Genomic DNA, 42,720 nt, shown 5'->3' with positions numbered 1-42,720 from the left:
GTGTGGGAGCTGGCTTGCCTGCGATGGCATCGCCTCGGTGCAACTGTTACACCGAGGCGCCTGCATCGCGGGCAAGCCCGGCTCCCACACAAGCCCGCTCTTACACTGGCGAGAAGTAGCTGACCCAAGGCATCTGTGATGAAATGCGACCCCAATCAATATCGCGCCGCGCCGCCATCACTTGCCGTGAAGCCTCGTCTGATACGCCAACTGTTCCTGCCGCCGTTGATCATCGCCCTGATGGTCGGCCTGGGTTATATCGGCTTCTGGGTCAGTGACTACTACGGCATCCGCACCCTCAGCGACAACGGCGAACGCCAGTTGGAGCTGCACGCCCGCACCGTCGAAAGCGAACTGAGCAAGTACACCTACCTGCCCAGCCTGCTGGAACTGGAGTCCAGTGTTTCCCAACTGCTCGCCGACCCGAACCAGGAAACCCGCAAGACGGTCAACGACTACCTCGAAGGCCTGAACCGCCGCAGTCGCAGCCGCGCCATCTATGTGATGGACACTACCGGCCGCGTGCTGGCCACCAGTAACTGGCGCGATGCCGACAGTTACCAAGGTGAGGACCTGTCCTTTCGCGCCTATTTCCAGAACGCCGTACGCGGCCAGCCCGGTCGTTTCTACGGCATCGGCAGCACCAACGGCGAACCCGGCTATTACCTGGCCCACGGCCTGGAAGAGCACGGCAAGATCATCGGCGTCGCCGTGGTCAAGGTGCGCCTCGAAGCCCTTGAAGAGCGCTGGCAACGTGCGCGCCTCGAAGCTTTCGTGAGCGATGAGAACGGCATCATTATTCTTTCCAGCGACCCGGCGCGTCGCCTCAAGGCCGTACGCCCGCTGAGCGATGACACCAAGGACCGCCTGGCCCACAGCCTGCAATATTACTGGGCGACGCTCAATGAACTGCAACCCCTGGCCCGTGAGCGCCTGAACGAAGGCACCGAGAAACTGACCTTCCCGGCCAACACCGAAGTGGTCAACGACCAGCACGCGGTCAGCTACCTGGCGCAGACCCGCCCGCTGAACGACACGCCGTGGAACTTCACCCTGCTCACCCCACTCAACGACCTGCGCCGCGCCGCGATCAACCAGGGCATCCTGGTGGCCGTCGCCTTCGGCCTGGTCGCCTTCCTGCTGATTGCCTGGAACGAGCGACGCAAGGTCATCGCCACCCGCCTCGCCGCACGCGAAGCCTTGCAGGAAGCCAACAGCCAGCTTGAGCGTCGGATTGCCGAACGCACCGCCGACCTGCGCGCCAGCAACGAACGGCTCAAGGGCCAGATTCGCGAACGACGCCAGGCCGAAGAAACCTTGCGCCGCGCCCAGGACGAACTGGTACAGGCCGGCAAACTCGCGGCCATCGGCCAGATGTCCACCAGCATCGCCCACGAACTGAACCAGCCGCTGGCGGCCTTGCGCACGCTGTCGGGCAACACCGTACGCTTCCTTGAGCGCGGCGCCCTGGACACCGCCAGCACCAACCTCAAGACCATCAACGAACTGATCGACCGCATGGGCCGCATCACCGCCAGCCTGCGCTCCTTTGCTCGGCGCGGCGACGACCAGGGCGAAGCCAGCCTCGGCAAGGCCGTGGACGCCGCGTTCCAGGTGCTCGGCGCGCGCCTGGACAGCCTGCCGTTGACCGTGCACCGTGACTTTGCCAACGCCCAATTGCAGATCGACCAGACCCGCCTGGAGCAGATCCTGGTCAACCTGATCGGCAACGCCCTCGATGCGATGCAGGCCCAAGCAGCGCCGCAGCTATGGCTGGAAGGCCAGAGCGGCGACGGCAAATACCGCCTGCTGGTGCGTGATAATGGCCACGGCATCGACCCCGAAGCACGCAAGCATTTGTTCGAACCCTTCTTTACCACCAAGCCCGGCGAACAAGGCCTGGGCCTGGGCCTGACCCTTTCCGCCAGCCTCGCGGCCGCCACCGGCGGTAGCCTGGCCGTGGAACATCCGGCCAATGGTGGTACCGCCTTTGTCCTTAACCTGCCATTGGTGGGCGCTCAACGAGCTGAGTCGACATGAATACACAAGCCCAAGACCTTACCGTCCTGATCGTCGAAGACGACCCCCACGTACTGCTCGGTTGCCAGCAAGCACTGGCGCTCGAAGACATCACCAGCGTCGGCGTGGGCAGCGCCGAAGAAGCGCTCCAGCGCATCGGCGAGAACTTCGCTGGCATCGTCATCAGCGATATCCGCCTGCCGGGCATCGATGGCCTGGAACTGCTGACCCGCCTAAAGGCCATGGATAAAAGCCTGCCGGTGGTGTTGATCACTGGGCATGGCGATATCTCCATGGCGGTGGGCGCCATGCGTAACGGCGCCTACGACTTCATGGAGAAACCCTTCTCGCCCGAACGCCTGGTGGACGTGGCACGCCGCGCCTTGGAACAGCGCGGCCTGGCGCGGGAAGTCTGGTCGTTACGCCGGCAACTGGCCGAGCGCGACTCGCTGGAAGGCCGCATCATCGGCCGCTCGCCGCCCATGCAAAACCTGCGTGAACTGATCGCCAACGTCGCCGACACCTCGGCCAACGTGTTGATCGAAGGCGAAACCGGCACCGGCAAGGAACTGGTCGCGCGCTGCCTGCATGATTTCAGCCGACGCCATACCCACCAGTTCGTCGCGCTCAACTGCGGTGGCCTGCCGGAGAACCTCTTCGAAAGCGAGATTTTCGGCCACGAGGCCAACGCCTTCACCGGCGCCGGCAAACGTCGCATCGGCAAGATCGAGCATGCCCATCAAGGCACGCTGTTCCTCGATGAAGTAGAGAGCATGCCGATCAACCTGCAGATCAAATTGCTGCGGGTGCTGCAAGAACGTACGTTGGAACGCCTGGGTTCGAACCAGAGCGTGGCAGTGGATTGTCGGGTAATCGCTGCCACCAAGTCCGACCTCGACGAGTTGAGCCGCGCCAGCCAGTTCCGCAGCGACCTGTACTACCGCCTCAATGTCGTCACCCTGGAACTGCCGCCTTTGCGCGAGCGGCGCGAAGACATCCTGCAACTGTTCGAACACTTCCTGCAGCAATCGTCGCTACGCTTCGACCGGGCGGTGCCGGAGCTGGACAACCAGACCCTGTCCAGCCTGATGAGCCACGACTGGCCAGGCAACGTGCGTGAGCTGCGCAACGTCGCCGAACGTTTCGCCCTCGGCCTGCCCGCCTTCAAGAAAAGCGGCGCCGGCAGCGGCAACCAAGGGGTTGCCTTTACCGAGGCGGTGGAAGCCTTTGAGCGCAACCTGCTCAACGATGCCCTGCAACGCAGCGGCGGGAACCTGACCCAGGCCAGCCAGGAACTGGGGATGGCCAAGACCACCCTGTTCGACAAGGTCAAGAAATACGGGTTGAGTCACTGATGGATCTGTTCCTGAAGGCTGCACTTGGCGCCGCAGTGGTGCTGATCCTGGCGGCGCTGGCCAAGACCAGAAACTATTACATCGCAGGCTTGGTGCCGCTGTTTCCCACTTTTGCGCTGATCGCCCATTACATCGTCGGCAAAGGCCGAACAGTTGCGGATTTGAAGACCACCATCTTGTTCGGGATGTGGTCGATCATTCCGTACTTTGTGTATTTGGCGACGCTGTATGTAATGGTCGATCGGCTGCGGTTGGAGACATCGCTGGCAGTCGCCGCCGTGGCCTGGTTGATGGCCGCGACGGTGTTGGTCAGCGTGTGGGTACGCCTGCACACCTGACGCAACGCGGCAGATCGTTCCCACACTCAGATCAGCGCACGATCTTGTCGACCTGAATCCCCAGCTTCTTCAGGCGATACCAGAAGCTCCTCTCGGATATCCCGATCCGTTGCGCCGCCGCAGCCTGCACCCCATTGCTCTCCTGCAACGCCGCCAGAATGTAGGCTTTCTCCACTTCGGCCAGCGCCGCATCCAGGTCCCGCGGCACGCCTGGGCCGTCGCTGAGGAGCGCGGTTACATCGCCCTCGCTCGGTTTGGAAGCAAACAGATACCCCGGCAAATCAATATCCTCAATCACCGATGAAGCCGCGACGATGGTTGCGCGCTCCACGCAGTTTTGCAGCTCGCGGATATTGCCCGGCCAGTGATACGCCGCCATGGCCTGCAACGCCTCGGGGCTGAAACCGGTGATGCGTTTGCCGGTTGTCGCGCTCAGGGTGTGGGCGAAGTGGCGCGCCAGGGGCGCGATGTCTTCCACGCGCTCGCGCAACGACGGCAACGGAATCGGGAAGACATTGAGGCGGTAATACAGGTCTTCGCGAAACTCCTTGGCCGCCACCGCATCCAGCAGGTTCTTGTTGGTGGCGGCAATTACTCGTACATCCACCTTGCGCTCGCGGGGGTCGCCTACCGGCTCGATAACCCGCTCCTGCAAGGCGCGCAGAATCTTGGCCTGCAACGCCAAGGGCATATCACCGACTTCATCCAGAAACAGCGTGCCCTTGTCGGCCTGCATGAAGCGCCCTACCCGGTCAGCCACGGCGCCGGTGAACGCGCCTTTGCGATGACCAAACATCTCGCTTTCCAGCAAGCCTTCAGGGATAGCCGCGCAATTGACCGCCACGAAGGGTTGGTCGGCACGGCTGCCATGCTTATGGATGGCGCGGGCGACCATTTCCTTGCCAGTGCCGCTTTCGCCGGTCAGCAGGATGGTGGCGTTGCTGTCGCGCACTGAGTCCACCGCCTGGAGCACCTGGCGAAACGCCGGGCTGTCGCCCACCAGGCTGTCGAACTGAGCATGCTCGTCCAGCTCGGCGCGCATGCGCGCGTTGTCGCGCATGATGTCGCGAAATTGCAGGGCCTTGGCCACGGTGATGTCCAGCTCGTCGATGTCGAACGGCTTGGCAATGTAGTCATAGGCACCGTTACGCATCGACTGCACGGCGTTTTTCACCGTGCTGTAGGCCGTCATCACGATCACCGGCAAGGTCGGATAACGCACCTTGATCTCGGCCAGCAACGCCGGCCCGTCCATGCCCGGCATGCGCCAGTCGCTGATGACCAGGTCGATGTCCTCCTCTCCCAGTACCTTGAGCGCATGCAGGCCATTGCCTGCGCTGAACACCTGGATGCCGTTCTGGCTCAAGGCCTGGGTCAGCAGATCACAGAGCTTGGGCTCGTCGTCGACCACCAATACGTTATGCGTCATGCCCGTCCTCATCTTCACCGTCGTCTTCACCGTCAGCCGGAATGTACAGGCTGAAGGTCGCGCCGGCATCTTTCTCACTGGCGCATTCGATGCTGCCGTCGTGACTTTCCATGATCGAATAGACTTTGGCCAGGCCCAGGCCTGTGCCCGAGGCCTTGGTGGTGACGAATGGCGTGAAGATGCGTTCCACCATGTCCGCCGGGATGCCTTCGCCGGTATCGGCGATGCTGATCACGGTGTTGTCGCCCACGCTGCGAATGCCCAGGGTCAGGCGCCCGCCGCCGGGCATCGCGTCGATGGCGTTGAGAATCAGGTTGAGACAGGCCTGTTTGAGCTGCTTGGCATCGGCGTAGATCGTCGCGCCAGGCGCCTGGTCGTCGATCTGCGCGTCAATGCGATGGCTACTCAGCTCCGGGCCGCAGAAACCGAGGATTTCTTCCACCAGCGCGCGTGCCGGTTGCTGCACGCGTATCGGCGGGTTGGGCTTGGCGAAATCGAGGAACTCGGTAATCAGCTCGTTGATGCGGCTGACTTCGCTGATGACATATTCAAGGTGACGCTTGTCGGTTTCCGCCAGGTCAGCGCGCCGATGCAACAGTTGGGTGGCGGTCTTGATGATGCCCAGTGGGTTGCGAATTTCGTGAGCCAGGCCCATGGCGACTTCACCCAGGGCATGCAAGCGGTCACGCCGGCGCAGTTGGGCTTCCAGATGATGCAACTCGCCCAGGCGTTCGGTCATGTGGTTGAAGGTGCTGCTCAATTGCGCCAGTTCGTCACCGCCACTGACCACCACACGGTGCGCATAACTGCCCGAGATCACCGCATCCACGCCTTGGGACAAATCGCGCAGAGGCTTGGTCAGGCGCCGCGACACCAACAACCCGGCCGCCAGTGACAGCGCCGAGCTGACCAGGAAGATCAGCACGAACAGGTTGCTCTGGTTCACCAGCCCCACCAGGCTGGTATGGCGTAGCAGGCCGCTGAAGATCACCCCTTGCAACTCGCCGGCATCATTGAAAATCGGCCAATACAAACCGCTGTACTGGTTAGTGAACTGCTCGCTGGGCTGCTTGGTGCTGCGCAGGTAGGCCTCGACATTCTTGGGGATGCGCGAGGGGTGATTGGCGAAGCGCTGGGTGGAAAATATTTCGGAAAAACCGGCAGGGTTGGCCAGGTACAAACGCAGGTCGAGGGAATGCACGTCGGCCACGCTGGTGAGGAAACTGCTGTCCAGGTAAGTGGCGACCAGCAACAGGTAATCAACGCCGTCACGGCTGGTTTCGAAAGTGGATACCACCAGGCCCGTGCTCACGCCGGCGACTTGCACGGTTTGCAGCACCGCGTTGCTGGTGAGGTTGATCTGCCTGACGATGTCATCGGCGGCCGTGCTGAACATCACTTTACGGTCGCTGGTGCGAATCAGCGCGACCACGTCGATATCGGTGGCATCGGCAATGTCGGCGGTGAGCCGGTCATGCTTCTCGGCATTTTTGGACGACGGCGGGCTGGTATAGCGCAGGAACAGCTTGGCCATGCGCGCGTTGTCGTGAAGGATGTCGCCGATTTCGTCCTTGACGATCTTGGTCGACTCTTGCAGCCAGATACGCACGTTGCTGTCGAAAATCTGCGACAACGTGGTGGCGGCCAGCTCAGCCGCGATCATGGTGGGAATCACGCTGACCAGCCAGAACGCCAGCACCAGCTTGCGCTGGACGCTCCAACGCGAGATGGCAAAGGGGCGGGCTTTCTGGCGGGTCTTGGTAATCATCAGGTTTCGCTTATCGCAGCAGCCATGGCAGGGTCGGAACGATCCGGTCGAATAAACAGTTTTACAAGCTTGAGCAGGCCGTTGACCAGCCAGTTACGGTGGCGGAAGAACAGGCTGTTGCCCTCGAACTCGCACCCCAGGCGCAGTTTACTGGCATACCCGGCCTGGCCGCACTCGTACAGCGCAATACGGTGTTCAATACAGTAGTCGACATTGGTCAACCAGCTACGGAAGTACAGGTTGTACTCGCGGCTGAACGCAAGGTCATGGCCAAAGAACTTGTCCACCAGCCGATGCTCATCCAGCAGGATCAGGTTGAACGCCACCAGGCGCTCGTCCACCCAGTACAGAACACAGACCGCCCGCTCGTGCAGGTGTTCGAGCACCCCCGTGAAGTAACCGGCGGGCAGGCGCTCGAACTGCAAGTCCGCGCGCGCGAGCGTGGCCTCATACAGGCGCATGACCTCGGGCAGCACGTCATCGATATTGCGCCGCCACTCGACTCGCGGCCCTGGTGCGCGCAGTTTGCGGCGCAGGTCCTTGCGCGTGGATTTGCCCAGCGACCCCAGGTAGGCATCCACCGAGCCATAAGGCAGCGGCAACACCCCCGTGGGCAAACTGGGCATGCTTTGAAAGCCTGCGGCAAGGCAGCTCTGGGCCCAATGCGGGTCGTTGGTGGGCGCATCCTTGACCGCCAGCAAGCCGATACCGAGCGCGTTGGCATCGCTGCGCGCAGCCGCCAGTAATTGCTGCAACAGCAACGGGCGGCGGGATTCGGGCACATGGCTCGCGACACCGGCGTCACAGCGTTCAGCCACCGGCGAACCGATGGCGTACAACGCCAATTGCAAAACGCCAGGCCACAGCTGCTCCAGGCGCTCGGTCAAGCGCTTGCCGGCCCCCGACAACGTAGTGTCGAGGCGATAATGGGTGATGAACGCGGCAGCCACGGCCACCAGCGTTTGATCCTCGAAGACCGCGAGGTAACGCCACTGAAAGTCATCGATCGCGGCGTTTTCCACGGCCAGGTAATAGTCCCAATCCTCCAGGGCACCGGGAAAACAGTCGTTCCAGGCATCGCGCTGGATAGCCCGGATGGTCGGGAAGGCTTGGGTGGTAATCACAGTTTTTCCTTATCAACACCGCTCTACTGTAGGAGCGAGCTTGCTGTGACGAGGGAGCTTGCTCCCGCTCGACTGCGCAGCAGTCGCAGGCTTTTGGGGGTGCTTCGCACCCCAGCGCAAGCAAGCTTGCTCGCCACAGCAAGCTCGCTCCTACAAGTAAATTAATCACGCCACACGATTGAGTTGCACTGCGTGCTGCTCGACAAACCTGGCACTCAACTCGATCACCCGGCGGTACTGCAAATCGACCGTGATCATGTGGTAACAGTTGTCCAGCAGGATCTTGGTCACCGGCCCGCCGAGGTGGCGCTCCACGTAATCGGCGTTCCAGCGGCTGGTGATGTCGTCCTCGATGGAATGCAGCACCAGCGCTGGCACCTTGATCTGGGGCATGCGTTTCTTGACCACCGCGTTCATGCGGTGCAGCTCGCGCACGGTGATGCCTTCCATAGTCAGCAACCCCGCCTCGCTGCTCTCGCCTTCCTTCATCTGCCGCTCGACGATGGCCCGCAGGCGCTCGTTCTTGATGCCGTAGGGCGGCTTCTCCTCGAAGCTGCAAATGTGCACGCCGAACGGAATCTTCATCAGCAACGGCGTGAGGAACGCCAGCTTGTTGATGCTCCAGCCGTCGTACTTCAAGGTGGTGGAATACATCAGCAACCCAGCGACTTGCCCAGGATGTTCGGACGCCACATACATCGACATCACCGCGCCCATGGACAAGCCACCGACAAACACCTGCCCGTGGCGTTGCTTGACCTGTACGAAGGTCTTGCGCACGCCTTCGTACCAGTCCCTCCAGCCGGTGGCCTGCAGGTCGCTGTTGTCGCCGCAGTGCCCCGCCAGTGTGGGCACATACACCGTGCAGTTGCCTGCCTTGGCCAGGCCCTTGGCGACCTGGCGCAATTCAGTCGGTGTGCCGGTCAGGCCGTGGATCAACAGGATCCCGACCGGACCATCACCGAGAACGAAACCGGCAGTACCTTCACCGAGGTCGATCCCTTGAGCATTCACCGCGTGGTCGCTCGCACCAGCAGTTGCTCGAGCAACTTCAGGCCCAGATCGATTTCCGGGTAGCTGATTTCCAGGGACGGCGCCAGGGTGATCACGTTCTTGTAGTAACCGCCTACGTCGAGGATCAGCCCGAGTTTCTGGCCGTCTACCAGCATGTCGCCTTTCATGCCTTCTTCGACCATGTAGTCCAGGGTCGCCTTGTCCGGGGTGAAGCCATCCGGGCCGCAGATTTCGCAGCGCAGCGCCAGGCCCAGGCCGTCCACATCGCCGATGATGGGGAAGCGTTTTTGCAAGTCTTGCAGGCCTTCCAGGAAGTATTTGCCCTTGGCCATGACCATGGCGCCGTAGTCGACTTCGCTGGTCATCTTGAACATTTCCAGGCCCACCGCGGTACCCAACGGGTTGGAGGCGAAGGTGGAGTGAGTCGAACCTGGCGGGAACACCTTCGGGTTGATCAACTCTTCACGGGCCCAGATACCGCCCAATGGGTTGAGACCATTGGTCAACGCCTTGCCGAACACGATCACGTCCGGCTGTACATCGAAGTGCTCGATCGACCAGAGTTTGCCGGTGCGATAGAAGCCCATCTGGATTTCGTCGGACACCATCAGGATGCCGTGCTGGTCCAGGACGTGCTTGAGCTCGCGGTAGAAATTCATCGGCGGGATCACGTAGCCGCCGGTGCCCTGGATCGGCTCGACATAGAAAGCTGCGTATTCGCACTGGTTGGTCTTAGGGTCCCAGACGCCGTTGTATTCGGTCTCGAACAAGCGGGCGAACTGCTGCACGCAATGGCTGCCGTACTCTTCCTTGGTCATGCCCTTCGGGCCACGGAAGTGGTAAGGGAATGGGATGAAATTGGCGCGTTCGCCAAAGTGGCCGTAGCGACGACGATAGCGGAAGCTGGAGGTGATCGACGAGGCGCCGAGGGTGCGCCCGTGGTAGCCGCCTTCGAAGGCGAACATCAAGCTTTTGCCGTTGCTGGCGTTGCGCACCACCTTCAGGGAATCTTCGATGGACTGCGAACCGCCGACGTTGAAGTGCACACGGCCATCGAGGCCGAACTTGTTCTTGGCATCGACCGCGATCATTTCCGACAGCTCGATCTTGCCTTTGTGCAGGTACTGGCTGGCGATTTGCGGCAAGGTGTCGATCTGCTTTTTCAGCGCGTTGTTCAGGCGCGGGTTGGCATAGCCGAAGTTGACGGCCGAGTACCACATCTGCAGGTCGAGGTAGGCCTGGTCTTCGGTGTCCCACACATAGGAGCCTTCGCAGCGGCTGAAAATACGCGGCGGCTCGATGTAGTGAACGGTGTCGCCGTAGGAGCAATACTTGGCTTCTTTATCCAGAAGCACCTGGTCTTCAGCGGTAGCGATACGGATATCAGACATGATGGAAGAGTTCCTGATTGTCAGAAGAGGTGTTGAAGGTGGTGGCGTTGGCGGCGAGGCCTTGTGGCAGCTTGGCCAGCAACGCCGGCACTTGCGCAAAGCTGTCGAAGCGCGCATGAGGAATCTGGTGGGCGGCGCAGTAGTCGGCGAGGCTGCCCTTGGCGAACACGAAGTCGGCGGTGGAGGCCACGCACATGTCGGACTTGCCGTCGCCGATCACCAGCACGCGCTTGTTGCGCGGCGTGGATTTGCACTTGCAGTTGCCGGCAGCGGCGCGACAGGCATCGCTGGCATACGGGAAGTCGATGCGCCAGCTGTCCTGGTCGACCTGTCGCAGGCGGTTGGCGAGGATCGGCAACAAGGTCACGTAGTTGCGCGAAAGGATGCGGGCAATGCCCTGCTCGATGCCATCGCTGACCACTTCGATGGAAGCACCCAGGCCCATGACGTGATCGACAAAATCCGGGAAGTCCGGGTCGATCTCGACGCTGTCAAAGTACGCCAGCAGTTCAGCCGGGGTGGCCTTGATCAGCGCCAGTTGGCGGCTCAGGCATTCGCGTGAACCGATATGCCCATCCAGCCATTCCTGCTCAATGGTTTCCCACTCGGGGCCGGCGAAGCGTTGGAGGACGTTGTCGATGACATCGGTGGGGGTAATGGTCCCGTCGAAGTCACACACGATATGCCAGTTGATCATCTGCCTTTCCTTTAGGTAAAGGGCCTTGGAGGAGCGCGCTGTCTGCGCTTGCCAAGGGATAGAGCAGGGACTGTGCCAACTGGCGAAAACCCCGCAGGGCTGGGGGTGAGCGCGAAATGCGCAGCGATATATGTCGCAGGAGCTACAATTTTTGTAGCTTGCTACAAACAACATGAGTGCTTGCGCAGGCGAGTCGGTTTGCGCGTTCATGCGCGCCTGCCCACCTTCAGGAAACGTCCCCATGTCCAAGCTCGCTGCTGCTGTATTCACCGGTTTACTTGGAGGGTGGGGCCTTTGCAGTGCCGCGTGGGCAGAAGGCATCACGGGCGACGTGGGCGCGGGCCTCAGCTATCAGCCCCACGACCCCAGCGGCAGCCGCTACGAAACCCGGCCTGTGCCTTACCTGGACCTGGATTGGGGCGACGTCAGCCTGAGTACCGATGACGGCCTCACCTGGAGCGCCCTGGATACCCACGGCCTGACCGCTGGCCCCTATATCAACTACCTCCCGGGGCGTACTTCCAACGGCGAATTGCAGGGCCTGCGCAACGTGTCGGACATGGCCGAGGTGGGCGGCTTCGTCCAATACGCCCCGGCCAATTTCTGGCGGGTCTATGCGCAATTGGGCCAGGCCGTGGGCGGCGGGCATTCCCAGAGCGGCGCCCTGGGTAAAATCGGCGGCGAGCTGGGTTACCCCGTGGGTGGCGGGATTATCGGCAGCAATAGCCTGGTTGCGCATTTTGCCGATGCGCGCCAGACCAATACCTTCTTCGGCGTGGACAACAACGAAGCCGTCGCTTCAGGCTTGCGGCCCTATAACGCGAGCGGGGGCTTTCAGAATGTGACGCTGAGCCAAAGCTTCGCCTTCCCCCTGGCGCCCCATTGGTCCCTGCTGACCAGCGCCAGCTGGGTACACCTGGTGGGGTCGGCGGCCAAGAGCAGCATCGTCAAGGAGGCTGGCCATGTGAATCAGGGCCAGGTGCAGACGGCGATCAGCTACACCTTCGACTGAATTACACGGGAGCAAAATTGTGGGAGCGGGCTTGCTCGCGAAAGCAGTGTGTCCGTCACCCGCTACTTAACTGACCCACCGCATTCGCGAGCAAGCCCGCTCCCACATTGAGCCTGTGTTTCATAGCACTAACTTCAGTGTTCTTCGCCTTCAGCCAACAGCGCGATACCACCGATAATCACCACCACGCCCACCCAATGCAGCACGCTGATGTGCTCGCCCAGCCCCAGCCAAGACCCCAGCAATACGGCCACAAACACCAGCGAACTCAGCGGAAACGCCAGGGACAAACTGCTACGCCGCAGGATCAGCATCCACACAAAAAACGCCCCCAGATAGCTGGCAATCGCCGCCAGAATCCCCGGGTTGCGCGCTACGTCCGCCAGCCATTGCCAACTGAAGTCCATCGGCCCCAACTGATCGCCGGCCACCTTGGTGAACAACTGCCCGGCGCTTTCGGTGGCGATCAGCAGTGCCCATAGCACCAGGGTGCCAACACGCCCATGCAGCCAGCCGGTATTGATTGTTTGCGTTGTCATGCCTGGTTCCCCGCGATTGCTACCAACATCACACCCAAAGTGATCACCAATGTGCCCAGCCAACGCCGGCGGCTGACGGTTTCCTTGAGCACCACCCTGCCCGCCAACACCACCAGGCAATAGGCCAACGCCGCCAGCGGAAACAGCAGACTCAAGGGCGCACGGGACAGCGCTTCGAGCCACACAAAAAACTCAATCACATAGGCGCCGACGCCGGCCCACAGCAGCGGCGCATTGAATACCTGGCCCCAGAACGCACGCAGGCGAAAACCGCCATCGAGTTGCGGCAAACGGTCCACGCCCAATTTGAAACACAGCTGGCCAATCACATCGAGGACGATGGAAAACGCCAGTAACAACACCACGGTCAGGGTCACGGGAACAGCTCCTCAAACAGGTCGATCAAGGCTTCATTGGTTGCGGCATTGCGCTGCAAGTCTTGCGGGCTCCAACGCTCCGGTGGCGGCTGGTCGGACTTGGCTTCCCAGCGCTTGAACGCGTTGCTGAACGCCGGTGTGGCGAACTCACCGCAGATGTCGATGCCAATGATGCGTTTACCCGCCGCCAACGCCCGCAGGGCCTGGAGCAAATGGGTCAGGCGCATGCCGCCCTGGTCCCAGTTGGTGGCGGCGTCTTCACTGGCGAGCACATCTTTGTCGATGGTGATCCAGATCGCCTCGGTGGGCAGGCTGACAATCATCTGGTCGAGGAAGGCGCCCCAATCCAGGTCCGCCAGGTTGCGCCAGTGCAGGTGGTTTTCCTGTTGCTGGTGGCCGGCGCCGTCCCCCACCCGGCCCCAGACCTTGGACGGCGGATGCTGCCAGGGAAACAACTGCAAACGCCCGCGCTTGAGGGCGCCAAGGTTGCCGCCGCGCAGTTGCGGGTTATGCAGGTCATCGCTGCACGGGCCGAGGGTGACGATGCGTTGGATCGCCGGCATCTTCAGCGCCCGGTTGACCCACGAACCGCAGTGCCGCTTGGGCGCAAAGCGCACCCAGTCGGGGTGGTTGTCAAAGTGAATCAGGCTGACAGGTTCCTTGAGGTCGGCCAAAAACGCCGGCGTAAGGTGGTGATAATCGCCGGAGCCGACAAACAGGATTTCCGGGCGCGCGTCACGGGGCCGTGGCCGTTGGGCCAGGCGCTCGACGAAACGTTTCCAGGTTTTTTCGGTGGACCACAAACGCAATTTCGGGCCCAGGTCCAGCAGGTCCAGGCGCGTGGCCAGACCGCTGGCCAACCGCCGGGCAATCGGTGCCTGGCCGGTGAGGCTGTGGTCAAGGTCTAGAATGTTCAAGGTAAGTTTCACCCCTAATGGCAGCGCCCAACCGCAGGCCGGTTGGGCTTTAGGGGGGTAATGCAAGGGATGGGCCAGCGCTTCTCTTAATGCCGACACAGATCAAATGTGGGAGCTGGCTTGCCTGCGATGGCCATAGGTATCTACACAACTTTGTAGGCTGTAGCGCAGACGGTAACTACGATGCGAAGCGAGCCGCTCTTGATCTTGCTCTGCTTGTGATCTTGCTCTGGCTTTTGATTTTAGGCGCCCCGTTAAACCACGCTGGCCGAACGCAGGCTTGAATTCGTGGGTAACCCGGCAGGACGCCGGGTTAGCCGCCCCGCGCCATGGATGGCGCGTGGCGGCGGCCCACGGATTCAAGCCTGCGTTCGGGCACACCGAGCCTAAGCGAGGTGCCGAGTGGTGGGGCAAGAGCGTTTTGCTTACTTTTGCGCTTTTCAAAAGTGAGCCGCTGTCAGAGCGGAACCCTAAGTGGCCGTTACCTAAATAACGGATATGTAACCGGTCCAGCTGTGTTGACTGTCAGGCCGTCTTCGCAGGCAAGCCAGCTCCCACATTTGGATCGTGGTGTGTCAGTTAGATCAGCGCCGGCTGTCAGTCCGTCACGGGAGCAAGCTCCCTCGCCACAGGTCCAGCGTCACACCAAAGCTGTGTAGATACCTATGCTGCGATGGCGGTGTTTCAGCCAACTCATTTGCAACTGACAGCCAGCTCCCACATTTTGCTCCGTGCTCGGCCTCAGGATTTCGATTCGTTGATGATCTGGCGAATCGCGCCGACGAAGGCTTCCGCCGGTTGCCCACCGCTCACCGCATATTGGTCATTGAAGACAATGGTCGGCACCGAACTCACCCCACGAGAAACCCACAGCTGCTCCTGCCCGCGGACTTCGGCGGCGTATTCATCGCTGGCAAGAATCTCGGCGGCGCGCGCAATGTCCAGCCCTACGCTCTCGGCGATGATCGCCAGGGTCGCGTGGTCGGAAGGATCCTGGCCATCGCTGAAATACGCCTTGAACAGCGCTTCCTTGAGGTTGTATTGCAAACCTTCCAACCCGGCCCAATGCAACAGGCGGTGCGCGTCGAAGGTGTTGTAGATACGGCTCTGGCCGTCGGTGCGGAACGCAAAGCCCAATGCGGCGCCCATGTCGCGGATACGCGCACGATTAGCCTGGGACTCTTCAGCCGTGGAGCCGTACTTTTCGGTGATGTGCTCGACGATGTTCTGACCTTCGGCGGGCATGTTCGGGTTCAGTTCGAACGGCTGGAAATGAATCTCGGCCTGCACTTCGCTGCCGAGCTGGTCGAGGGCTGCGGTCAGGCCGCGCAGGCCGATGATGCACCAGGGGCAGGATACGTCGCTGACGAAATCGATTTTCAGGGGAATACTCATGGTGGGCAACCTCGCGTGCAGTCATGCGCATACATAAAGGTTGCACGATACACCACCTTCACAGCACCTTCGAAGGCTCGCTCAAATCGATCTGCGCCCAGTGCGCGGCATCCTGGCGATGGGCTTGCAGGTAGGGCAACACCGCCGCCAGCAAGGGCGCCTTGAACGCTTCCTGAAAACGGTGGGCCAGGCCGGGAATCAATTTCAACTGGCTGCCCTGGATATGCGCGGCCAGATGCACGCCGTGCATTACCGGCAACAACGGGTCGGCGGTGCCGTGTACGACGAGGGTCGGCACCCGCAGTTGGTTGAGCAAGGGCACACGGCTCGGCTCGGCCAGGATCGCCATGATCTGGCGCTTCACGCCTTCGGGGTTGAAGGCGCGGTCATAGGACAGCGCCGCCTGGTGCAGCAACGCCTGGCGATCGTCCTTGATATCCGGGCTGCCCAACGCCGCGAGCAAGTCTGCCTGTTGCTCCAGCGCCACCTCACGATTGGGCGCGCTGCGCCGCGACAGCAATTGCACCAGGGCTGCGTTCGGTGCGGGCAGGCCCTCGGCGCCGGAGCTGGTCATGATCAGGGTCAGGCTTTCCACACGCTGTGGCGCCATGGCCGCCAGGTGTTGAGCGATCATGCCGCCCATGCTTGCGCCAAGGACATGGAATTGCTGCACCTGCAATGCATCCATCAAGCCCAGCGCGTCGTCGGCCATGTCGGTCAACGTATAGGGTGCCGCCACCGGCAAACCGAGCTTGTAGCGCAGCACTTCGAAGGTCAGGTTGGCGCTCGCCGGCGCCTGCCGCCAGGTGGACAGGCCGACGTCGCGGTTGTCGTAGCGAATCACCCGAAAGCCTTGTTCGCACAGGGCCACCACCACTTCATCCGGCCAGTGAATCAACTGCCCGCCCAGCCCCATCACCAGCAGCAACGCAGGGTCGGACGCACGGCCGATACTTTGATAGGCGATGCTCACCTGAGCCAGGTCGACCGTTTGGGTCGGGACATTGACATCACACCGAGAAGCCGCAAAAGACGGCAGGCCGAACAGGAGAGCGGCCACTAAAAACAACGCACGCATGAAAAACACCAAAACGCAGAACCCCAGTAGAGCGCGAGTCTGATGAAGTTTGTTCATGCGCGCTGCCACAGTTCGATGACAGTTTGATGAAGAGTGCCCAGCGGTCATGTCGATAGCTATGTGCCGCAGCCCACTTGGCATGTCGATCTCTAATAGGGCTTTGGCCTTTTAGATAGAGCGAATCCGCCCCATGCCTTCTTCCATTGCCCTACCTCCTGCGACACACCCACTGATGCAACCGGCCATCGACGAACACCTGCTCGCCGATTCCACGCAACGCTTGCAGAACTGCCGCGCCGAGCTGCTCGTGCTAATGGAGGGTATCCCGACGGTGCGCGACACCATCAATCGGATGCTCCAAGCGCAGCTTCAATTGGACGGCGAGCGCGTGGCACTGGAGTTTCCCGCCACCGAGCGACGTGCGCGCAGCCGCATTGTCATGACAGATGCCTGCCTCTATATGCAACAGCATCCGGCCCTTGATACAGCGCAGGTGCCGGACGCACGTGTGCTCAACCTGCCGCAGTCCCACGCGTTGTCGCGCTACACCGCGGCGATGCTGCTCGACGAGCTCAAGGGCCTGGACCTGGAACAAAGCCTGGATGACCACTGGCTGCGCTACTGGCGTACAGAGCGAGCGCCCCGCTCGCCGGTAACTTGCTACAAGCGGGTGCTGGAGCTGTACCGGATTCACATTGAAGCCAGCGCTGAGCGGTCACTCGCCTCGGGGAAGGTGCCTGCCGAAGTCCTCGATCCCGTGTTTTCCCTGCTCCATCCGCAGTCGGCTACAGCGCAGACACCTCGCCGCTACACCGAACACCTATTTCTCAAGCCCCACGACGCCCCAGCCATCGCCCTGCCTGGTGCCTGGGTATTGAGCCTCGATACGGAAACGCCGGCCAGTCAATTGCTGTACCTGCCGACTCAGGTTCCGACATGGAAGGTATTGAGCAGACGCGAAGACCTGGAACGCTGGCTGCTCGACCGACAGCAAACGCTGTTCGGCATCACCGAGGTCGATCCTTTGGCAAGGATCGACTACAAGGCCAGCCACAACCCGCTGGAAACGGGCATCACCCTTTGGCTGAAACAATTGACCGAGGCGCAATATCAGGACGCTCTGAGCCCGCTTGCGAACGTACAGATCCACGACGCTTACTTGGCCCTCCAGCACGTCGACCGGCTTGATGACATGCGTAAAACCCGCTGTCTGTTTGCCTCGGAGCCTGAACACCCGGAATCGGCCGTCGGCACCACTAGCACCCCACCCGTTCCCCAATTCGGCCGGCTGCATAACGGTGTCGATAACCGCCAACGCAAAGCTTTGATCGAGCACCAACGGCGCGCCCTGGAAAACCTGTTGGGCAACGACACTCCAACGAGTGAGCGCTGGCAGTCATTCAAGCAACAACTGGACGCACTCAAGGCGCTACAACACGCTGCCGAAGCGGCGGCGCGGGCCATGCTCAACCGAGCGCCACTGGATTTCGACACGCTCAACACCCACTACACTGCGCTGTACCAGGCACGTTTGCAGGGGGTGAAGACCGAAGCGCGTATCCAGCGAACCCTCGATCAAATAAGTGAGGACGAACTGCAACTGATCGAAAACGCCCTGGCCGCACCCTCGCCGGATGTCGTCGCGTTGACCTTGTCGGTCACTCAAGCCGGGAATCCAACGCCTACCCGCACCGAACTCAACGGGCCACTGGTTTTCCTTCCACCCCAGGACGAATCCACGGCCGGGATACGTGAAGGCGTGCATATCATTTACTGGCCCGGCAGCGACGGTGGTTTGCAGCGTTTTTCGTCGCGCCAGGCACTGGAGGATGGGATATTTGGCATCCAGCCCGAGGATCAACAACTGGCGCTGCAATTCACGACACTGACCCAGGACCCATTCGACTACAGCTTGAGCAGTCAACAGGCCGCCTTTGAAGAACAGGCCGCCCGCGTGCGCCAGACGTGGTCAGCCGATGAACACGCGTCACAGCGCGTCGGTGAACTGGAGCAACGGGTTGAGCAAACGCTGCCTGGCTTGCTGGTGCCCGAAAACTCGGCGCGTGAGGCGGCGTTTCTGCTACTTGTCGAACAACATAATGCGCGGCTGCTGGCCGAACGACTGCCGTCATGGCTGATCACTCAACCCGTTGAAAAACGCGAGGCATTCAAGGCCCTGCTACGCGCCTATATACCGGCGCTGAACAATGCCCAGACGCTGCTGGAGCGCTCCCTGCCACCGCGTGACGCGTTCGTCAGGCACAAGCTCGATGCGCGTATACGCAAGGATTTTTCTATCCGCAAAGGCTTTACTCTTCAACTGGAACTGCCTGACTCGGTGGAGCAAAAACGCGACATCATTGCCGGCGCCGCACCGGGTACTCCGGTCAAAATCATTGATGTACCCAGTGCCAGGCGCAGCCAGATGACGTTGGACGACCTGGCGCTACGCAACATCGACGCCGAACTGAGCCAGCGCCTGGGGTTCGTGACTGTCCAGGTGACGGCCGACGATGTCGAGGAGCGTGACACCCTCAAGGCTGGCATCACAAAAAGCTACCTGAAGAATCTAGTCACCGGCCTTGACCTGGCTAAACAGTACGAAGTCCGCATCCTCGACGCGTTCAAGGGCGCCCAGGGCGAATCCATCCATCAAAAACTCTACCGCCGCGAATGCCTGGTGGAGCCTTTGCGCCTGATGCTCAAAACGCAGGGCATATTGGCGCACATGCAGAACCACATCAGCGCCGACGAAGTACAGGTGTTGAACACCGCCATCGACGCCGATACCCAGGCCGCCTGGCACGCCAGCGCGAAGCGCATCCGTCTGCTGCCGGCTCATCTGAGTGTTGGTGGTGCGGACACCCGGCAGGAGAGCCAGATTACCCTGTCGGGCATCACATTCATCGAGGAACAAAACTCGGGCAGCACCTTGCTTTACCTTCCGGACGCGCCTGACGAACGCTACCTGCGCCGTTATGCCAATCTTGAGCAGGCGCGCATTGCCCTGTTCGAACTCTGCCGTCTCGACAGCATGGCGCTATACGTGGCGGGTCGCGCAATCAAGGGTGATGTGCGAGCACACCTGGGTCGTATCGACCATGCCACCGGTAAAGGCTACGACGCGATGATACAGGCCGGACTCCCCTGGCCAGTCACCACTTCGTTGGCCGCCCATCAGTTGAATGCTCAGATGGGCCGTTTGCTGGAAGCGCATCGTAATGATGCGCGATCCAATGATGACCTGGCCCACGAAAAATATTCTCTCAAAAGCGGCAAGGTGTTCAACGGCATCAAAATCGCTCTGTCGTTCGTACCCTTCATCGGCACTGCAGTGTCCCTGGCAGACGCCACCACCAGCCTGTACCAAGCCGTAGCTGCCTTCAGGCGCGGTGACAGCGGGCATGGCATCGAACAATTAGCCTCGGTGTTCGAGTGCCTGGTATACGCGGCGATGGATACCCTGGCGCTGGCGGCCGTGCCCGGCTCACGCGGCAGTTCGGCCCGGCGATTGAGCGCCGCCCACCAGCTCAAGCATCCGCGACGCCCAAACTTTTGGCGCTCTGTCAAAACACACCAGCGCACAACCGCACGCCAGCGTTTTGCCGGTTACGAACACCCGCATATCTTCAGTATCGACAGCCTGCAACCGGTACATACCGGGCCTTATCGCCATACCCTGCGCCACACCTCTGGCGAGCATTTCATCCTCAGTGAGGGGCGCTATTACAACGTCAAGTTTGATCCAACGGCTCACGAGATGCGTCTGGTCGCCAAGGGCAAGTATTACTCACCGGCCGTTGCCCTGGACCACGCGTTGCAGTGGGACACTTACTCGGCACTGCATGGCGGCCACCTCACGGGTTATGGCGGCGGCAGCAGGCGCACAGGACGTGACGCATCGCGGGCGCGGGCCAACGTGCCAGCAACCGTCGCTCGGCAACTGCCTGCAGACGCGCTTGAGGTCAATATGCAGCGCCTCGAACTCGGCCAATCCCTGCAAAACCAGGCCCGTGCCTGTTACGGTCAGGTCAGCGAGACCACCAGCAAGCTAAAGAAATTTGCCAGCGACTATCCGGCCCCGTCAGACGTATCGCCACAAAAATTAACTGACAGCAAAATCCTGGATATCGCGCTGACCAAAGACGTCGACGATGCCAAGCACCTGTATGCATCGTTCGAAACGGCTAAACAGCGTCAAGTGCATATTCGCGACCTCGACTATTCCGAGGAACTGAACCGGACAGCCCACATCGTAGCGGACCGCCTGAACCATCTGATCCAGAATGCAAAAGACCGGGCCGGTGTGCTTATCGATCGAATCATCGAGATCAACCACCAACTGAACCGCTCATCTCACACACCAGGGGCTCTTCAAGCACTGACCCAGGAAATCAGACAGTGTCGCCTGGACTTGCTCGATGAGCTGAACCGGATAGAGGCCTCGATGAAAGACATGAGCACGTGGGTCAAACGCATCACCGTCAGGCACACGCGCACGGAGGTCTCCACCTACTTGGATGCCTGGAAAAACAGGTTTACCGACCTGCGCATGGCGAGCACGAGAAGCAGCAATCTCATGCAAGCGCTCAGCCGGCGGCCAGACACCTTGAGCATTGACTGGCTGTTTCTGGAGGCCGCAGTGCATCGAGCCAGAAGCAAGTTCGATCGTGCCGTCACCAGCCACATGACGTTGCCCGATGCCAACATCAGCCGTGTCGAACGCAACCGGGTCCTGCAAAACTGCATCAAGGTCTATGAAGACTTGTCGCTTGACCTGACGACCTGGAACGAAAAATCGCCCAGCCATTTCGACCAAAGCTTTCTGGCGCTGCTGCAGAAGGATCTTGCCCGCCTGATACGCAAAGCCCAGCGCACGATAAAAAAGCCCGCTTCCCAGTCAACATCGAACACCACCCAAACGGTGTTTGAAACTGAAGAGGGTCAGTTATTGATTGGTATCGAGAAGCCGGCCGGCCAGCAGTCGCCGAGGCAATTGATCATCAACGATGCGGATGGGGCGACTGTTGAAGTGTGGGACAAGATTGGCGACAGCAACACCTTTCGCTTGAACACCAACCAAAGCCGAACGGTCGCCGCCCCACCGAAGCTCCCCACCGACGTAAACGCCTTGCTCGCCAACGCCCGTGCACGCTTGGCGGCGGCGGATGCCTTTGAAAATAAGGTGCGAAGCTACAAAACCATGGAACCGATCAATCTTGAACATATGCTGGTGACCGAGGCCAACGATCTGCGTGCCCGCGCCAGCAAAGTGCAGAGCCTGGATGCAAACAACCCGATCATCGAACAACTGAACACTCGGGCCAGTGCGCTTGAAAAGTCCGGTGAAGCGTTGCGTATCACGCGCAGCCTGCAAAGCAGTACGCCTACCGAGGGCTACCTGGATTACCTGATGGACAAAGGTCGCGTGGTAATCCGCAAAAAAGGCACACGGCAAAAAATGCGCGAAAAACGTCCCGATGGACAAGACGACTACCTGCAAGAATATGAAATATACGAGGCGAGCAAGCAGGCGAAAACCGACAAACCGATCTGGTACGCCCATTTTCATTACGATGCGCCGAACTCGGCATTCGACAGTTTTCGCAAAGCACATTTAAAGCTGCAACATCATCAATATCTCGGGATGAAATGGCAAGCCGCCAAAGAGGGTGCTGGCGCTGCCTTTGCCGACACCAGGATCTGGCGCGGCAACATCGACAAGTCGATCGCCGAAACCCACTTCCTGCCATTGGGTTGACGCCGTTACGCTGCGGCCAACATGAACAAAGCTCAATGCATTATCATTGAACGCAAATTGCACTCATGAAGGCCGCCATGCTCGAAATTCGCCACCTCAAGACGCTTCACGCCTTGCGCGAAGCTGACAGCCTGGTCGAGGCCGCCGAACGCCTGCACCTGACCCAGTCCGCCCTGTCCCATCAGTTCAAGGAGCTGGAAGAGCGCCTGGGCATGCAGTTGTTCGCGCGCAAGACCAAGCCTGTGCGCTTCACCAGTGCCGGCCTGCGCCTGCTGCAATTGGCCGACGCCACCCTGCCCTTGCTGCGCGGCGCCGAGCGCGATATTGCGCGGCTGGCCGGGGGCACCGCCGGGCGCTTGCACATGGCGATCGAATGCCACAGTTGTTTCCAGTGGCTGATGCCGACCATCGACCAGTTCCGCGATGCCTGGCCGGAAGTCGAGCTGGACCTGGCCTCGGGCTTTGCCTTCGCGCCGCTGCCGGCCCTGGCCCGTGGCGACCTGGACCTGGTGGTGACCTCCGACCCGCTGGAACTGCCGGGCATCACCTACGTGCCGCTGTTCACTTACGAAGCCATGCTGGCGGTGGCCAACCAGCACGCTTTGGCGAACAAGTCCTACATCGTGCCGGAAGACCTGCTGACAGAAACCCTGATCACCTACCCAGTGGAACGTGACCGCCTGGACATCTTCACCCGCTTTCTCGAACCCGCCGATGTGGAACCCGCCCAGGTGCGCACCTCGGAGCTGACCGTGATGATGATGCAACTGGTGGCCAGCGGCCGTGGGGTGTGCGGCATGCCCCACTGGGCGCTGCATGAATACAGCTCGCGCGGGTATGTGAAGGCCAAGCGTTTGGGTGAGAAGGGTTTGTTCGCCACCTTGTATGCGGGCATTCGTGCCGACATGCTCGATGCGCCTTACATGCGCGACTTTTTGCTGACAGCCAAGGACACCTCGTTTTCCACCTTGGATGGCGTCAGCGCGGTGCGTTGAGCGGGCACTAGGCGTGCGGGCCAGTGTGGGAGCTGGGCTTGTCCACGATGCTTGCACCGCGGTGTTTCAGTTACACCGTGGTGATGCTATCGCAGGCAAGCCAGCTCCCACAGTGAATTTCAGTCAACGTGCAATTCACGCCACATGTGGATCTTGTCGAAGTATTCGACGCCTACCCGCACCGCCAGTGGCTCCAGGCCGTACTGAATGAAACCGCAGCGCTGATAGAGCGCAAAGGCGGCGTCATTGCCGGCGGTGACCGTCAGTTGGATCAGCTTCAGGCGCGGGTGGCGGCGGGCCTCTTCCAGTGCCGCTTGCACCAGTTGCCGCCCCAGCCCCTGCTGTTGATAAGCCTCGGTCACGTACATGCCGAACAAGGTGACTTTGTGCCGGGCCTTTTCCCGTGGCTCGAACGCAAGGCCGACAATACCCGCCAACTGATCGCCGTCGAAGGCGCCAAACAGCCGGTCCAACGGGCTGTCGAGGCGTTTTTCCCACCAGCTCAGGGGCATCAGAGCACGCTCGGCCACGCTGGAGGTGAACGCCTGGGGATAAGCGCCATACGCCTGTAGCATCAACGCCCGGTAAGCAGGCGCGTCTTTGGCCTCCAGCGCGCGAATGATCATGCGTCGATCAGCGACGCGCGGTAGAGCGGTAGGATCGTATCGCGGGTCAGCGGCGCCAATTGCAGGCCGCCATCGCCCGAGGGGTCGATCCAGCGGATTTCTTCAATTTCCGCCGCTGGCATCACCGCAACGTCGATCTGCACCTGGAACAGCTCGGCTTGCACGGTGAAGCCCGGTTCGTTGGCGGCAGGCGCCGAGAATTGGCCGAGGTACGTGGCGTCCTCTACCTTGATGTGCAGGTTCAACTCTTCATACAGCTCACGGGCCAGCGCCTGGACGGGTTGTTCGCCCGCGTCGATCTTGCCGCCAGGTTGCATGAACGCCTGGGTGCCGCGCTTGCGCACCAGCAGGGTCTGGCCGGCTTGATCAATGAGGATGGCGGCGGCGATGCGGATGGTTGAATCATTCATGAAAGAATCGAGGTCTCTTCGGGCTGTTTGATAAATACGCTGTACTTGGCGCCTTCCATCGCTTCGAACGCGATCAATTTGTCCACCAGCGGCAAGTTCAGCACTTTGCCGGCATTGAGCAACAGCATGCCGTTATCGGCGTTGAGGTTACGGGCCAACACCATACCGGCCTCAAGCTCACGGGTGGTGAGGACTTTGACCGTAGGGTCGCCCAGGGTCACGTCGCTGAGGAAGGTGGCGCAGGCTTGCACAAAATCTTCCACCAACGCCGGGTCATACAGGCGCCCGGCGTACTTGCGGATATACAACAGCGCTTCGTCGCTGTTGAGGTGTCGCTCCAGGATCAGGCCTTTCTGCAATTCGATAAAGTCCACCGCCAGCTTCAGCAGCCGTGAACCGGGCGGGATGGTATCGCCCTTGAGGTGGTCGGGAAACCCCGTGCCGTCCCAACGTTCCTGGTGATGACGAATTATCCGCGCCGCGTCCTTCATCGGCTCCAGGGTCATCAGCAACGACTCGCTCTGCCCCGGATACTCACGGTACAAACCGCGGTCGGTGCTATGCAGTTTGTCCGACGGTGCAACCATCATGCTGTCGGTCCAGCTCAACTTGCCGATGTTGTACAACGCGGCGGCCATGGTCAGGTCACGGGTGCTGGATTCGTCCATGGACTGGGCGGCGCAATACACACGGATCAACTCGATCAACGCACGGTTGGTCTGTTTGTCCTTGGGCAAGCGCAGGTTGGCCAGCAGCGAGAAGACTTCGGTGCCGGTCACGTAGCTGCGCTTGAGCTCGTCGTAGGCCAGGTCGAGCATGTCGGCGGTTTGTTGCAACTCGGCGGTACGCGCCGCCACGCGTTTTTCCAGGGTGGCGTTGAGCAGCTTGAGCTGTTCGGTCTGGTCTCGGGCCAGGCGTTCAAGCCGTTGATGCTCGAGGGTTTGCTGCAACACCAGTTGCAACTCTTCGTCGTTCCAGGGTTTGCTGATGTAGCGGTGGATCTGCCCGTCGTTGATCGCCTTGATGATGGTGGTCAGGTCGGCGTAGCCGGTGAGCAGGATGCGGCTGGTGGCGGGATACAGGCGGTGGACCTCGGCCAGCAGCGTGGCGCCGTCCATGCCGGGCATGCGCGCATCGCTCATCACCAGATCGATAGGCCGGGTCGCCATGATCTCCAGCGCCTGGGCGCCGCTGGTGGCCAATACCACGTCATAGGGCTGGCCGCGCAGCAGGCGGCGCAGGCTGTTAAGGATCGACTCTTCATCGTCGACCAGCAAAACAACGGACTTCGTAGCGAGTTGTTCATCCATGGCGACTCTGCCTTCAAATTAAACGAAGTTAAGCTAAATTGAATCCGCGCAATACAAAGCGCGATTGATTTGACGCCAACTGGCCGTCGATATCAAGGGAACTCAACTATGCTGCACTGCATGCTCGCGCCCCGTTCAGTTGTAGAACCAGGGAAGGAATTGTCATGCCATCAAGCCTTTTGCACGTGCCGAGTGCGCCATGAGGACGGAATCGGGCCGGGCCAACCGGCGCATCCTGATCGTGGATGACACGGCTTCGATCCACCAGGATTTCCGCAAGATCCTTTGTGCCGACGAGTACGGCGAGCCCTCCCTCGACACTCTGGAGTCCGCCCTGTTCGGCACCACGGTGCCGGTGCGCCAGGCGTTTGACCTGGACTCGGCCTATCAGGGCCAGGAAGCCTTGGCGCTGGTCAAGAAAGCCCTGGACGCCCACTCGCCCTACGCCATGGTGTTTATCGACATGCGCATGCCCCCTGGCTGGGACGGCCTGCACACCATCGAACAGTTGTGGGAGGTGGACCCCAACCTGCAAATCGCGCTCTGCACGGCCTATTCCGACTATTCCTTCGAGGCCATCGAAGCGCGCCTGAAGTACAACGACCAACTGCTGATTCTGAAAAAGCCCTTCGACCACCTGGAAATCCGCCAGATGGCCAGCGCCCTGACCTGGAAATGGCAACTGGCCCAAGATGCGGCCCTCAAGGTGATCAGCCTGGAGCGCACCATCGAGGAACGCGTGCAGGAGCTGCTCAAGGTCTCGCATTTATTGCAATACGACGCCCTGACGGAGTTGCCCAACAGCACGTTGCTGGGCGACCGCCTGACCCAGGCGATCGCCTTGGCCCGCAGGCACGACACGCAACTGGCGGTGATGTTTCTGGGGCTCGACCGCTTCAAGCGCATCAACAACGCCCTAGGCTATCCGGCAGGCGACGAGGTGCTGGCGCAGGTGAGCCTGAGCCTGGTGGCGGCGGTGCGGGCGTCGGATTCGGTGTTTCGTTACGGCTCTGACGAGTTCGTGGTGCTGCTTAACGATATCCAGCACCCCCAGCAAACCCAGCACATTGCGCAAAAGGTACTCAATGCCGTCAGCGCGACTCGCCATGTCGCGGGGCATGACCTGAGTGTGAGCGCCAGCCTGGGCATCAGTATTTACCCCGATGACAGCAACAATGCCGTGGGTTTGCTCAAGCACGCTGAAACCGCGATGCGCACCAGCAAAGAACGCGGCCCGGGGGATTTCAGCTTTTACACCGAAGACATGAACCTGCGCGCCCAGCACCAGCAAAACCTGGAAAGCGCGATCCGCCAGGCGCTGGACCGCGATGAGTTTGTGCTGCATTACCAGCCCAAGCTGGCGCTGGAGACCGGGCGCATCGTCGGTGCGGAAGCGCTGACACGCTGGTTTCGACCGCAGTCGGGTAGGGTCAGCCCGGCGGAGTTTATTCCGGTCGCCGAAGACAGCGGCCTGATCGTACGCCTGACTCAGTGGGTACTGCGCCAAGCCTGTACACAGGCCCAAGCCTGGCGCGAGATGGGCCTGGCGCCCCTGCGCATGTCGGTGAACATCTCGGCGATCGACTTTCGCCAACGGGACTTCGTCGACAACCTGGCCGCCATCCTCAAGGACACCGGCCTGCCGCCCACCCAACTGGAACTGGAAATCACCGAAAGCGTGCTGATGCAGAACGTCGACGAAACCGTGGAAACCCTGCAAAAGATCAAGGCCATGGGCATCCGCCTGGCCCTGGACGATTTCGGCACTGGCTACTCCAGCCTCAGCTACCTGCGGCGCTTTCCCATCGACGTGCTGAAGATCGATCAATCCTTCGTGCGCGGCCTGCGCATCAATAGCCAGGACGAACAATTGATCAGCGCTATCATCGGCATGGGCAAGAGCCTGGAACTGAACATCATTGCCGAAGGCGTGGAAACCGTCGACCAACTGAATTTCCTCAAAGCCCAGCAGTGTGAGGAGGGCCAGGGTTTTCTGTTCAGCAAGGCGCTGCCTTCGAAAGATTTCGTGCAGTTGCTGCAAACGGATAGCGCGACACTGATGCCGGATCAATAAAATCAATAGCCCTGGGCCTGCAAGGAGTGCTCGCTTGAGCAATGTCGTAAACCACCGTTCCGGCCTGATGTTCGCGTTATGCCTGGGCACCGCATCGCTGTCAGCCGCGCCGCTGGACGAAGCACTCAAGCCCTTGCCGGCGGTTCCAGTACTGGACCCGGCCAAGGTTGAATTGGGTCGCCAACTGTTCAACGAGCCGCGCTTGTCGGTCAACAACACCTTGTCCTGCGCGAGCTGTCACCAACTGACCAGCGGCGGCGCCGACAACAAGCCATTCTCCATTGGCTTTGACGGCAAACCGGTGCAGATCAACACCCCGTCCGTGTTCAATGCCAGCCTGAACTTCAAACAGTTCTGGAACGGTCGGGTGGACACGCTGCAGGCCCAGGTCGAGCAGGTGGTGATCAGCCGGGTGGAAATGGGCAGCGACTGGAATACCGTGGTGCGCAACCTTTCTGCCCTGCCCGCCTACCAGAACGCGTTCAAACAGGCCTATCCCGATGGCGTCACCGCTTCCAATGTGCAAAATGCCCTGGCCACCTACGAGCGCACGCTGCTGACACCCAACTCGCGGTTTGACCAATACTTGCTGGGCAACACCGATATCCTGACCCGCCAGGAAAAATACGGCTACCAACGCTTCAAGGATTACGGCTGCATCGCCTGTCACCAGGGCGTGAACATTGGCGGCAATATGTTCCAGAAGTTCGGCGTGATGGGCGACTACTTCAAGGCCCGCGGCAACCCGCTGGAATCAGACCTGGGGCGCTACCTGCTGACCCAGGATGAAGAGGACCGCCATGTGTTCAAGGTGCCCAGCCTGCGCAATGTGGCCGTCACGGCGCCGTACTTCCACGACGCCTCGGCCAAGACCCTTGAAGAGGCGGTTGACGTAATGTTCAAGTACCAGTTGGGGCGCAACCCGTCCCAGGAAGACAAGGACCTGATTATCCAGTTTCTCAAGACCCTGACCGGTGAATGGGCGGGCAAGCCGTTATGAGACCCTTGTCACGCCGACGCACCAGTCAGATCCTGCTAGGTCTCATCACCCTGCTCCTGGCCTCCACCCTGGTGTTTTTGTACCTCAAGTCTTCACGCGACCAGACAGCCACTTATACCCAGTCGCGCGACTTGATCCGCCAACTCCAGCAGCTCAATGCCCAGTGGGACAGCGAAGTACTCAAGGCCCGCATCGCGATCACCCACAACTACGACCCACTGGTCACACCGCTGACCGAAATGACCCGCATCGGCGCTGAACTGGAGAGCCGCGACACCTACCACAGCGCTGCCGACCTGCCCGGTTGGCAAGCCAGCCATGCGGCGTACCTGACGGCCATCGAGGAAAAAGCCCGGCTCGTCGACCAGTTCAAATCCCACAACGCAGTGCTGCGTAACTCATTGGCTTTTTTGCCGACGGCCGAAGACGACATCCAGGCCCAATTCAACAGCATGACCGACGAAGGCCGCCTGCAACTGCAAAGCGTGGCCACCGACACTTACGACCTGCTGCTCAGCAGCCTGGAGTTCGCCCAGGTCACCAGCGACGAACGTGCCGCCGATATCCTGGTGGGCCTGGGCAAGCTGGCCATCAACCAACAGAGCCTGCCCAGCGAGTTCCAGGCACCGGTGGAGATTCTCAGCAATCATATTTCGCTGATCCTGCGCGAACAGCCACTGGTCAACAGCCTGCTCGAGCGGATTGCCGCCGTACCGGTGGCCGAACACCTCGATGACCTGACCACTCACCTCAATCAGGACCAGCAGGCCACTGACCTCATCGATCATCAGTATCATCGCTACCTGCTGATCTTCTCGACCTTGCTGGTGGTGTTACTGCTTTATCTGGCGGTGCGCCTGCTGCGCAGCTTCGCCGAGATCAACCGCGTCAACCGCGCCTTGCAGGCCGCCAACGAAACCCTGGAGCAACGGGTGGAGCGGCGCACGCAACAGCTCAAGGATGCCCAGAGCGAGCTGATGGACAGCGCCCGCCAGGCCGGCATGGCGGAGATCGCCACTAACGTGCTGCACAACGTCGGTAACGTGCTCAACAGTGTGAACATCTCCGCCGACCTGGTCAGCCGCAAGTTGCGCAGCAGCAAGGCGCTCGGCCTGGGCAAGGCCATGCAACTGATCAACGCTCACCAAGGCGACCTGGGTACCTTCCTAACCGAGGATGAAAAGGGCAAGCTGCTGCCGGGCTATCTGAACCAGTTGGTCGAAGCGATTGCCATCGAACAGCAAGGCATGAGCGATGAGCTGGCGCAGTTGAGCAAAAGCGTGGACCACATCAAGGACATCGTCTCGACCCAGCAATCCTATGCGGGTGCGTCTACCTTGCTGGAGCCGGTCAATATCAGCGCCTTGATGGACGACGCCCTGCGCATGAACGCCGGCGCGCTGAGCCGTCACCATGTCACTGTTGTGAAAGCGTACGCCCCGGTGCCGGAGATTCTGGCGGACAAGCACCGGTTACTGCTGATCATGGTCAACCTGATCAGCAACGCCAAATACGCCATGGACAAACTGTCTGAGCGGCCACGGCAAATCACCCTGGCGGTGGAATCGGTAGGCGATGAGACCCTGAAGATCAGCGTGAAGGACGATGGCGAAGGCATACCGCCCGAGAACATGGCACGCATCTTCACCCACGGTTTTACCACCCGCAAGGAAGGCCACGGCTTCGGCCTGCACAGCTGCGCCCTGGCCGCCGTGGAAATGAACGGCCAGCTCAGCGCCCACAGCGACGGGCCGGGCCTTGGCGCCGTCTTCACCTTGACCATCCCCCTGACCCTTGCCGGAAGCAGCTCATGAACCAACCTCCCAACCGGCGCATCCTGCTGATCGATGACACACCGTCCATCCATGAGGATTTTCGCAAGATCCTGATGCCCGACGAAGCCTCAACCGAAGCGCTGGATGAGATGGAGTCGGCACTGTTTGGCGACGCGGCCAAACCCCAAGCCCAGGCATTCGAACTGCACGGCGCGTATGGCGGCGAGGAAGGCCTGGGCTTGCTGACCAGCGCCATGGCGCAGCAGCGCCCCTATGCCTTGGCCTTCGTTGACATGCGCATGCCCCAGGGCTGGGACGGCGCCAAGACCATTGAAGAACTATGGAAAGTCGCCCCCGACCTGCAAGTGGTGGTGTGCACCGCCTACTCGGACTATTCCTGGGATGACCTGTTGTTTCGCCTGCACGCCCACGACCGCCTGCTGATCCTGAAAAAGCCGTTCGACAACATTGAAGTCCAGCAAATGGCCAACACCCTGGCCAACAAATGGGACATGGCCCGCCGCGCCTCCTTGCAAACCTCGCAGCTGGAGCGGTTGGTGGAAGAGCGCACCCAAGCGCTGCAACTGGAAATTGAAGAGCGCAAGCTCCTGGAAAGCCAACTGGTGCAGTCGGAAAAACTCGCCTCACTGGGGCAACTCGCAGCCGGTGTCGCCCATGAGATCAACAACCCTGTGGGCTTTATTTCCTCCAACCTCAGCACCCTCGACAGCTACTTCAAGCAGCTGCAACAGATGCTCGATGCCTACCAGCGCAGCGAAGCGCACATCGGCGCGCCAGAACATCGCGAACCGCTCACGGCATTGCGCAACGAGCTGGACCTGGATTTTCTCAAGGACGACATTCCGATCCTGATCCGCGAATCCAAGGACGGCATCGGCCGTGTGGTGCAAATCGTCAAGGACCTGAAGAACTTCTCACGGGTGGATAACGACCAGACCTGGCAATTCGCCAACCTGCAGCAAGGCATCGATTCGACGCTGAACATCGTCGCCAGCGAACTCAAGTACAAGGCCGATGTGGTCAAGCACTACACGCCGCTGCCGGAAATCGAATGCCTGGCCTCCCAACTCAACCAGGTGGTGATGAACCTGGTGATCAACGCCGCACAAGCCATGGGCCCTGAGCGCGGCACCATTACCATCAGCAACGGAGTGGAAGGCGAAAACGTGTGGCTGGAAGTCGCAGACAACGGCTGTGGGATTGCCCCCGACACCGTGCAGAAGATTTTCGACCCGTTCTTCACCACCAAGCCGGTGGGCGAAGGGACGGGGTTGGGGTTGTCGTTGTCCTACGGGATCGTCAAGAAACACCGTGGCGATATCAGCGTCAGCAGTGAGGTAGGCAAGGGTACGAAGTTTCGGGTAGTACTGCCGATTCGGCAGACGGCGGCGTAGGGCACGCCGCCGAATCATGCTCATGCGTCAGCTTTTTTCGGGCTCGACCCAAACGATGCAAAACGCTTGTTGAACCCGGCAATCCGGCCTTCGGCCTGGGTCTTGCGCTGCTGACCGGTGTAGACCGGGTGCGAGGCGCTGGAGACGTCCAGCGGGATGTAGGGATAGGTGTTGCCGTCGCTGTGCTTATGGGTGCGATCACTGTCGGCGGTGGAACCGATGAGGAAGAACACGTCGGCGGCAGTGTCGTGGAACAGCACGGTGCGGTAGTCGGGGTGGATACCAGCTTTCATGAGGCCTCCGGGGCGTCTGGGTGCGGTTGATTTGTTATACAGTAACACAACATCAAGCACCCAAACGAGAACCTTTTGCAATAAGGTTAGGCTTGTTGCGTCTAGTAAGATGATGCTGAGAGCGGCCCGAAACTATCAATGCTGACAAGGGTAGAACCGAATCAAGCGCCGACAGGTGTCTATCCCAGGCCAGTCTGTCCCACCCGCGTTGCCAAACTGAATATTCCCACAGGTTGTCTATGGTTTCCTGACAGGCGCAGAATGGCGGATCGACCTGAAGAGTCCGAACCCAAGGAAACCGTATGAGCCTGTCCTTGTTAAGCCGCTACGCCTTCTTTGCTGTGTGCGTCATTTTCACCCTCGCCAGCCTCCCCTTTATCGAACATGAATGGCTGTGGCCGATCACGCTGGTCACCGGCGTACTCAGCCTGATCGGCATTGTCGACCTTCTGCAAAGCCCCCATGCGGTGCGCCGCAACTATCCGATCCTGGGCAATATTCGTTACCTGGTAGAAACCATCCGCCCGGAAATCCGCCAGTACCTGCTGGAGTCAGACAGCGACGCCCTGCCCTTCTCCCGCGCCCAGCGCTCGCTGGTGTATTCGCGCGCCAAGAACGAAACGGCGGACAAACCCTTCGGCACCCTGATTGACGTGTACCAGTCAGGCTTTGAATTTATCGGCCACTCCATGCGCCCTGCGCCACTGAGCGACCCCAGCAGCTTTCGCGTGATGGTCGGCGGCCCGCAGTGTGCACAGCCATACTCGGCGTCGGTGTTCAATATCTCGGCCATGAGTTTCGGCTCATTGAGCGCCAACGCAATCCGGGCACTCAACCACGGCGCCAAGCTCGGCAACTTTGCCCATGACACCGGCGAAGGCAGCATCAGCCCCTATCACCGAGAAAACGGCGGCGACCTTACCTGGGAACTGGGCAGCGGTTACTTCGGTTGCCGCACCAGCGACGGCCGTTTCGACCCCGAACGCTTCGCCGTACAGGCCCAGAACCCGCAAGTGCGCATGATCGAAATCAAGATGAGCCAAGGCGCCAAGCCCGGCCATGGCGGGATCCTGCCCAAGCACAAGGTCACCCAGGAAATCGCCGATACGCGCGGCATCATGATGGGCGAAGACTGCATATCACCGTCACGCCACAGTGCGTTCTCCACGCCCATCGAGCTGATGCAATTCATCGCCCAATTGCGCGAACTGTCCGGCGGCAAACCGGTGGGCTTCAAGTTCTGCCTGGGCCACCCGTGGGAATTCATGGGCATCGCCAAGGCCATGCTCGAAACCGGCATCCTTCCGGATTTTATCGTGGTGGACGGCAAGGAAGGGGGCACCGGCGCCGCCCCCGTGGAGTTCACCGACCATATTGGCGTGCCACTGCGTGAAGGCTTGCTGTTCGTGCACAACACCCTGGTGGGCCTGAACCTGCGCGACAAGATCAAGCTGGGTGCCAGCGGCAAGATTGTCAGTGCGTTCGACATCGCCAGCGTCCTGGCCATCGGCGCCGACTGGGCCAACTCGGCGCGTGGTTTCATGTTCGCCATTGGCTGCATTCAGTCGCAGTCATGCCACACCAACAAATGCCCGACCGGCGTGGCGACGCAAGACCCACTGCGTCAACGTGCCTTGGTGGTGCCGGACAAGGCCCAGCGGGTATTCAACTTCCACCGCAACACGCTGCACGCTTTGGCCGAAATGCTCGCCGCCGCCGGGCTCGATCACCCGTCGCAGTTGTCGGCCAAGCACTTGGTGCGACGCATGTCGGCGACCGAGATCAAACTGTTTTCGCAGTTGCATGTATTCCTGAAGCCTGGGGAGTTGCTCACCGGGGAAGTGAACGGCGAGTTTTATTCGCGGATGTGGCAGATGGCGCGGGCGGACAGTTTTGAGCCGCATGAAATTGCTGCAGCCTAAAGGACACCTAGCATGTTGAAAGTCATCGCCGAAGACTTTATCAAGCCCGAACATGTGGAAACCGTGCGCCCCTGGTACGCCGAACTGGTGGAAAAAACCCGCCAGGAACCGCTGTGCATCGCCTACGACTTGTTTGTCGATCAAAAAGACCCCGGGCACTTCATTTTTATCGAGCAATGGCCGGATCAAGCGGCGCTGGATGCGCACTGCCAGACCGAGCACTTCAAACGGTTGGTGCCCCAGATCAATGAGCATCAAGCCAAGCCGTGCCGGGTCTTGTTGATGGACGCTTTCTGACAAGACCCGCCGCCTGCTGAACCGGACCACCGACGGCATCGTTGAAACAAGGAGATTCACATGCCGTTATTGGACTTCGTCGCTATCGCCGCGCAACTGCCCGACAGTTGGACATCCACACGTCTGGGCCAGGTTGGCCCGGCGCGGATCAAAGTACTGCGCATGGATGAACAGGCGTACGAGGAAGAGACCCACGACTACAACGAAGGGTTGTTGGTGATCAGCGGGTACTTGCACCTGCGCATCGGTGATCAAGCCATCAGGGTGGACGCCGGCCAGATGTACCTGGTGGAAGCCGGCACTGCCCACGGTGTGCTCATAGGCAGCCAGGGCACCCTGGTGATCATTGATCTCTAGAGACATTCAGTAATACCCAGCCTTTGCAATTGCTTACAAATACCGCCAACCTGCGCCCGCCCTACGTGCGGCGACGCCCACGCTCACCTATCGTCAATCAACTACTTGTTCAAGAGCCCGCTGCCATGCTGAACGGACGCGACCCGCGCATCGATTTTTTTCGGGGCCTGGCGTTGATCTTCATTTTCTGGGATCACGTGCCTCACAACCCCCTGGCCAATGTCACCGTGCAGAATTTCGGCTTCAGTGACGCCGCCGAAATCTTCGTGTTCCTGGCCGGCTACGCGGCGGTGCTGGCCTACGGCAAGATCCTGCTGCGCGACGGCTACGTGTTCGCCTGCGTGAAGATCCTGCGCCGGGTATGGACGCTTTACGTGGTGCATATTTTCCTGTTGGCGTTGTTGATGGGCATCGTGATTTTTGCCAACAGCCATATCGAAACCCGCGATTTGGTGCAGGAGATGGGCCTCGAATATTTCCTCACTCACACCCAGCAGGCCCTGCTCGATGAGCTGTTGCTGCGCTTCAAACCCAACCTGACCGACCCATTGCCGCTGTATATCGTGCTGATGATGAGCCTGCCCATTACCCTGCCGCTGCTGGTGCGAGCGCCCACGCTGATGGTGGCGATATCGTTAGCGGTGTATCTGCTGGCGCCTTGGCAAGGCTGGAACCTGCCGGCCAGCAACGGCGGCGTGTGGTACTTCAACCCTGTCACCTGGCAATGCCTGTTTATCCTCGGCGGTGCGTCGGCCTTGCGTTCGCCAGGCCCGGTCGATGCACGCCCGCTGCTGCGCCAACCGCTATTGGTGGCCGCTGCGGTCTACGTGTTGGTGACCTGCGTGATCACCTTGTCGTGGCGCTGGCCCGAGGTGCACGACGCCTGGATGCCGAGGGCGATTGGCGAATGGCTGTACCCTATCAGCAAGACTGACCTGTCCCCCGTGCGCCTGCTGCACTTCCTGGCCTTGGCCTACGTCACCGCCAAACTCCTTCCCGATGTCGGTTGGACGCAACAGTGGCTGGCCCGACAACTGGCGCGGATGGGGCGTTATTCCCTGGAAGTGTTTTGCCTGGGGGTGGTGTTGGCACCGTTGGCCGATATGCTCAATGCCATGGCCGGCGACTCCCTGGCGATCAAGCTGACCACGGCCCTGGCAGGGGCGGCGCTGATGGCGGCACTCGCGGGGTGGCTGGACGTCAACAAGCAACTGAACCAACGCGCCGCCGCCCGCGCCGCATCGCTACATAGTTAGCCACGGCGCCCATCAGCAGGATGGTTCCATTGCCCTTCCACCTCACCGTGAAAGGAAATGGCGCCATGCCCACCCAGTTACTGCTCAACGGTTTATCCGGGACCTTGCAAGACAGCGAGTCCTGGAACCGGCAACAAGCCCTGGCAATGATCCGCGACACCGTCGCCCAGACCCTGGCCAGCCTCACGCCCACCCAACAACGTGAGTATGTGAAGCTGCAGCGCGAGGCACATCGCGCACTCATGGCGGTGGAAGCCGCCAACAACACCCTGATCAGCACCTTCAAGGCGCAGGGCCTGGCACGCCTGAGGGCGAAGGTCGGCGGCCAGGATCCGGAAAAAATCTACCTGCACACACGCTATCTGGAACCGGTCTCGCCGCCCCTCCCGTGGGAGCCCCGTGCAAGCACGGTCAACGGCCTGAACCCCAAGCGCTTTCGCAGGGCGTATGACGAATGGAAATACCGGCCGCACCTGTCGACGATGTCATTGTGGGAAGCCGCGTGCCTGAACTTCAGTTTCGCCACCCAGACGCGCCAGGCTTCCGGCCACACATTCGTCGACGCTTCCTACCTGTCCGGCAGCCACGACAAGTCGCTGACGGTGGAGTCGTTTATCGCTATCACCCGCGAGCTGGACCTGGGCGGCGCGCTGCAAGCAACCCTCAATGCGCAGTTGCGCCCGGGCGGCAACCTGCATGCCCTGTTGCGCACCAGTGCACGCGCCTGCCTGCGCTTCGAGGCCCTAGAGGCCTATCGCAATCGCCGCAGCTCTGGCCTGACCCTTGGGCTTTACAACACGTTGATCGAGGCCATCGACAAGGATGAAACGGTCCAGCACATTGAGCAATTGGCGCTGAGCAAACCGTCAGGTGCGTTTCCGCAGGTCACCCTCACGCCGCCCGCCAGCGCTGTTCCATTGCCGCTGCTGCTGATTCCGGTCGCCAGCCTTGGAGTGGTCTCCTACTTCCCTTTCCGCCCCGGTGGCGCGCTGCGTTTCCATCCCGATGCACGCAGCGCCCATGCCCAATTTCTGGCGCAACTCAAAGAAAGCCATCGCAAACACGACCTGGGCTGGTTTTCTCGCCAGTTGCCGATCGCCGAACTCAACGAGTTCAAACGCCTGTTGTACGCGCAAGAGCGCCCCGAGGGTTTGTCTGCCGCTGCCGCTTTTCTGTACGACAGCCTGCACTACCTGTTCCCCGAGCGCACGCTGGCTGACCTGCGCTTCACACCCGTGCCCAAGAGCCCGCGTCCCGTTTCAGTGGTCGACACTTTGACCGCCTCGATGGTGCAACAATTGCAGTCCAACCTGGCCACATTGGCCAATACCCGTACGGACCGCGACGTGCAAGCCGTCATCGATGGCGCCGCCGCGATTGCCGCCGAAGTCCTGGAATTGTTGCTGACGCCTGTACCGGGCGGCGTCACCGGCTTGAACCGGGTCATGCAAGTGGCGGTATTCGGCAGCCTGGCCCACAGCGTCACGCAGGGCGTCAACGAAGCGCTCAAGGGCGAGGCCAGTACCTTTGCCGCCGCGATGGGTGACGTCGCCGACCTGGCAATCAGCGGCCTGCTGATCTCTACCGCCGGCCGGGTACATCGTCGCCGTATGGACCAGTTGCTCCAGCAACTGGGCAACCCACGCAAAGTCACGCGCAACGATGGCAGCCCTGCGCTGTGGAAACCCGACATCAGCCGCTACGCGATCCTCGACCAGCACCTGCTCAACGGCCAGATAGCCAATGCCCAGGGGATCTATTCGCTCAGGGGCAAACAGTACGTGTGGCTTCAAGCGGCCGAGCAAAAACACGTGGTGGAGGTGGGCTACGACAACCGCCTGATGCGCTTTGTGCTCAAGAACGACCACCAGGGCGGCTTTGCCCCACCGATTGTGTTCGCCCCGCACCTGGACGCGTGGACGCTGGACCTGCAAAACGCACACACCCTGTCCAACGTGCAATTGGCCGAACGCATGCTGCCCAATGGCGCTGCCGCCGTGCCCATTGAGTCCATGGAAAACCTGCTGCGCAGCACGGCCACCAGCCGCAGTACCCTGGATGCTATCTGGGCAGGCCAGCCGACGCCGGTCAACCTTACCGAAGGGGTGCGTCGACTGCAGGCCGACCGTGTGATCGAACAACTCATCCACACCTTTCATCGACGCGGCCACATGCCGCCCCACGCCGACGGTGCCGTGCTGTGCCTGCTGACTCAATTACCGGAGTGGCCGGCGGGCGCGGCAATCAATGTGTATGACGGCCAAGGCAATCTGAGCGAAACCTACAGCGCCAGTGAGCAGACGACCACGGCCATTAATATCAAGCGGCGCGACGATGGCCGCTACGCGGGGCTTGATGATCCTGCTGACAGCGAAACGACGAGGCAGGCACTGTTTGAGCTGATCCTGCGCCAGCAACCCGCCGGTTCCGTATTGGGCAAGGCCGGCAGCCCGCTGCTCAACAATACCCAGCGTATCGCCCGCTTGCGCCTGCAAATCAGCGCCCTGGCCCAGGCCCGACGTGCCGACCTGTTCAACGCCATGACCCGTTTCGCCGGCTACACCCGCCACGAAATGCCTGCGGGCCATCCGGCCCGTTCGCTTGTACCCACCACGGTGGCTCAACCGCTGGTAGCGATCACGCCATTGCTGCGAAAACTGCACGAACGCTATCCCCCGCTCACGCCAGCCAACTTGGCACAATTGCTTGAACAACACCCACTGGCCTCGGAGCAGCAAGCACGTTTTTTACAGGACGCCACCCTGCCACCCACGGTCCATCAACGGCTGGAACAACACCGCATCGCGTTGCGTCTCGATGCCGCCATCGACGGCCTGTACCATTCGCGCCCGTTCAATCCAGACAACGACCAGTGGGCCCGGGAGTTTGCATCCAGCCTGCTACGCACGCGGCTCAACCGCGCTTTCGTGGTGACCGAGGTCGTCGATGGCGTTATCACCCGGCCCTATGTCTCGACGGGGCCTGATGACACCACCGTTGAACTGCGCCATTACGGCGAAGGCCGCTACGAGGCGTATGACATGCGCAACGGCGGCACCATTCCTGTATCGCCCACCACCGACAGTTTTTACCTGGCCATTGCCTCGGTGCTGCAACCTCACGAACGCACCCAATTGGGCATGACCGCCGACACCGATGCCAAGGGCCTGCGCAAAACCCTGGGCGACCTGATGAGCGAACGGCGCGGCCCCGAAGGTGTCAGCCTGCTCAACGGTTCTCTGGGGCAGTACGAACAGAATGTGCTGCTGCCGGCGCACGTGCAGGCGAATGCCGAGGGCATCTATCAATGGCGAGACCAGCAGTTGATTGCCCTCTACGGCTCGCTGTATCCGATCACATTCGATCAACAAGTGCTCAAGTGGCGGCTCAAGCATCCGCAGAAAGTCGGCGTCGATACACCACGGCTCGAACACAATGGCCACGGCGCCTGGCGCTTGGCCAGCGAAGACCCGCTTAGCTGGGATGACCATGCATTGCTCTATCGCCTGGGCCCGCAAGAGCTCCACATCGACCGGCCAACCTCGGCACGCATCCTCGCCATCACCGATACCCCGGCTCGGGCCCTGCGTGAAGTGCACAGCGCCGGCCTGCCGCCACCGCCGCTGCTTGCCGATACCCGTAAGCGGGTGGCTATCGAGCGGCAAATCCTGCACTTCATCGAGGCCATGCGCACGGCGTCAGCCCGCCACAACGCCCGCCCGACCCTGCAATTGATGTTGCTGAGCCTGCTGCCGGGCTGGCCTGAGACCCATGTGTTGCAAGTGGTGGGCAGACAACGCCAAGTACTGGCGCAATACCCGGCCAGGGTCAAAAACCCCATAGAGAAGATCTTGATTTCAGAAGCCGACGCCCGAGGGCCGACGCCGCTGCACGATGCGGCACTCAATGACACCCTGGTCCAGGCGCTGCTGGGGGAACTGCCAGGCACCGTGCAAGAACGCCAGTTCAAGTTGGCAAAGAAAATCGCCGAGTACGCCTACCAGGAACGGGCCCAGTTGTTCGAGCAGTTTTACACGCAAAGCGAACAGCCCGGCACACTTCTGGAGACGCGCCTGAAAGCTCAGCATCCCCATCTGCCCGTCAGTGCCGTCAGGGCCATCCTCGGCCAGGCCACGCTCAAAGAACAGCGCCAGCTCCAGGACAAGGATCAGGTCGGCCTGCGCCTGGCCGAACAAGCCCGGCTGACCGCCAACGACCTGCGCCTCAACCGTGCGTATGAAGGCCTGTACCTGACCACCCTGATGAACCCCGACAGCGACTCCATCATCTTGCACTTGCTCAAAACCCTTCCGGGCTGGCCTGCACAATTGCGCCTGGATGTTCACTCTGAACGCGACCCGGGGCGCCTGCTCGAGAGCGGCGGTAATCTGAACGGCACCGATCGCCGCTCACTTGTCCGGGAGGGTGGGCGTTACCGTGCGCTCGACGCACAAGGCCGTTCACTCAACGATCCGGCAGACAGTACCTGTGACCTGTTGAGCGCGATTATCCTGCTGCTGTCGACACGCGAATGCGAGGCCTTGGGTGTGGCTGACCGGCTGGACCCAACGGCGCTGCAGGCGCGTATCGTCGACCTGGCGCTCAACCAGCGTGTGTCGATCAAACGGTTGCTCGACCTGCCCCATATTCCGCCATGGCTGCAGCCGCCCATGCAGGTAAACAGCTCGTTCGTGGTGTACCCGCTTTCGCTGCAAAACCTGTGGCCCGCCCGCCCCCTTCGGTCGCCAGACCTGATCAGCAAAGTCCAGGCGCTCTACCCCAGCCTCAATGCGATGCACGCCGGTGATCTGATCGACTCACTGGGCCTGTCACAACCCGCCCTGCTGCTGGAACTGGAACGGCGCAGAGTCGAATACGCCAGCCTGGATTACGGTTTGACCCGGTGGGCAGAAACCCCGCAGCCCATTGACGACTCTGCCACCGACCCCTTGGGGCTGAACATGGGCCGGCGGCGCCACCTGGCCCAGCACATTCGTCGGGCCTGGCGCCGGGAAACCTGGCGCGGCCATATCCACGGCCAGTTCGATACCCACTGTATGATCCTGCGTCTGGATGACAACAACCTGCCCGACGCCGACTTCATCCTGGGAACACGGGGCTTTGAACACATTGAATACCTGAACATCTCGGGCAATGCTTTCCCGCCCACCGGCAACGCCTTTCTGAGTCGCTTTTCCAATCTGCGTACGCTGAATATCGATTGCCTGCTCAACGAGCTGCCCGTCGAAATCACCCAGATGCGCCAGCTGCAAATTCTGAACCTGGGTGGCAACAACATCACCTTGACCGAGGAGGCTCGCCAACGTTTGGGGCAAATGACGGCGTTGCAGGAGTTGAACCTGAACGACAACCCGTTGCGCCTGGCTCCGGACGTCAGCGCCATGGAGCGTTTACGAATCCTCAACCTGCGTAACACCCAGCTCGATCAATGGCCCGCCGGGGCTGAAAGCAGGCCTCTCCTGACCCAACTGCTGCTCCAGGAGAATCAACTGACGACGTTGCCGACGACGCTGTTCCAATCCGATCGAAGGGTCCGCTCCAGCCGCAATATCAATTTGCATGACAACCCGCTGAATGCCGAGTCCCTGGCATTGATAGGTGAATACCGCCTGCGCACCGGGAACACCGCCGGTGGGCCATTACCCGGAATTGTCCATCAACTGCTCCCGGCAGATTGTTCCGATTGGTTGAGCGGCATACCGCAGGCTGAACACGCACAACGCCGCACCCTCTGGGACCAACTGCTGCAGATCGAAGAGCCCAGGCCCGATGACGCCTTTCGGGTGTTCCGGGATTTGACCAGCGCTTATGCCTATCGCAATACGCATTTGCGCCCAGCACTGACCAAACGCGTCTGGAAACTGATGGAGGCCATGGGCGACTCCACTGAATTGCGCAATGAAATCTTCCTCAACACCTACCTGGCAGGCACCTGCGGCGACGGTGCGCTGTTGACCTTCATTGATATGGAAATCGCGCACCGGCGTCACCAGGCCAAGGTGCAACCCGCCACTCTGCAAGCCAGCCGCGAACTGATGGAACTGAGCATCAGCGTATTCTTCCTGCGTGAACTGGACCAATTCGCAGAGGAACATATTCTGGCGCTGCGTGCCGCTGACAAAAACCCGGACGACGTTGAAATCAAGCTTTACTTACGCATAGCGCTGGCTCAGGAGTTCAGCCTGCCGGTAGGTCGCGAGGAAATGCTGTACTCGGTCGACAGCTGGGTCAGCGCCGCAGACGTCACCCGCGCTCGCCAGCGGCTGCAAGCGCTCAAGAACACCGACGCCGCGTACGAAGCGCTGATGACCGAACCCTTCTGGATCGAGTTCATGACGCGCCACCTGCCAGAGCCATTCACGGCCATTCGGGACACCACGCGCCACAAAATCGAAAGGCTTAATCGGGAGGAATTGGACAGACGCTCGGACGCCTACCTGGACCGGCGCCAGGCAATCATCGACGATGAAAAGGAGGAGTTGGCCTCGCTGCTGCGACAACTGACGCAAGCCATACGGGCGTCAATCACCCGGCCCTGAAAGAAAACGGCCCGCCTGCTGCGGCAGGCCGTTGCAACAGGTTAAACCGAGCGCGTTGCAGTGCTATGGGTAGCCGTTGGCTGCAATTTGAACACATGGTAAAGCACAGTCAGCAATACCAGGAACGCAGGCCCCACATACAAGGCCACGCGGGTGTCCGGGAAGTACGCCATCATGCCCACCACCAGTACCAGGAACGCCAGCGCCAGGTAGGAG

31 protein-coding genes (1 of these 31 cut by a window edge) are annotated in these 42,720 nt (G+C 60.8%); 15 read left to right on the top strand and 16 right to left on the bottom strand.

Features of this window, described 5'->3' with window-relative positions; translation table 11 throughout:
• Positions 1-138: 138 nt before the first annotated feature.
• Genes aauS through AC07S6_RS22555 form a run of 3 tightly spaced genes read left to right on the top strand, consistent with a single transcriptional unit; the run spans position 139 to position 3,712 of the window.
• Complete coding sequence (gene aauS, locus AC07S6_RS22565) at positions 139-2,040, top strand: two-component sensor histidine kinase AauS (RefSeq protein WP_089041305.1); 1,902 nt, start codon at positions 139-141, stop codon at positions 2,038-2,040.
• Complete coding sequence (aauR, locus tag AC07S6_RS22560; RefSeq protein WP_495113088.1) at positions 2,037-3,374, top strand: two-component response regulator AauR; 1,338 nt, start codon at positions 2,037-2,039, stop codon at positions 3,372-3,374. The genes aauS and aauR overlap by 4 nt, the downstream gene beginning before the upstream one ends.
• A complete protein-coding gene (locus AC07S6_RS22555; protein ID WP_495113087.1) occupies positions 3,374-3,712 on the top strand; it encodes a GlpM family protein in 339 nt (112 codons plus the stop codon). Before aauR ends, AC07S6_RS22555 begins: the two co-directional genes overlap by 1 nt.
• 31 nt (positions 3,713-3,743) lie before the next feature.
• On the opposite strand, the gene AC07S6_RS22550 is transcribed toward AC07S6_RS22555, so the two are convergent.
• The 6 genes from AC07S6_RS22550 to AC07S6_RS22525 form a co-directional block, all read right to left on the bottom strand.
• On the bottom strand, positions 3,744-5,141 hold the full coding sequence (locus tag AC07S6_RS22550) for a sigma-54-dependent transcriptional regulator (protein WP_019817693.1): 1,398 nt from the start codon (positions 5,139-5,141) through the stop codon (positions 3,744-3,746).
• Positions 5,131-6,909, bottom strand: coding sequence for a sensor histidine kinase (locus AC07S6_RS22545; RefSeq protein ID WP_060767095.1), 1,779 nt, complete (start codon positions 6,907-6,909; stop codon positions 5,131-5,133). Before AC07S6_RS22545 ends, AC07S6_RS22550 begins: the two co-directional genes overlap by 11 nt.
• A complete protein-coding gene (locus AC07S6_RS22540; protein ID WP_490614207.1) occupies positions 6,909-8,033 on the bottom strand; it encodes a GNAT family N-acetyltransferase in 1,125 nt (374 codons plus the stop codon). The genes AC07S6_RS22545 and AC07S6_RS22540 overlap by 1 nt, the downstream gene beginning before the upstream one ends.
• Before the next feature lie 165 nt (positions 8,034-8,198).
• Positions 8,199-9,047 (bottom strand): alpha/beta hydrolase, encoded by an 849-nt coding sequence (locus tag AC07S6_RS22535; RefSeq protein ID WP_127880889.1) that lies wholly within the window; start codon positions 9,045-9,047, stop codon positions 8,199-8,201.
• The gene (locus AC07S6_RS22530; RefSeq protein WP_003188936.1) at positions 9,044-10,438 is read right to left on the bottom strand and encodes an aspartate aminotransferase family protein; all 1,395 of its coding nucleotides are present in this window, start codon (positions 10,436-10,438) and stop codon (positions 9,044-9,046) included. The genes AC07S6_RS22535 and AC07S6_RS22530 overlap by 4 nt, the downstream gene beginning before the upstream one ends.
• Positions 10,431-11,135, bottom strand: coding sequence for an MtnX-like HAD-IB family phosphatase (locus AC07S6_RS22525; protein WP_034126454.1), 705 nt, complete (start codon positions 11,133-11,135; stop codon positions 10,431-10,433). The genes AC07S6_RS22530 and AC07S6_RS22525 overlap by 8 nt, the downstream gene beginning before the upstream one ends.
• Before the next feature lie 241 nt (positions 11,136-11,376).
• On the opposite strand from AC07S6_RS22525, the gene AC07S6_RS22520 reads away from it, so the two are divergent.
• Entirely contained in the window at positions 11,377-12,147 is a 771-nt protein-coding gene (locus AC07S6_RS22520; RefSeq protein ID WP_054897707.1) for a MipA/OmpV family protein, read from the top strand.
• A 134-nt stretch (positions 12,148-12,281) separates the two neighbouring features.
• Here AC07S6_RS22520 and AC07S6_RS22515 read toward each other — a convergent pair whose 3' ends face one another.
• The 5 genes from AC07S6_RS22515 to AC07S6_RS22495 all read right to left on the bottom strand — a co-directional run bounded on the left by AC07S6_RS22515 (position 12,282) and on the right by AC07S6_RS22495 (position 16,453).
• Entirely contained in the window at positions 12,282-12,686 is a 405-nt protein-coding gene (locus AC07S6_RS22515) for an EamA family transporter (RefSeq protein ID WP_034126452.1), read from the bottom strand.
• Entirely contained in the window at positions 12,683-13,063 is a 381-nt protein-coding gene (locus AC07S6_RS22510; RefSeq protein ID WP_003188930.1) for a DMT family transporter, read from the bottom strand. The genes AC07S6_RS22515 and AC07S6_RS22510 overlap by 4 nt, the downstream gene beginning before the upstream one ends.
• The gene (locus AC07S6_RS22505; protein WP_495113086.1) at positions 13,060-13,980 is read right to left on the bottom strand and encodes an arginase family protein; all 921 of its coding nucleotides are present in this window, start codon (positions 13,978-13,980) and stop codon (positions 13,060-13,062) included. Before AC07S6_RS22505 ends, AC07S6_RS22510 begins: the two co-directional genes overlap by 4 nt.
• A 741-nt stretch (positions 13,981-14,721) precedes the next feature.
• Positions 14,722-15,375, bottom strand: a complete 654-nt coding sequence (locus AC07S6_RS22500; RefSeq protein ID WP_495113085.1) for a DsbA family oxidoreductase — start codon at positions 15,373-15,375, stop codon at positions 14,722-14,724.
• Positions 15,376-15,433: 58 nt separating this feature from the next.
• Positions 15,434-16,453, bottom strand: coding sequence for an alpha/beta fold hydrolase (locus AC07S6_RS22495; protein WP_019817689.1), 1,020 nt, complete (start codon positions 16,451-16,453; stop codon positions 15,434-15,436).
• A gap of 190 nt (positions 16,454-16,643) precedes the next feature.
• On the opposite strand from AC07S6_RS22495, the gene AC07S6_RS22490 reads away from it, so the two are divergent.
• Together AC07S6_RS22490 and metR are read left to right on the top strand one after the other, a co-directional pair.
• Positions 16,644-22,214 carry a dermonecrotic toxin domain-containing protein gene (locus AC07S6_RS22490; protein ID WP_495113084.1) on the top strand — a complete coding sequence of 1,857 codons (5,571 nt, stop codon included), beginning with the start codon at positions 16,644-16,646 and terminating at the stop codon, positions 22,212-22,214.
• 77 nt (positions 22,215-22,291) lie between these two features.
• Positions 22,292-23,209, top strand: a complete 918-nt coding sequence (gene metR, locus AC07S6_RS22485) for a transcriptional regulator MetR (RefSeq protein WP_058410480.1) — start codon at positions 22,292-22,294, stop codon at positions 23,207-23,209.
• A gap of 119 nt (positions 23,210-23,328) precedes the next feature.
• Here metR and AC07S6_RS22480 read toward each other — a convergent pair whose 3' ends face one another.
• The 3 genes from AC07S6_RS22480 to nosR are packed head-to-tail and all read right to left on the bottom strand — an operon-like array spanning position 23,329 to position 25,555.
• On the bottom strand, positions 23,329-23,835 hold the full coding sequence (locus tag AC07S6_RS22480; protein ID WP_032903295.1) for a GNAT family N-acetyltransferase: 507 nt from the start codon (positions 23,833-23,835) through the stop codon (positions 23,329-23,331).
• A complete protein-coding gene (locus AC07S6_RS22475) occupies positions 23,832-24,245 on the bottom strand; it encodes an NUDIX hydrolase (RefSeq protein WP_014717114.1) in 414 nt (137 codons plus the stop codon). Before AC07S6_RS22475 ends, AC07S6_RS22480 begins: the two co-directional genes overlap by 4 nt.
• Positions 24,242-25,555, bottom strand: a complete 1,314-nt coding sequence (gene nosR / locus AC07S6_RS22470) for a response regulator c-di-GMP phosphodiesterase, NosR family (protein WP_014717113.1) — start codon at positions 25,553-25,555, stop codon at positions 24,242-24,244. Before nosR ends, AC07S6_RS22475 begins: the two co-directional genes overlap by 4 nt.
• A 199-nt stretch (positions 25,556-25,754) precedes the next feature.
• Between nosR and AC07S6_RS22465 the strand changes: the two genes are divergently transcribed.
• From AC07S6_RS22465 to AC07S6_RS22450, 4 genes are read left to right on the top strand one after another with little or no spacing between them, the layout of a single operon-like run.
• The gene (locus AC07S6_RS22465) at positions 25,755-27,629 is read left to right on the top strand and encodes a putative bifunctional diguanylate cyclase/phosphodiesterase (protein WP_495113083.1); all 1,875 of its coding nucleotides are present in this window, start codon (positions 25,755-25,757) and stop codon (positions 27,627-27,629) included.
• A gap of 34 nt (positions 27,630-27,663) precedes the next feature.
• Positions 27,664-28,629 (top strand): cytochrome-c peroxidase, encoded by a 966-nt coding sequence (locus AC07S6_RS22460; RefSeq protein WP_495113082.1) that lies wholly within the window; start codon positions 27,664-27,666, stop codon positions 28,627-28,629.
• A complete protein-coding gene (locus AC07S6_RS22455) occupies positions 28,626-30,443 on the top strand; it encodes a DAHL domain-containing sensor histidine kinase (RefSeq protein ID WP_130174685.1) in 1,818 nt (605 codons plus the stop codon). The genes AC07S6_RS22460 and AC07S6_RS22455 overlap by 4 nt, the downstream gene beginning before the upstream one ends.
• Positions 30,440-31,819, top strand: coding sequence for an ATP-binding protein (locus AC07S6_RS22450; protein WP_495113081.1), 1,380 nt, complete (start codon positions 30,440-30,442; stop codon positions 31,817-31,819). Before AC07S6_RS22455 ends, AC07S6_RS22450 begins: the two co-directional genes overlap by 4 nt.
• A 20-nt stretch (positions 31,820-31,839) precedes the next feature.
• Here AC07S6_RS22450 and AC07S6_RS22445 read toward each other — a convergent pair whose 3' ends face one another.
• Positions 31,840-32,112 (bottom strand): type B 50S ribosomal protein L31, encoded by a 273-nt coding sequence (locus AC07S6_RS22445; protein ID WP_014717108.1) that lies wholly within the window; start codon positions 32,110-32,112, stop codon positions 31,840-31,842.
• A gap of 302 nt (positions 32,113-32,414) precedes the next feature.
• Here AC07S6_RS22445 and AC07S6_RS22440 point away from each other — a divergent pair, with 302 nt between their 5' ends.
• The 5 genes from AC07S6_RS22440 (at position 32,415) to AC07S6_RS22420 (ending at position 42,504) form a co-directional block, all read left to right on the top strand.
• Positions 32,415-34,034: an FMN-binding glutamate synthase family protein gene (locus AC07S6_RS22440; protein WP_020301187.1), complete on the top strand. Its 1,620-nt coding sequence runs from the start codon at positions 32,415-32,417 to the stop codon at positions 34,032-34,034.
• 12 nt (positions 34,035-34,046) lie between these two features.
• Positions 34,047-34,331 (top strand): putative quinol monooxygenase, encoded by a 285-nt coding sequence (locus AC07S6_RS22435; RefSeq protein ID WP_495113080.1) that lies wholly within the window; start codon positions 34,047-34,049, stop codon positions 34,329-34,331.
• A gap of 60 nt (positions 34,332-34,391) precedes the next feature.
• Entirely contained in the window at positions 34,392-34,688 is a 297-nt protein-coding gene (locus AC07S6_RS22430) for a cupin domain-containing protein (protein WP_014717105.1), read from the top strand.
• Between the two features lie 125 nt (positions 34,689-34,813).
• Positions 34,814-35,944: an OpgC family protein gene (locus tag AC07S6_RS22425; protein ID WP_019817685.1), complete on the top strand. Its 1,131-nt coding sequence runs from the start codon at positions 34,814-34,816 to the stop codon at positions 35,942-35,944.
• Positions 35,945-36,009: 65 nt separating this feature from the next.
• Positions 36,010-42,504 carry an NEL-type E3 ubiquitin ligase domain-containing protein gene (locus AC07S6_RS22420; protein WP_495113079.1) on the top strand — a complete coding sequence of 2,165 codons (6,495 nt, stop codon included), beginning with the start codon at positions 36,010-36,012 and terminating at the stop codon, positions 42,502-42,504.
• Between the two features lie 41 nt (positions 42,505-42,545).
• On the opposite strand, the gene AC07S6_RS22415 is transcribed toward AC07S6_RS22420, so the two are convergent.
• Positions 42,546-42,720 carry the end of an amino acid permease gene (locus AC07S6_RS22415; protein WP_495113078.1) on the bottom strand. The gene runs 1,244 nt beyond the window's last position, so only the last 175 of its 1,419 coding nucleotides appear in the window; the start codon falls outside the window, past its right edge; its stop codon occupies positions 42,546-42,548.

The organism is Pseudomonas sp. GW821-FHT07B01, assembly GCF_059419065.1.
This window is presented reverse-complemented; position numbering and strand designations above follow the sequence as displayed.

Coding starts and splice junctions, on each gene's coding strand:
- aauS (WP_089041305.1), top strand. CDS start 139: ATGAAATGCGACCCCAATCAATATCGCGCCGCGCCGCCATCACTTGCC.
- aauR (WP_495113088.1), top strand. CDS start 2,037: ATGAATACACAAGCCCAAGACCTTACCGTCCTGATCGTCGAAGACGAC.
- AC07S6_RS22555 (WP_495113087.1), top strand. CDS start 3,374: ATGGATCTGTTCCTGAAGGCTGCACTTGGCGCCGCAGTGGTGCTGATC.
- AC07S6_RS22550 (WP_019817693.1), bottom strand. CDS start 5,141: ATGACGCATAACGTATTGGTGGTCGACGACGAGCCCAAGCTCTGTGAT.
- AC07S6_RS22545 (WP_060767095.1), bottom strand. CDS start 6,909: ATGATTACCAAGACCCGCCAGAAAGCCCGCCCCTTTGCCATCTCGCGT.
- AC07S6_RS22530 (WP_003188936.1), bottom strand. CDS start 10,438: ATGTCTGATATCCGTATCGCTACCGCTGAAGACCAGGTGCTTCTGGAT.
- AC07S6_RS22525 (WP_034126454.1), bottom strand. CDS start 11,135: ATGATCAACTGGCATATCGTGTGTGACTTCGACGGGACCATTACCCCC.
- AC07S6_RS22520 (WP_054897707.1), top strand. CDS start 11,377: ATGTCCAAGCTCGCTGCTGCTGTATTCACCGGTTTACTTGGAGGGTGG.
- AC07S6_RS22515 (WP_034126452.1), bottom strand. CDS start 12,686: ATGACAACGCAAACAATCAATACCGGCTGGCTGCATGGGCGTGTTGGC.
- AC07S6_RS22500 (WP_495113085.1), bottom strand. CDS start 15,375: ATGAGTATTCCCCTGAAAATCGATTTCGTCAGCGACGTATCCTGCCCC.
- AC07S6_RS22495 (WP_019817689.1), bottom strand. CDS start 16,453: ATGCGTGCGTTGTTTTTAGTGGCCGCTCTCCTGTTCGGCCTGCCGTCT.
- AC07S6_RS22490 (WP_495113084.1), top strand. CDS start 16,644: ATGCCTTCTTCCATTGCCCTACCTCCTGCGACACACCCACTGATGCAA.
- metR (WP_058410480.1), top strand. CDS start 22,292: ATGCTCGAAATTCGCCACCTCAAGACGCTTCACGCCTTGCGCGAAGCT.
- AC07S6_RS22480 (WP_032903295.1), bottom strand. CDS start 23,835: ATGATCATTCGCGCGCTGGAGGCCAAAGACGCGCCTGCTTACCGGGCG.
- AC07S6_RS22475 (WP_014717114.1), bottom strand. CDS start 24,245: ATGAATGATTCAACCATCCGCATCGCCGCCGCCATCCTCATTGATCAA.
- nosR (WP_014717113.1), bottom strand. CDS start 25,555: ATGGATGAACAACTCGCTACGAAGTCCGTTGTTTTGCTGGTCGACGAT.
- AC07S6_RS22465 (WP_495113083.1), top strand. CDS start 25,755: ATGAGGACGGAATCGGGCCGGGCCAACCGGCGCATCCTGATCGTGGAT.
- AC07S6_RS22455 (WP_130174685.1), top strand. CDS start 28,626: ATGAGACCCTTGTCACGCCGACGCACCAGTCAGATCCTGCTAGGTCTC.
- AC07S6_RS22450 (WP_495113081.1), top strand. CDS start 30,440: ATGAACCAACCTCCCAACCGGCGCATCCTGCTGATCGATGACACACCG.
- AC07S6_RS22445 (WP_014717108.1), bottom strand. CDS start 32,112: ATGAAAGCTGGTATCCACCCCGACTACCGCACCGTGCTGTTCCACGAC.
- AC07S6_RS22440 (WP_020301187.1), top strand. CDS start 32,415: ATGAGCCTGTCCTTGTTAAGCCGCTACGCCTTCTTTGCTGTGTGCGTC.
- AC07S6_RS22435 (WP_495113080.1), top strand. CDS start 34,047: ATGTTGAAAGTCATCGCCGAAGACTTTATCAAGCCCGAACATGTGGAA.
- AC07S6_RS22430 (WP_014717105.1), top strand. CDS start 34,392: ATGCCGTTATTGGACTTCGTCGCTATCGCCGCGCAACTGCCCGACAGT.
- AC07S6_RS22425 (WP_019817685.1), top strand. CDS start 34,814: ATGCTGAACGGACGCGACCCGCGCATCGATTTTTTTCGGGGCCTGGCG.
- AC07S6_RS22420 (WP_495113079.1), top strand. CDS start 36,010: ATGCCCACCCAGTTACTGCTCAACGGTTTATCCGGGACCTTGCAAGAC.